The sequence below is a fragment of the Pseudonocardia sp. genome, from assembly GCF_050250275.1.
In the GTDB taxonomy this organism is placed as follows: domain Bacteria; phylum Actinomycetota; class Actinomycetes; order Mycobacteriales; family Pseudonocardiaceae; genus Pseudonocardia.
On sequence record NZ_JBFWOY010000020.1, the window covers coordinates 57,672 to 113,138 of the forward strand.

Annotated in this window: 56 protein-coding genes and 1 pseudogene (2 of these 57 running past the window's edge); 35 read left to right on the top strand and 22 right to left on the bottom strand. The window is 73.5% G+C overall.

The window, feature by feature from the left end:
- The 4 genes and pseudogenes from AB7F12_RS18725 to AB7F12_RS18740 form a co-directional block, all read right to left on the bottom strand.
- A pseudogene (locus AB7F12_RS18725) lies at positions 1-1,883 on the bottom strand (amino acid adenylation domain-containing protein) (its annotated part extends 12,466 nt beyond the left edge of the window); the annotation flags it as partial.
- 101 nt (positions 1,884-1,984) lie between these two features.
- Positions 1,985-3,013 carry an iron-siderophore ABC transporter substrate-binding protein gene (locus tag AB7F12_RS18730; RefSeq protein ID WP_428516664.1) on the bottom strand — a complete coding sequence of 343 codons (1,029 nt, stop codon included), beginning with the start codon at positions 3,011-3,013 and terminating at the stop codon, positions 1,985-1,987.
- A 56-nt stretch (positions 3,014-3,069) separates the two neighbouring features.
- Complete coding sequence (locus tag AB7F12_RS18735) at positions 3,070-3,297, bottom strand: MbtH family protein (protein WP_428499199.1); 228 nt, start codon at positions 3,295-3,297, stop codon at positions 3,070-3,072.
- A 28-nt stretch (positions 3,298-3,325) separates the two neighbouring features.
- Complete coding sequence (locus AB7F12_RS18740; protein ID WP_428499198.1) at positions 3,326-4,591, bottom strand: lysine N(6)-hydroxylase/L-ornithine N(5)-oxygenase family protein; 1,266 nt, start codon at positions 4,589-4,591, stop codon at positions 3,326-3,328.
- Between the two features lie 132 nt (positions 4,592-4,723).
- On the opposite strand from AB7F12_RS18740, the gene AB7F12_RS18745 reads away from it, so the two are divergent.
- Together AB7F12_RS18745 and AB7F12_RS18750 are read left to right on the top strand one after the other, a co-directional pair.
- A complete protein-coding gene (locus tag AB7F12_RS18745; RefSeq protein WP_428516666.1) occupies positions 4,724-5,356 on the top strand; it encodes a siderophore-interacting protein in 633 nt (210 codons plus the stop codon).
- A 50-nt stretch (positions 5,357-5,406) separates the two neighbouring features.
- A complete protein-coding gene (locus AB7F12_RS18750; protein WP_428499196.1) occupies positions 5,407-7,302 on the top strand; it encodes a heavy metal translocating P-type ATPase in 1,896 nt (631 codons plus the stop codon).
- A gap of 13 nt (positions 7,303-7,315) precedes the next feature.
- Here the strand turns inward: AB7F12_RS18750 and AB7F12_RS18755 are convergent, their stop codons facing one another.
- The 3 genes from AB7F12_RS18755 to AB7F12_RS18765 form a co-directional block, all read right to left on the bottom strand.
- Entirely contained in the window at positions 7,316-7,900 is a 585-nt protein-coding gene (locus AB7F12_RS18755; RefSeq protein WP_428499195.1) for an SACE_7040 family transcriptional regulator, read from the bottom strand.
- A 121-nt stretch (positions 7,901-8,021) separates the two neighbouring features.
- Entirely contained in the window at positions 8,022-8,264 is a 243-nt protein-coding gene (locus tag AB7F12_RS18760; protein ID WP_428499194.1) for a hypothetical protein, read from the bottom strand.
- Positions 8,265-8,330: 66 nt separating this feature from the next.
- A complete protein-coding gene (locus tag AB7F12_RS18765; RefSeq protein WP_428499193.1) occupies positions 8,331-9,233 on the bottom strand; it encodes a DMT family transporter in 903 nt (300 codons plus the stop codon).
- Between the two features lie 96 nt (positions 9,234-9,329).
- Between AB7F12_RS18765 and AB7F12_RS18770 the strand changes: the two genes are divergently transcribed.
- The 5 genes from AB7F12_RS18770 to AB7F12_RS18790 are packed head-to-tail and all read left to right on the top strand — an operon-like array spanning position 9,330 to position 15,985.
- Positions 9,330-10,721: a PLP-dependent aminotransferase family protein gene (locus AB7F12_RS18770; protein ID WP_428499192.1), complete on the top strand. Its 1,392-nt coding sequence runs from the start codon at positions 9,330-9,332 to the stop codon at positions 10,719-10,721.
- A gap of 34 nt (positions 10,722-10,755) precedes the next feature.
- Positions 10,756-12,333 carry a carboxyl transferase domain-containing protein gene (locus AB7F12_RS18775; RefSeq protein ID WP_428499191.1) on the top strand — a complete coding sequence of 526 codons (1,578 nt, stop codon included), beginning with the start codon at positions 10,756-10,758 and terminating at the stop codon, positions 12,331-12,333.
- Between the two features lie 58 nt (positions 12,334-12,391).
- On the top strand, positions 12,392-14,392 hold the full coding sequence (locus AB7F12_RS18780; RefSeq protein ID WP_428499190.1) for an acetyl/propionyl/methylcrotonyl-CoA carboxylase subunit alpha: 2,001 nt from the start codon (positions 12,392-12,394) through the stop codon (positions 14,390-14,392).
- Positions 14,392-15,540 (top strand): acyl-CoA dehydrogenase family protein, encoded by a 1,149-nt coding sequence (locus AB7F12_RS18785; protein WP_428499189.1) that lies wholly within the window; start codon positions 14,392-14,394, stop codon positions 15,538-15,540. Before AB7F12_RS18780 ends, AB7F12_RS18785 begins: the two co-directional genes overlap by 1 nt.
- A 55-nt stretch (positions 15,541-15,595) precedes the next feature.
- Complete coding sequence (locus AB7F12_RS18790; RefSeq protein WP_428499188.1) at positions 15,596-15,985, top strand: hypothetical protein; 390 nt, start codon at positions 15,596-15,598, stop codon at positions 15,983-15,985.
- 4 nt (positions 15,986-15,989) lie between these two features.
- On the opposite strand, the gene AB7F12_RS18795 is transcribed toward AB7F12_RS18790, so the two are convergent.
- The 4 genes from AB7F12_RS18795 to AB7F12_RS18810 form a co-directional block, all read right to left on the bottom strand.
- On the bottom strand, positions 15,990-16,157 hold the full coding sequence (locus AB7F12_RS18795; RefSeq protein ID WP_186817207.1) for a hypothetical protein: 168 nt from the start codon (positions 16,155-16,157) through the stop codon (positions 15,990-15,992).
- Between the two features lie 88 nt (positions 16,158-16,245).
- Positions 16,246-17,040, bottom strand: a complete 795-nt coding sequence (gene surE / locus AB7F12_RS18800; RefSeq protein WP_428499187.1) for a 5'/3'-nucleotidase SurE — start codon at positions 17,038-17,040, stop codon at positions 16,246-16,248.
- A 91-nt stretch (positions 17,041-17,131) separates the two neighbouring features.
- A complete protein-coding gene (locus AB7F12_RS18805) occupies positions 17,132-17,941 on the bottom strand; it encodes a SirB1 family protein (RefSeq protein WP_428499186.1) in 810 nt (269 codons plus the stop codon).
- A 38-nt stretch (positions 17,942-17,979) separates the two neighbouring features.
- A complete protein-coding gene (locus AB7F12_RS18810; RefSeq protein WP_428499185.1) occupies positions 17,980-18,927 on the bottom strand; it encodes an ATP-binding protein in 948 nt (315 codons plus the stop codon).
- 288 nt (positions 18,928-19,215) lie between these two features.
- On the opposite strand from AB7F12_RS18810, the gene AB7F12_RS18815 reads away from it, so the two are divergent.
- From AB7F12_RS18815 to AB7F12_RS18825, 3 genes are read left to right on the top strand one after another with little or no spacing between them, the layout of a single operon-like run.
- Entirely contained in the window at positions 19,216-19,668 is a 453-nt protein-coding gene (locus AB7F12_RS18815) for a MaoC family dehydratase (RefSeq protein ID WP_428499184.1), read from the top strand.
- Positions 19,669-19,683: 15 nt separating this feature from the next.
- Entirely contained in the window at positions 19,684-20,895 is a 1,212-nt protein-coding gene (locus AB7F12_RS18820; RefSeq protein ID WP_428499183.1) for an acetyl-CoA C-acetyltransferase, read from the top strand.
- A gap of 19 nt (positions 20,896-20,914) precedes the next feature.
- Positions 20,915-21,421 (top strand): MarR family winged helix-turn-helix transcriptional regulator, encoded by a 507-nt coding sequence (locus AB7F12_RS18825; protein ID WP_428499182.1) that lies wholly within the window; start codon positions 20,915-20,917, stop codon positions 21,419-21,421.
- A 26-nt stretch (positions 21,422-21,447) separates the two neighbouring features.
- Here AB7F12_RS18825 and AB7F12_RS18830 read toward each other — a convergent pair whose 3' ends face one another.
- Positions 21,448-21,960: an inorganic diphosphatase gene (locus tag AB7F12_RS18830; protein ID WP_428499181.1), complete on the bottom strand. Its 513-nt coding sequence runs from the start codon at positions 21,958-21,960 to the stop codon at positions 21,448-21,450.
- Positions 21,961-22,122: 162 nt separating this feature from the next.
- Here AB7F12_RS18830 and dacB point away from each other — a divergent pair, with 162 nt between their 5' ends.
- The 4 genes from dacB to hpt all read left to right on the top strand — a co-directional run bounded on the left by dacB (position 22,123) and on the right by hpt (position 26,303).
- On the top strand, positions 22,123-23,541 hold the full coding sequence (dacB, locus tag AB7F12_RS18835; RefSeq protein WP_428499180.1) for a D-alanyl-D-alanine carboxypeptidase/D-alanyl-D-alanine endopeptidase: 1,419 nt from the start codon (positions 22,123-22,125) through the stop codon (positions 23,539-23,541).
- 71 nt (positions 23,542-23,612) lie between these two features.
- Positions 23,613-24,674, top strand: a complete 1,062-nt coding sequence (locus AB7F12_RS18840) for a zinc-dependent metalloprotease (protein WP_428499179.1) — start codon at positions 23,613-23,615, stop codon at positions 24,672-24,674.
- A 7-nt stretch (positions 24,675-24,681) separates the two neighbouring features.
- A complete protein-coding gene (gene tilS, locus AB7F12_RS18845; RefSeq protein ID WP_428499178.1) occupies positions 24,682-25,671 on the top strand; it encodes a tRNA lysidine(34) synthetase TilS in 990 nt (329 codons plus the stop codon).
- A gap of 74 nt (positions 25,672-25,745) precedes the next feature.
- A complete protein-coding gene (gene hpt / locus AB7F12_RS18850; protein WP_428499177.1) occupies positions 25,746-26,303 on the top strand; it encodes a hypoxanthine phosphoribosyltransferase in 558 nt (185 codons plus the stop codon).
- Between the two features lie 25 nt (positions 26,304-26,328).
- On the opposite strand, the gene AB7F12_RS18855 is transcribed toward hpt, so the two are convergent.
- The gene (locus AB7F12_RS18855; RefSeq protein ID WP_428499176.1) at positions 26,329-27,267 is read right to left on the bottom strand and encodes a serine protease; all 939 of its coding nucleotides are present in this window, start codon (positions 27,265-27,267) and stop codon (positions 26,329-26,331) included.
- Between the two features lie 352 nt (positions 27,268-27,619).
- On the opposite strand from AB7F12_RS18855, the gene ftsH reads away from it, so the two are divergent.
- The 15 genes from ftsH to AB7F12_RS18930 all read left to right on the top strand — a co-directional run bounded on the left by ftsH (position 27,620) and on the right by AB7F12_RS18930 (position 43,676).
- Entirely contained in the window at positions 27,620-30,064 is a 2,445-nt protein-coding gene (gene ftsH, locus AB7F12_RS18860; RefSeq protein WP_428499175.1) for an ATP-dependent zinc metalloprotease FtsH, read from the top strand.
- A gap of 2 nt (positions 30,065-30,066) precedes the next feature.
- Positions 30,067-30,681 (top strand): GTP cyclohydrolase I FolE, encoded by a 615-nt coding sequence (gene folE, locus AB7F12_RS18865; protein WP_428499174.1) that lies wholly within the window; start codon positions 30,067-30,069, stop codon positions 30,679-30,681.
- A 3-nt stretch (positions 30,682-30,684) separates the two neighbouring features.
- Entirely contained in the window at positions 30,685-31,548 is an 864-nt protein-coding gene (gene folP, locus AB7F12_RS18870) for a dihydropteroate synthase (protein WP_428499173.1), read from the top strand.
- A 7-nt stretch (positions 31,549-31,555) separates the two neighbouring features.
- The gene (gene folB, locus AB7F12_RS18875) at positions 31,556-31,954 is read left to right on the top strand and encodes a dihydroneopterin aldolase (protein WP_428499172.1); all 399 of its coding nucleotides are present in this window, start codon (positions 31,556-31,558) and stop codon (positions 31,952-31,954) included.
- Complete coding sequence (folK, locus tag AB7F12_RS18880; protein ID WP_428499171.1) at positions 31,951-32,472, top strand: 2-amino-4-hydroxy-6-hydroxymethyldihydropteridine diphosphokinase; 522 nt, start codon at positions 31,951-31,953, stop codon at positions 32,470-32,472. The genes folB and folK overlap by 4 nt, the downstream gene beginning before the upstream one ends.
- Positions 32,473-32,483: 11 nt before the next feature.
- Entirely contained in the window at positions 32,484-32,966 is a 483-nt protein-coding gene (locus AB7F12_RS18885) for a DUF3180 domain-containing protein (RefSeq protein WP_428499170.1), read from the top strand.
- 43 nt (positions 32,967-33,009) lie between these two features.
- A complete protein-coding gene (locus AB7F12_RS18890) occupies positions 33,010-34,431 on the top strand; it encodes a PrsW family intramembrane metalloprotease (RefSeq protein WP_428499169.1) in 1,422 nt (473 codons plus the stop codon).
- Positions 34,432-34,647: 216 nt separating this feature from the next.
- The gene (locus AB7F12_RS18895; protein ID WP_428499168.1) at positions 34,648-35,541 is read left to right on the top strand and encodes a Rossmann-like and DUF2520 domain-containing protein; all 894 of its coding nucleotides are present in this window, start codon (positions 34,648-34,650) and stop codon (positions 35,539-35,541) included.
- Entirely contained in the window at positions 35,538-36,422 is an 885-nt protein-coding gene (panC, locus tag AB7F12_RS18900) for a pantoate--beta-alanine ligase (protein ID WP_428499167.1), read from the top strand. Before AB7F12_RS18895 ends, panC begins: the two co-directional genes overlap by 4 nt.
- A 13-nt stretch (positions 36,423-36,435) precedes the next feature.
- Positions 36,436-36,861 carry an aspartate 1-decarboxylase gene (gene panD, locus AB7F12_RS18905; RefSeq protein WP_428499166.1) on the top strand — a complete coding sequence of 142 codons (426 nt, stop codon included), beginning with the start codon at positions 36,436-36,438 and terminating at the stop codon, positions 36,859-36,861.
- A gap of 5 nt (positions 36,862-36,866) precedes the next feature.
- The gene (locus tag AB7F12_RS18910; RefSeq protein ID WP_428499165.1) at positions 36,867-37,709 is read left to right on the top strand and encodes a type III pantothenate kinase; all 843 of its coding nucleotides are present in this window, start codon (positions 36,867-36,869) and stop codon (positions 37,707-37,709) included.
- Positions 37,710-37,907: 198 nt separating this feature from the next.
- Complete coding sequence (gene lysS / locus AB7F12_RS18915; RefSeq protein ID WP_428499164.1) at positions 37,908-39,410, top strand: lysine--tRNA ligase; 1,503 nt, start codon at positions 37,908-37,910, stop codon at positions 39,408-39,410.
- A gap of 142 nt (positions 39,411-39,552) precedes the next feature.
- Entirely contained in the window at positions 39,553-39,894 is a 342-nt protein-coding gene (locus AB7F12_RS18920) for a histone-like nucleoid-structuring protein Lsr2 (protein WP_428499163.1), read from the top strand.
- A 205-nt stretch (positions 39,895-40,099) separates the two neighbouring features.
- The gene (locus AB7F12_RS18925) at positions 40,100-40,942 is read left to right on the top strand and encodes a siderophore-interacting protein (protein ID WP_428499162.1); all 843 of its coding nucleotides are present in this window, start codon (positions 40,100-40,102) and stop codon (positions 40,940-40,942) included.
- A gap of 190 nt (positions 40,943-41,132) precedes the next feature.
- Complete coding sequence (locus AB7F12_RS18930) at positions 41,133-43,676, top strand: ATP-dependent Clp protease ATP-binding subunit (RefSeq protein WP_428501115.1); 2,544 nt, start codon at positions 41,133-41,135, stop codon at positions 43,674-43,676.
- A 66-nt stretch (positions 43,677-43,742) separates the two neighbouring features.
- Here the strand turns inward: AB7F12_RS18930 and AB7F12_RS18935 are convergent, their stop codons facing one another.
- On the bottom strand, positions 43,743-44,213 hold the full coding sequence (locus AB7F12_RS18935) for a hypothetical protein (protein ID WP_428501114.1): 471 nt from the start codon (positions 44,211-44,213) through the stop codon (positions 43,743-43,745).
- A 2-nt stretch (positions 44,214-44,215) separates the two neighbouring features.
- Positions 44,216-45,142: a GAF domain-containing protein gene (locus AB7F12_RS18940; RefSeq protein WP_428501113.1), complete on the bottom strand. Its 927-nt coding sequence runs from the start codon at positions 45,140-45,142 to the stop codon at positions 44,216-44,218.
- A gap of 399 nt (positions 45,143-45,541) precedes the next feature.
- On the opposite strand from AB7F12_RS18940, the gene AB7F12_RS18945 reads away from it, so the two are divergent.
- Positions 45,542-46,135: a cysteine hydrolase family protein gene (locus tag AB7F12_RS18945; RefSeq protein ID WP_428501112.1), complete on the top strand. Its 594-nt coding sequence runs from the start codon at positions 45,542-45,544 to the stop codon at positions 46,133-46,135.
- Positions 46,136-46,175: 40 nt separating this feature from the next.
- Here AB7F12_RS18945 and AB7F12_RS18950 read toward each other — a convergent pair whose 3' ends face one another.
- Positions 46,176-46,910 carry an SIR2 family NAD-dependent protein deacylase gene (locus AB7F12_RS18950; RefSeq protein ID WP_428501111.1) on the bottom strand — a complete coding sequence of 245 codons (735 nt, stop codon included), beginning with the start codon at positions 46,908-46,910 and terminating at the stop codon, positions 46,176-46,178.
- A gap of 71 nt (positions 46,911-46,981) precedes the next feature.
- On the bottom strand, positions 46,982-47,302 hold the full coding sequence (locus AB7F12_RS18955; RefSeq protein WP_428501110.1) for an antibiotic biosynthesis monooxygenase family protein: 321 nt from the start codon (positions 47,300-47,302) through the stop codon (positions 46,982-46,984).
- 23 nt (positions 47,303-47,325) lie between these two features.
- Between AB7F12_RS18955 and AB7F12_RS18960 the strand changes: the two genes are divergently transcribed.
- Positions 47,326-48,150: an alpha/beta fold hydrolase gene (locus AB7F12_RS18960; protein WP_428501109.1), complete on the top strand. Its 825-nt coding sequence runs from the start codon at positions 47,326-47,328 to the stop codon at positions 48,148-48,150.
- A 109-nt stretch (positions 48,151-48,259) separates the two neighbouring features.
- Here the strand turns inward: AB7F12_RS18960 and AB7F12_RS18965 are convergent, their stop codons facing one another.
- Genes AB7F12_RS18965 through AB7F12_RS18975 form a run of 3 tightly spaced genes read right to left on the bottom strand, consistent with a single transcriptional unit; the run spans position 48,260 to position 50,177 of the window.
- On the bottom strand, positions 48,260-48,745 hold the full coding sequence (locus tag AB7F12_RS18965; RefSeq protein ID WP_428501108.1) for a 2'-5' RNA ligase family protein: 486 nt from the start codon (positions 48,743-48,745) through the stop codon (positions 48,260-48,262).
- 2 nt (positions 48,746-48,747) lie between these two features.
- Positions 48,748-49,644 (bottom strand): A/G-specific adenine glycosylase, encoded by an 897-nt coding sequence (locus AB7F12_RS18970; protein WP_428501107.1) that lies wholly within the window; start codon positions 49,642-49,644, stop codon positions 48,748-48,750.
- 44 nt (positions 49,645-49,688) lie between these two features.
- Positions 49,689-50,177, bottom strand: a complete 489-nt coding sequence (locus AB7F12_RS18975) for a beta-class carbonic anhydrase (protein WP_428501106.1) — start codon at positions 50,175-50,177, stop codon at positions 49,689-49,691.
- 305 nt (positions 50,178-50,482) lie between these two features.
- Here AB7F12_RS18975 and AB7F12_RS18980 point away from each other — a divergent pair, with 305 nt between their 5' ends.
- The gene (locus AB7F12_RS18980; RefSeq protein ID WP_428501105.1) at positions 50,483-51,307 is read left to right on the top strand and encodes a hypothetical protein; all 825 of its coding nucleotides are present in this window, start codon (positions 50,483-50,485) and stop codon (positions 51,305-51,307) included.
- Positions 51,308-51,392: 85 nt separating this feature from the next.
- Here the strand turns inward: AB7F12_RS18980 and radA are convergent, their stop codons facing one another.
- Complete coding sequence (gene radA / locus AB7F12_RS18985; protein WP_428501116.1) at positions 51,393-52,769, bottom strand: DNA repair protein RadA; 1,377 nt, start codon at positions 52,767-52,769, stop codon at positions 51,393-51,395.
- Complete coding sequence (locus AB7F12_RS18990; RefSeq protein WP_428501117.1) at positions 52,766-53,374, bottom strand: hypothetical protein; 609 nt, start codon at positions 53,372-53,374, stop codon at positions 52,766-52,768. Before AB7F12_RS18990 ends, radA begins: the two co-directional genes overlap by 4 nt.
- Before the next feature lie 334 nt (positions 53,375-53,708).
- Between AB7F12_RS18990 and AB7F12_RS18995 the strand changes: the two genes are divergently transcribed.
- The 3 genes in view from AB7F12_RS18995 to ispF are tightly spaced (at most 44 nt apart) and all read left to right on the top strand, a layout consistent with a single transcriptional unit that may run on beyond the window.
- The gene (locus tag AB7F12_RS18995; protein WP_147112656.1) at positions 53,709-54,203 is read left to right on the top strand and encodes a CarD family transcriptional regulator; all 495 of its coding nucleotides are present in this window, start codon (positions 53,709-53,711) and stop codon (positions 54,201-54,203) included.
- A 44-nt stretch (positions 54,204-54,247) separates the two neighbouring features.
- The gene (locus AB7F12_RS19000) at positions 54,248-55,042 is read left to right on the top strand and encodes an IspD/TarI family cytidylyltransferase (protein WP_428501104.1); all 795 of its coding nucleotides are present in this window, start codon (positions 54,248-54,250) and stop codon (positions 55,040-55,042) included.
- A protein-coding gene (gene ispF / locus AB7F12_RS19005; protein ID WP_428501103.1) for a 2-C-methyl-D-erythritol 2,4-cyclodiphosphate synthase crosses the window boundary here: on the top strand, positions 55,039-55,467 show its 5' portion. 54 nt of this gene lie beyond the right edge of the window; 429 of the gene's 483 nt are visible here — the first part of the coding sequence; its start codon is at positions 55,039-55,041; its stop codon lies beyond the right edge, outside the window. Before AB7F12_RS19000 ends, ispF begins: the two co-directional genes overlap by 4 nt.

Sequence of the window (55,467 nt, forward strand, 5' to 3'; positions counted from 1 at the left end):
GTGTAGGGGTCGACGTCGCCCGAGCCCTCGTAGACCGACTGGAAGTACAGCCCGGACTGCAGCGGCGCGGCCGGGAAGACCGCGTCCGTGCCGACGCCGTAGCGGGCCGCGGCCCGGGCCGCGACCTGCGGGTCGAGCAGCGGGGCCGCACCGCCGGAATCCCGGGTCGCCCGGTCCTCCGGTTGCGCGGCGGGGAACCGGGCGGCCAGCGCTTCGGCGGTGCGCAGCTCCATCAGCTCCCGCACCCGCACCCGCAGTCCGTCCTCGTGGGCGCCGCGGATCACCCGGACCGCGGTGATGCTGTCGCCGCCGAGTGCGAAGAAGTCGTCCTCCGGGCCCACCTCGGGCAGGTCGAGGGCCTCGGCCAGCCGCCGGCACCAGCGGCGCTCGGCGTCGTCGCGGGCCGGCCGGCCACCGCCCGCCTCGAGCTGCGGCGCGGGCAGGGCGTCGCGGTCGAGCTTGCCGTTCGGCGTCATCGGGAGCCCGCCGGCGATCGGCACCAGCACGGTGGGGACCATGTGCGCCGGCAACGAGTCGGCCAGCCGGGCCCGCACGTCGGCCGGCGGGTCCGCCGACGCGTCGAGCACCACGTACCCGACCAGCATGCGGCGGCCCGGCTGGTCCTCGCGGACGACGACCGCGGCCTGGGTGACGCCGGGCTGCGCCAGCAGCGCGGTCTCGATCTCACCCGGCTCGATCCGGTAGCCACGCAGTTTCACCTGCTGGTCCGCGCGCCCGAGGAAGTCGAGGGTCCCGTCGGCCCGCCACCGGACCCGGTCGCCGGTGCGGTACATCCGGGAGCCGTCGACCGCGAACGGGTCGGCCACGAACCGCGACGCGGTCAGCCCGGCGCGGCCGCGGTATCCCCTGGCCAGCCCCCGTCCCGCGATGTACAGCTCACCGACCTCACCCACCCCGACCGGACGCAGCCGCTCGTCGAGCACGAAGGCGTGCGTGTTGGGGTCGGGGCGGCCGATCGGGGCGGGCCCGCTCCACCCGGGCTCGGCCGTCCACAGGGTGGAGTTCACCGTCGCCTCGGTCAGCCCGTAGGCGGTCACCACCCGCAGGGGGCCGGTCCAGCGCCGCAGCACCTCCGGCGGCACCGTCTCGGTGCCGACGACCAGCACGGCGCCGTCGGGTAACCGGCTCTCCGGCGGCAGGGCCGCCACCAGCGAGGGCGGCAGGATCATGTGGGTGATCCCGTTGGCGCACAGGTAGTCGGTGAGCTCGGGGCCCGCGACGCGGCGGTGGGCCGGCACCAGGACGACGGTCCCGCCGACGCACAGCGACATCGTCAGGTCCCAGACCGCGACGTCGAACCCGATCGAGGCGAACTGCGCGACCCTGCTCCGGGCGTCCACCCCCAGCCGGTCCACCGCGGTCGCGACGAGGCTGCCGATGCCCTCGTGCGTGAGCAGCGCGCCCTTGGGGCGACCGGTCGAGCCCGACGTGTAGATGAGGTAGGCGGCCCGGTCCAGGTCGATCGGGCCACCCACCTCCGCATCGTCGAGGTCGGCACCCGATCGCCCGGCGAGCTCGGCCACCGTGGCGGCGGCGTCCACGCGCACCGCCGCCGTCGCGGACGGCAGCTCGCCCGCCAGGTCGGTCGTGGTGAGGACCAGCCCGGCGCCGGAGTCGTCCAGCAGGTAGGCGACCCGCTCGGCCGGATGGTCCAGATCGACCGGCAGGAACACGGCTCCTGCCTTGAGCACCGCGAGCACCGCGACCACCAGCTCGGGCGAGCGGGGCAGGGCGAGGCCGACGACGTCCTCGGCCCCCACCCCACGCGCCCGGAGCAGGCGGGCCATCCGGTTGGCACGGTCGTTGAGCTCGTGGTAGCTCAACGACTCGTCCTCGCAGACGACAGCGGTCGCCGTGGGCCGTTCCGCGGCGCGGTTCTCGAACAGCCGTGACCACGGCAGTTCGTCGACCTCCCGCAGGGGACTGCGGGCCCACGGCGTCAGCTCGTCGATGCTCACTGCGGTCACGGCTTGGCGTCCAGCTTCTCCAGCTCGGGAACGACCTGGTCGAGGGCGTAGGGGATGCTCAGCACGGTGTTGAAGGTGATCGCCGCACCCGGGAACGGGGCCTGCGTGTAGTCGAAGTAGGACACGCGGCCGTTGCGGACGACGTCGAGCCGGTTGTAGATGGGGTCGTTCTGCAGGGTGGCCAGGAGGTCGGGGTCGGAGGTCCAGGCGAGGCGGTCGACGTCGAGCAGCGTGAACTCCTCGGCGCTGACGTTCGCGAGGTTGTCCTGTACGCGCGGGGCGAGCCACGGGGGCTGCGTCGAGAAGCCGAGGTCGGCGAAGAACCGGGCCTTGGGGTCCTGCGGCGAGAAGACCCCGTAGGTGCCCGCCTCGGCCGTCGCCATCACGAGCATGGTCTTCGTGGCCCACTGCGGGTGAGCCGTGCGGACAGCGGCGAGCTTCTGCTCCACGCCTGCCACCAGGTCCTTGGCCTGCGCCTCGCGGCCGAGCGCGCGGCCGATCGTCACCGTCGTCTCCTGCCAGGGGGCACCGAAGGCGTCGTAGGCGCCCGGGTGGGCGACGGTGGGGGCGATCGCCGACAGCTTGTCGTACTCGGAGCGGTCCAGGCCCTCGTACAGGGCGAGGATCAGGTCCGGACGCAGGGCGGCGACCTTCTCGAAGCTGATCTCGCCGGCGTTCGCGACGATCTCGGGGGTCGCCCCCTTCGCGGCCGCGGTCGCCCACGGGAAGATCGCGCCCGGCTGCTCGTCGAACCATTCCGTCGTGCCGACCGGCTGGACACCGAGGGCGAGGACGGCGTCCTGGTCGCTCCAGCCGATGGTGACCACGCGCTGCGGCGAGGTGGCGATGGTGGTGGAGCCGAGGGCGTGGTCGATGGTCACCGGGAAGCCGGGACCGGCCGGCGGGGCCGACGGGGACGAGGCGGGCGACTGCGCTGTGCCGCAGCCGGCGAGGGCCACGGCGAGCGCCGCTGCGAGCGGCAGCAGCGTCCGTCGTCGAAGTGTTCGGGGCATGCGGATACTCACGGTTGTGCTCCTCGGAGGTCGATCAGGGACGTTCTTGGGCGCTGAAGCGCCCGGGATCAGCGGGTCGGCGCGGCCGGCTCGGAGCGCTGCCGCAGGCTGCGGGGGCGCAGGTCGTCCCAGTGTTCGTCGATGTGGTCCAGGCACTCCTGGCGGCCGGCTGCGGACAGGACCACGCGCCAGCCCTCGGGGACCGCCGCGAACGCGGGCCACAGCGAGTACTGCTCCTCGTCGTTGACCAGTACGTGGAAGGTGCCGTCCGGGTCGTCGAACGGGTTGGTGGACATCCGTGTCTCGCCTTCTGTCGTGGGTGGGTCAGACCAGGGCCGAGCTGCGCTCGGCGATCGACTGCACGATCTCCCCACTACGCACGGCGATGTTCGACAGCAGCGTCGACGACAGTCCATGGGTGTGTTCGGTCGCGCCCTGGACGTAGATTCCCGCGCGCAACGCCTCGTCGGTGGCCACCCGGTAGTCGCGGTTGATGCTCAGGCGGCCGGTGTCGTCGCGCAGGCAGGATCCGGTGAGGTCGCCGAGGAGGGCGCACGGGTCGGAGGGCCGGTATCCGGTCGCATAGACCACGAGGTCGGCTCTGACGGCTTCGCGCCCACCGTCGAGCATCGACTCGAGGACCAGTTCGACGTGGTCGCGGCCGGCCACCACGTCACCGATGCGGCTGACGTTGAGGAACCGCAGCCGTTCGCGCCCGCTGATCTTCTCGTGGTAATGGCGGCGGTAGAGGGACTCGATGAGCTCGGGGTCGACGACCGAGTAGTTGGTGTTGGCGTGGTAGCCGAGAATCATCTGTTTGACTTCGGGGGGTGCTCCGAAGAAGTCGTCGACGGCGCCCGGGTCGAACACGCGGTTGGCGAACGGTGTGTCGTCGGCGGGGCTGTAGCCGTAGCGGTTGAAGACGGCCCACACCTCAGCGGACTCGAACCTGCGGTGGAAGTGGTCCACCGCCTCGGCTGCGCTCTGCCCGGCGCCGACGACGATCACGCGACGCGGGTCGATCGGCTGGTCGGTGCGGGTGAGGAGGTCGCGCGTGTGCCAGATCCGCTCTCCCGGGACCACCCCGTCGGGCAGGTTCGCGGTGAGCCCGGTGGCGACCACGACGTTACGGGTGCGCATCGTCGTCCCGCCCGACGTCCTGACGTCGAGGAACTCGGGTGCGTCGGGTACCGGATCGATCGAGGTCACGGTCGTGCGGTAGTCGACGTCGTCGGCGAATCGCCCGGCGACCCATTCCAGGTAGTCGTGGAACTCCAGACGTGTCGGGAACGCGCTCCCGTAGTTGATGAAGTCGATCAGCCGGCCCCGGTCGTGGAGGTAGGACAGGAAGCCGTACGGGCTGACGGGGTTGCGCAGGGTGGCGAGGTCCTTGAGGAAACTGATCTGCATCGTCGCGTCTTCGAGCAACATGCCGCGGTGCCATCCGAACGTGGGCTGCCGTTCCACGAACCGGGTACTCAACCCCGCGCCAGGGGTGCTGCTGTTGTGTTCGGCGACGGCGACGGCGAGCGCCAGGTTCGATGGTCCGAAACCGACGCCGACCAGGTCGAACGACCCACATCGAGACATGCACGCGCTCCCTTTGGGTGAGGACTAGGCTACCTTTGCCTAAGGGAAGGCTTACTTCAATAGCCCGTGTGGGCGGACACACAGCGGAGTCGTTTCGGCCCCGCGCGGTCAGGAACGGGCGGTCTCCGTACGGTGCGGCGCGTCGAGGGTGACCGGGTGACCGTCGACGTCGTCGTCCACGAGGGTGGCGCCGCGACGGCGTGGGCGCGCCGCGGCCGGCCGGGCGACCGGCTCGCGGTGACCCACCAGAACAGCTGGTTCACCCGGCCCGACGGGGTCGGCTGGCAGGTGCTGCTCGTCGACACCACCGGCCTGCCCGCGGCGGCGCGCATCGCGGAGGAGGCGCCCGCGGGGATGCGGACGATCGTCGTCGCGGAGGTCCCGTCGACCGCGGACGAGCAGGAGCTGGCCGGGGCCGAGGTCACGTGGGTGCACAACCGCCAGGTCGTGCACGGGGGGTCGCGGCTCGAGCGCCTGGCCCGGGAGCTGGTGCTGCCCGAGGGGCCCGGGTACGTCTACGTCGCGGGTGAGGCGGCGGCGACCCGTGCCGTCCGCACGTACCTGCGTCGTGAGCTGCGGTTGCCCGCGGAGTCGTACGGGGTGATCGGCTACTGGCGCCGTGACGCGGTCGCGTGGGCGGAGCGGGTGGCGCGGTCGGACGTCGATCTCGGCGAGTTGTGGCGGCGCTCCGAGGCCGAGGCGGCCGACGGGCAGGAGGCCCTGGACCTGTACGAGGAGCGGTTGGGGGGCGTCGGCCTGCTGTGAAGAAATCTTCTGGTTGCGTATCTGCGTGAGTGCGCATATAGAGTGAGTGGGTGCTCCCCGAGGTCCGCTCCGCCCTGCTCGCCCTCACGGCGTTCGCCGTCGCCGTCCCCGCCCAGCTGCTCGGCGCGCCCGCAGCGGCGACCGCAGTCGCCTGGACCGTCTGCTACGTCGCCGGCGGCTGGGAACCCGCCCGGTCGGGCCTGCGGGCACTGCGCCACGGCACCCTCGACGTCGACCTGCTGATGGTCGTCGCGGCCCTCGCCGCCGCGGCGATCGGCCAGCCCCTCGACGGCGGGCTGCTCGTGGTCATCTTCGCGACGTCGGGGGCCCTCGAAGCGGTCATGACCGCCCGCACCCGGCGCGGCATCGAGGCCCTGCTCGATCTCGCCCCGGAGACCGCGGTCCGCCTCGGAGGCGACGGCTCCGAGGCGACCGTCGCCGCCCGCGAGCTGCGGGTCGGTGACGTCGTCCTCGTCCGGCCGGGCGAGCGGGTCCCCGCCGACGGCGAGGTCGTCGACGGCGCGAGCGAGATCGACACCGCGTCGCTGACCGGCGAGCCACTGCCCCGCCCTGCCGGGATCGGCACCGCCGTGCACGCCGGCACGGTCAACGGCACGGGCGCGCTGCGGGTGCGGGTCGACCGCGACCCCGGCGACTGGGTGGTCGCCGGAATCCGCGAGCGCGTCGAACGGGCCACCGGGTCGTCCTCGCGGCGCCAGCTGCTCATCGAGCGGATCGAGCAGCCCTACTCGGTCGGCGTCGTGGTCGTCACGCCCGCCCTGATCGGGGTGCCGCTGCTGTTCGGCGCCGCGTTCGAGCCGACCCTGCTGCGCGCCATGACGTTCATGATCGTCGCGTCGCCCTGTGCGGTCGTGCTGGCGACGATGCCGCCCCTGCTCGCCGCGATCGCCGTGGCCGCCCGCCGGGGCGCGCTGCTGCGCGACGCCACCGTCGTCGAGGCCCTCGCGACGGTCGACGCCGTGGCGCTGGACAAGACCGGGACGCTGACCTCGGGCCGCCCGCGCGTCGTGGAGGTGCACGCTCTCGACGGCACCGACCCCGACGGGCTCGTCGCGCTCGCCGCCGCGGCCGAGGCCGGCAGCGAGCACGCGCTCGGACGCGCGGTCCGGGAGGAGGCGGCGCGCCGACGGCTCACCGTCCCGGTGGCGGCTGCGTTCGCGGCCGAGCCGGGGATCGGTGTGCGGGCCTCGGTCGGCGGGCAGGAGGTGACGGTCGGGCGACCGGTACCCGGCGAGCTCGTCGGCGCCGACGTCGAGGCCGGCGGCGCCACCGCGGTCGTCGTGCGGGTCGACGGCCGGGTCGCCGGGGTGCTCGGGATCGCCGACGACCTGCGCCCCGGGGCCGCCGGGGCCGTCGACGCGCTCACCGGACTGACCGGCCGGGTCCCGGTGCTGCTCACGGGCGACGCCGACCGCCCCGCCGCCGCGGTGGCGGCGCGCCTGGGCATCCGCGAGGTCCACGCCGGGCTGCTGCCCGACGGGAAGGCCGACATCGTCGAGGCCTGGCGCCGTGACGGACGCACCGTGCTCGCGGCGGGCGACGGCGTCAACGACGCACCCCTGCTCGCCGTCGCCGACGTGGGACTCGCCGTCGGGCACGGCGCCAGCGCGCTCAGCGTCCAGGCGGGCGACGGCGTGCTGCTGCGCGACCCGATGGGCGGGCTCCCGGCACTGGTGACCCTGTCCCGCAGGGCGACGCGCGTGGCCAGGGCGAACCTCGCGTTCGCAGGCGCGGTGATCGCCGGCCTGGTCGCGTGGGACCTCGTCGGGACGCTGCCGCTGGTCCTCGGGGTCGTCGGCCACGAGCTGTCGACGGTCGTCGTGTGCCTCAACGGGCTGCGGCTGCTCGTCGGGGGCGTGCGCCGCCCCGGACGCGACGCGACGGTCGCCGGCCGGGTCGCGACCGGCAGCGAGGTCAGGCTCTGACGGGTACGGGGGCTCAGGCTGCGGGCAGCGCGGTCAGGGCGGTGACCGCCATGCCGCGCAGCAGCGCCGCGACCTCGCGGCTGCTGCCGGCCGCGCCGCTGTGCGGGGTGGAGTTCAGCAGGCCGAACGCGCCGTGAGCGGCGATCCGGGCCGCCTCCGGGGACAGCCCGGGGGTGATCTCGCGCAGCACGTCCACCCAGATCTCGACGTAGGTGCGCTGCAGCAGGCGGACCGTGCGCCGCGGCTCGGGCGGCAGGTTCGCGAGGTCGCGGTCCTGCACGACGATCAGGTCCGGCGAGGTCAGCGCGAAGTCGAGGTGGAAGTCGACGAGAGCCTCGAGCGTGGCCAGAGCGTCGCGGCCCGCCTCGGCGCGCTCCCGGCCGCCGGCCAGCAGGTGCTCGCTGATGCCGACGAGCATCTCCGCGAGCAGCGCCTCCTTGCCGGGGAAGTGCCGGTAGAGCGCGGGCCCGCTGACGCCCACCGCCGCGCCGAGGTCGGCGATGCTCACCCCGTGGAACCCGTGCCTGGCGAACAGACGGGCCGCGACGGTGAGGATCTGCTCGCGCCGGCCGGTGGCGGCACCCGTCGGAACGGCCATCGGTGCAGCGTAGTCGGTTAACGTCCGCTAACGCAGCCGAGTGTGGGTCAGCCCTCGGGCCGTGGCGACGGGCACCCGCCCGCGGGGCCGCCGGTGGCCGGCGACGCTGCCCGGTGAGTGCTCAGGCGCTCGTCAGTTCCAGCCAGCGGCGCCGGTCGAGGAGCAGGTCGACGTCGTCGCGGAAGGCCCGCACCAGGCTCGGGAACTGTGGCGTCGCCTGCCGGATCCGGCAACAGAGGGCGGCGAGGTGGCCGTCCAGCGTCACCAGGTCCGGACACGAGTAGGCCGTGCCACGCTGCCCGGTCACGATGGTGGGGTCCTGCACGTCGATCGGTGTCGACGACCAGGGTGTGGTCGGAGCCATGTGGGCCTCCTCTGTCCGATGCGCCCGGCGGACGCGCTTCCGTTGTCTGCCCGTTCCGTGCCCCGCTCAACCCTCAGCAGGGCGTGCGATCGCGGCAGCGACCGGTGCGGGGGCCGGGGCGGCACGTCGCGACCGGCGCATCCCGACGGCCAGCCCGGCCCCGACGAGAGCGAGCCCGAGCCACACCCGGGGGCCGGGCACCGGTGCGCCGAGCGCGGCTCCGACCAGGGTGGCCGCGACGGGGGCGACGCCGGTCAGGAGGCTGGCGCGGCCTGCGCCCAGGTGGCCGACGGCCGAGTACCAGAGCACGAACGCGACGGCGGTGACGCCGACCGTCAGGTACGCCACGGCGAGCAGGTGTCCGGGGCGCAGCGCCGTCACCGCCGTGGGCCCCTCGGTGAGGAGGCCGCCGACGGCGAGGCCGACGGTGGCCATCCAGCACGTGTGCACGGAGACGCCCCACGGCCCGTGCCGGCCCAGGACGGGGACCGCGAGCAGCGTGAACCCGGCCTCGCAGGCGAGCACGAGCAGGGCCCACAGCAGCCCTTGCGGGTCCGTCCGGCCGCCGCCCTCGACGAGCACCGCACCGGCGGTGACCAGTACCGCGCCGCCCAGGACGATCCGCCGGTCGCCGGTCCCGCCGAGCGCGAGCAGTACCGGGACGCTCGCGACGGCCACCCCGAGGACGGCGGGTTCGGCATGCGCCGAGCCCTGGACCAGCGCGACGTTGAACAGGACGAGCCCGCTGCCCGCGACCCCCGTGAGCCACAGCCACTCCCGGCCGCGCGGTCGCCGGACCGGCCGGCCGGTCACCCTGGCTGCGACCAGCAGGATCGCGAACGCGGCGGCGTAGCGCAGGGCCTGTGTCGTCAGCACGGGGGCGTCGCGCAGCAGCCCGGACACGGCGACGCTCCCGCCGACGAAGCACATCCCCAACCCGCCCGTCGCGAGCGCGGTCCCCGTTCTCATGACGTCGATGGTCGGCCGCACCATGGTCTGCTCGACAGGGCCAAGACATTCCCGGGCGAGTGGTCCAAGATGCTGGAGCCGTCACGAGGGGGCGCAATGGCAGCTGGATCGGACTTCCTGCAGCTCGATCCCACGGGTGTCGCGCGCGGCGGGCTCGCCGGCTGGCTCGCCGATGCACTGCGCGGCGCGGTCGCGGACGGATCGCTGGGTGTCGGCGCGCGGCTGCCGGCGTCGCGCACCCTCGCGGCGGACCTCGGCGTGTCCCGGGGCGTGGTCGTCGAGGCCTACCGGCGGCTCGCCGACGAGGGCCTGCTGACCACCGGCGGAGCCAGGGGGACGGTCGTCGCGACGGTGCCGCGCCGGGCCCCGGTCGACCACGCGACCAGGCCGGCCCCGCCGGCGCTCGACCTCTCGCCGGGGCTGCCCGATCTCTCCGCCTTCCCGCGCGCGGCGTGGCTGCGAGCCGAGCGCGAGGTGCTGGACATGACGTCGGCGACCGACCTCGCCTACCCCGACCCGCGCGGCCATCCGGTGCTCCGGCACCAGCTCGCCGGGTGGCTGCGGCGTACTCGCGGAGTGCACGCGGCGGCCGACGACGTGATCGTCGTCGGCGGTGTCGCGCAGGGGCTGGCCATGCTGGCCCGGGTGCTGGTCCGGCGCGGCAGACCGGAGCTGGCCGTCGAGGACCCGGGATCGCGGGGCGCCCGGGAGCAGCTGGCGTTCTGGGGGCTGCGGCCCGTCGGGGTGCCGGTCGACGGCGACGGCATGGACGTGGCCGCGCTGCGCCGCACCGGGGCGACGACGGCGCTGCTCACCCCGGCGCACCAGTTCCCGACCGGTGTCGTGCTCGCCCCGGCCCGGCGCCGCGCGCTGCTGGCGTGGGCGGCCGACGGCGGGCTCGTCGTCGAGGACGACTACGACGCCGAGTTCCGTTACGACCGCGCGCCGGTGCCCGCGCTGCAGGGCCTCGCGCCGGACCGGGTCGCGCATGCCGGGAGTGTGTCGAAGACGCTCGCGCCGGGGCTTCGGCTGGGCTGGCTGGTCGCCCCGGCCGACCTGCGTGAGGAGCTGGTCCGCGAGCGGTACATGGCCGACCTGGGTGGGCCCGCGTTGCCGCAGCTGGTGTTCGCCCGACTGCTCGAGTCGGGTGCGCTGGAGCGTCATCTGCGGCGGGTGCGGGTGCGGCAGCGGGCTCGTCGCGACGCGATGCTGGCGGCGCTGGCCGAGCAGCTGCCGGCCGCGCAGGTGCACGGGGTCGCGGCGGGCCTGCACCTGATGGTCACGTTCGAGGGGGACGACCGGGCGCTGGCCGCGGCGGCGGCCGCGGCGGGGGTGCTCGTCCAGGCTCTGTCGAGCCACCGGATGGCTCCGGGCCCGCCAGGGCTGGTTCTCGGGTACGCCGCGCAGTCCCCGGACCGGATCCGGCGGGCAGTGGCGCTGCTCGCACGGACGGCGCAGCATCTGGCGCCGGACGTTAACGTTCGCTAACCTGTTAACGATCGCTAACATGCTTGGAGGGTCGATGACGAGCCCGACCGAGGCCCCCGTGCTCGCCACGGCGGCCGATCCCGGCGCCGACACGTTCGCGCGCAACGCCTCCGCCCACCGCGACCTCGTCGCCGACCTCAACGCGACGCTCGCCACCGCCCGCCTCGGCGGGCCCGCACGCAGCCGCGAACGGCACGTCGCCCGCGGCAAGCTCCTCCCGCGCGACCGCGTCGACGCCCTGCTCGACCCGTCGTCGCCCTTCCTGGAGCTCTCCCCACTCGCCGCCCACGGCCTCTACGGCGGCGACGCCCCGGGCGCCGGGATGATCACCGGCGTCGGCCGGGTGTCGGGCCGCGAATGCGTGATCGTCGCCAACGACGCCACCGTCAAGGGCGGCACCTACTACCCGATGACGGTCAAGAAGCACCTCCGCGCACAAGAGGTGGCCCTGCACAACAAGCTCCCGTGCGTCTACCTCGTCGACTCCGGCGGCGCCTTCCTCCCGCAGCAGGACGACGTCTTCCCCGACCGCGAGCACTTCGGCCGCATCTTCTACAACCAGGCCACGATGTCGGGGCTCGGCATCCCGCAGATCGCCGCCGTCATGGGCTCCTGCACCGCGGGCGGCGCCTACGTCCCCGCGATGAGCGACGAGGCCGTCATCGTCCGCGACCAGGGCACGATCTTCCTCGGCGGCCCGCCGCTGGTGAAGGCCGCGACCGGCGAGGTCGTCACCGCCGAGGAGCTGGGCGGGGGCGCCCTGCACTCCCGCACCTCCGGCGTCACCGACCACCTCGCCGACGACGACGCGCACGCGCTGCAGATCGTCCGCTCCATCGTCGCGACGCTAGGCCCGCGTGCTCCGCGGCCGTGGACCACGGTTCCGACGGAGGAGCCGGTCGTCGACCCCGCCGAGCTCTACGGCATGGTCCCCACCGACAGCCGCACCCCCTACGACGTCCGCGAGGTCGTCGCGCGGATCGTCGACGGTTCGCGGTTCCACGAGTTCAAGGCCGAGTACGGCACGACGCTCGTCACCGGGTTCGCCCACATCCACGGCCACCCCGTCGGCATCATCGCCAACAACGGCATCCTGTTCAGCGAGTCCGCGGTCAAGGGCGCGCACTTCGTCGAGCTCTGCGACCAGCGCGGCATCCCGCTGGTGTTCCTGCAGAACATCTCCGGCTTCATGGTCGGCCGCGAGTACGAGGCGGGCGGCATCGCCAAGAACGGCGCCAAGATGGTCACCGCCGTGGCGTCGACGCGGGTGCCGAAGCTGACCGTCGTCATCGGCGGCTCGTTCGGCGCCGGGAACTACGCCATGTGCGGGCGGGCCTACTCGCCGCGCTTCCTGTTCATGTGGCCCAACGCCCGCATCTCCGTCATGGGCGGGGAGCAGGCCGCGACCGTCCTCGGAACGGTCGGCAACGCCGACCCCGAGGCCATCCGCGCGCAGTACGAGGAGCAGGGCCACCCCTACTACTCCTCGGCCCGCCTGTGGGACGACGGCGTGATCGACCCCGCCGACACCCGTCGCGTCCTCGGCCTGTCCCTCTCGATCGCCGCCAACGCGCCCCTCGGGGACCCCGCGTTCGGCGTCTTCCGGATGTGAGCGCCGTGCGCGGGTGGCCCCCCGTTCCTGCAGATGGCGTCGACCCCGAGGAGGTCCCGTGTTCAGCACCGTGATGGTCGCCAACCGCGGCGAGATCGCGCTGCGGGTCATCCGCACCCTGCGCCGCCTCGGCATCCGCTCGGTCGCGGTCCACTCCGACGCCGACGCGGGATCGCCGCACGTGGCGGCCGCCGACGTCGCCGTCCGGCTCGGCCCCGCCGCGGCGGCCGAGAGCTATCTGTCGATCGAGCGCGTTCTCCACGCGGCGCGGGCCACGGGTGCCGAGGCCATCCACCCCGGCTACGGCTTCCTGAGCGAGAACACCGCCTTCGCGGCGGCGTGCGAGGCCGCGGGGATCGTGTTCGTCGGCCCGCCGGCATCGGCGATCGAGGCGATGGGCGACAAGATCCGCGCCAAGCAGACCGTCGCCAAGGCGGGGGTGCCGGTCGTCCCCGGGTCCGACGGCGCCGGCCTCTCCGACGCCGACCTCGCCGCCGCCGTCGACGAGATCGGCTACCCGGTGCTGCTCAAGCCGTCCGCCGGTGGCGGCGGCAAGGGCATGGTCGAGGTCCACCACGCCGCCGATCTCGCCGAGGCCATCGTCGGTGCCCGGCGGGTGGCCAAGGGCGCGTTCGGCGACGACACGCTGCTCGTCGAACGCCTCGTCACCACGCCGCGGCACATCGAGATCCAGGTCATGGCCGACGCCCACGGCACCGTCGTGCACCTGGGCGAGCGCGAGTGCTCGCTGCAGCGCCGGCACCAGAAGATCGTCGAGGAGGCGCCGTCGGCGCTGCTCACCCCCGAGCAGCGGGACCGGATGGGCGCGGCCGCGGTCGAGGCGGCCCGGTCGGTCGGCTACACCGGGGCGGGCACCGTCGAGTTCATCGTGGGCGGCGACCGGCCCGACGAGTTCTTCTTCATGGAGATGAACACCCGGCTGCAGGTCGAGCACCCGGTCACCGAGATGGTCACCGGGCTCGACCTGGTCGAGCTGCAGCTGCGGGTCGCCGCCGGCGAGCCCCTGCCGCTCACCCAGGACGACGTGCGCCTCGACGGCCACGCGATCGAGGTCCGCGTCTACGCCGAGGATCCCGGCGCCGGGTTCCTCCCGACGGGCGGGCGCGTCCTCGCGTTCGACGCGCCCACGGGCGCCGGGCTCCGGGTCGACGCGGGCATCGAGGCGGGCGGGGTCGTCGGCTCCGACTACGACCCCATGCTTGCCAAGGTCATCGCCCACGGCGCCGACCGCGACGAGGCCCTCCGCCGTCTCGACACCGCGCTGGCGAACACCACCCTGCTCGGGTTGGGCACCAACATCGGGTTCCTGCGCGCCCTGCTCGCCGACGACGACGTCCGCGCCGCGAACCTGGACACCGGGCTCGTCGGCCGCCGCCTCGACGACTGGGCTGCCGCCGACCTCCCCACCGACGTCCTCGGCGTCGCGACGGGGGTCGCGCTGCTGGACCTCGAACCGCGGGGCGCCGTCGTCGACCCCTTCGACATCCCCGGCGGTTGGCGCCTCGGCGACGTCGCCGCGACGACCCGCACCCTGCTGGTCCCCGGGCACGAGCCGGTCGAGGTCACGGCCCGCGGCCGCGCCGCGGCCGCGTCCCTGACGATCGGCGACTCGCCGGAGGAGAGCACCAGCACAGCGCCTGTGGGCGGCGATGGTCGCGACAGCGACTACCGCCACTCACAGGGCGGGGTCACCCGGCGCTACCGAGCGGCGCGCGCCGCCGACGGAACGCTCTGGATCGGCCGTGACGGGTACGCCTGGGCCGTGCGGGAGCAGGGTCGGCTGGAGGCTGCGCGCGCCGACTCCGCGGCGGCGGGCGGGCCCGTCGTCAGTCCGATGCCCGGCACCGTGACGGTCGTCGACGTGGCCGAGGGCGACACCGTCGTAGCAGGTCAGCGGCTCGTCGTCGTCGAGGCCATGAAGATGGAGCACGTCCTCACCGCACCGGCCGACGGTGTGGTCCGCGAGCTGCGCGCCCGCGCGGGCGCGACGGTTGCCAAGGACGCGGTCCTGCTGCACGTACAGACGGAGGAGGAGTAGTGGAGCTGGAACTCAGCGAGGAGCAGGAAGCCCTGCGCCAGACGGTCGAGGACTTCGCGCGCAAGGAGGTCGCCCCCGTCATCGGCGGCTTCTACGAGCGCGAGGAGTTCCCCTACGACCTCGTCGCGAAGATGGGCCGGATGGGGCTGTTCGGGCTGCCCGTCTCCGAGGAGCACGGCGGCATGGGCGGCGACTACACGGCGCTGTGCATCGCGCTGGAGGAGCTGGGACGGGTCGACTCGTCGGTCGCGATCACCCTGGAGGCCGGCGTCTCCCTGGGGCTCATGCCGATCTACAGGTTCGGCACCGATGCGCAGAAGGCCCGCTGGCTGCCTTCGCTGGTCGCCGGGGAGCACCTCGGTGCGTTCGGGCTGACCGAGCCCGGCGGCGGCTCCGACGCGGGCGCCACCCGCACCACCGCCCGCCTCGACGGCGACGAGTGGGTCATCAACGGCTCGAAGTCGTTCATCACCAACTCCGGCACCGACATCACCTCCGTCGTCACCGTCACCGCGATCACCGGTGAACGCGACGGCGGGAAGAAGGAGATCTCCGCGATCCTCGTCCCGTCGGGGACACCCGGGTTCTCGGTGGCGCCCAAGTACTCCAAGGTCGGCTGGAACGCCTCCGACACCCACGAGCTGTCGTTCGACGACTGCCGGGTCCCCGCCGAGAACCTGCTCGGCGAGCGTGGCCGCGGCTACGCCCAGTTCCTGTCGATCCTCGACGAGGGCCGGGTCGCCATCGCCGCGCTCGGCACCGGGCTCGCGCAGGGCTGCGTCGACGAGTCGGTCCGCTACGCCCACGAGCGCGAGGCGTTCGGCCACCCGATCGGCAGCTACCAGGCGATCCAGTTCAAGATCGCCGAGATGGAGACGCGCGCCCACACTTCGCGGCTGGCCTGGTACGCGGCGGCGGCGAAGATGCAGGCGTGCAAGCCGTTCAAGAAGGAGGCGGCGATCGCGAAGCTGGTGTCGTCGAACGCGGCGATGGACAACGCCCGCGACGCCACGCAGGTCTTCGGCGGCTACGGCTTCATGAACGAGTTCCCCGTGGGCCGCTTCTACCGCGACGCCAAGATCCTCGAGATCGGCGAGGGCACCTCGGAGGTCCAGAAGATGCTGATCGCCCGCCAGCTCGGCCTGTAGCGGTCGGCCACGCCGATCGCGGTACGGTCGCGTCGAACGACCGGGAGGAGCCGCTGTGGCCAGCTGGGACGATCTCGTCTCCTACGTGCGGGTGCGCTACGAGATCATGCGCCAGCACGAGCAGGAGCTGTGGTTCAACCTGCCGACGACGGGCGAGCGCACGCAGCTCGTCGTCGTGCGCCAGGTGGTCGGCGACGACGGGCACACGTGGGCGCAGATCTCGTCGCCGATCTGCCGCGTCGCGGAGGTCGACCTGATGGAGCTGCTGTCGCTCGCCGGGGCGTCGGTCGTCGGCGGCGTGGTGGCGGTCGACGGGGTCGCGGTGTTCCGGCACTCGGTCCCGCTGGGCGATGCCAACCTCGCCAGTTTCGACCGCCCGTTCCGCCACGTGGCCGACGTCGCGGACGACCTCGAGGAGAAGCTCACCGGCCGCGACGAGCACTAGCCGATCAGGAGATCGGCTCCAGCGCCTGGTCGACGACGACGCGCAGGCGGGCGAGGAGCTCGTCGGCCTCGGCCCAGGTGAGCACGCCCGACCGGATGCCCAACCGGATCTCCTCGGCGACCGTCCGCGAGAAGTGTGTCGCCCACTCGGACCGTGTCCACCCTGCGTTCATCCGCAGATGGTGCCCTGCGCCACAGCGCGTGCACGATCCGGGGGACTCGGTGACGGAAAGTCACCGACGACTACGCTGAGCGAGCCACTCAGTGGCGGCCCGACGCCGCCACCCCCAGCACCCCAGGCACAGCGGTGACCGTCCGCAGTTCGGTGAGGGTCGGGTGCCCCGCCGCCAGCAGTGCGATGTCACTGTCCGCGGCCGGCTCCTCGGCCACGGTGCGCAACGACGACAACAGCATGCTGTGCGGGTCACCCTCCCGGTGCTCGACGACGACCTGCGCGTTGCCGAACCGTGCCAGCTCCGCCTCCCGCAGCTCCCGCAACGAGCCCGGTGCGACATCGGGGACGTTCAGCGACAGCACGGTGCCGGGATCGCGTGCCAGCAGCAGGTCGAGCACCTCGGGGACGAGGGCCGTCGCCGCCTCCCAGTGCGGAGCCTCGGGCGCGACCCAGCCCGTGTCGAGTGAGACGGCGAGGCCGTACCAGCCCTGCAGGCTCGCGGTCAGCGCGGCGCCGACCGTCCCGGAGTGCAGAACGGCGCGCCCGACGTTCGCACCCAGGTTGATCCCGGAGACGACGACATCGGGCGCCGGGTCCAGCCAGCCACGGCCCGCGGCGTAGACGATGTAGGCGGGGTGCCCCTCGACGGCGTGGGCGGTGACGTCGTCCAGACCCGGGAGGGTCCGGGGATGGACCCGGACACCGCCGTCGTCACGCACCGAGAGCACGGAGGCGGCGACGCCGCTCGAGTCGACGTGCGGGGCCGCGACGACGACCTCGAGACCCGCGTCGCGGACCACGGCGGCGAGTGCCCACAGGCCGGGGGAGTCGATGCCGTCGTCGTTGGTGATCAGGGCCCGCAGGCGCCGGGAAGAAGCCACGTCCTCCACGGTAGGCGAGCGCCCGCCCCGGCGCGGGACGGACGAGAGCAGCCCCACCCGCGCAACCGCCGTCGTCGCCCGCCGGTCGCCGTCAGTTCAGGTTGGCGAGCTGGGAGCGGGCCTTGTCGCGCAGGGCGTCGCGCTGCGCGGCGTCGAGGGGGGCGTCGGTGTCCTCGGCGGCCTTGCGCAGAATCCGGGCGGCCTCGGGCCAGCGGGCCTGGGCACCGAGCGCCTCGGCCAGGTCGGTGAGCAGGGGGACGGCGGTCTCCGCGGGCCCGGGGAACGTGAGCCGCATCCGCAGCACCCATTCGAGGTCGGCGGGCCGGCGGCGGCGGGCGTAGACGCCGCGGAGGTTCTCCAGCATCCGGATGAGGATCTGGCGGTGCGTCACGCGCGGCAGCAGGTCGCGGTGGAACGGGACCGACCCCGCCGCGGCGCCGGTGGTCGCGCGGAACAGCTGTTCGCAGTCGCTGTCGTCGAGGACCCGGCCGCCGCCGAAGACGTCGACGTGCACGCCGGACGCCTTGTCGCGCACCAGGAAGTGGCCGGGCATACCCACACCCTCCAGCTCGACGCCCGTCCGGCGGCCCACCTCGATGGCGACGACGGCGAGCGTGATCGGGATGCCGGTGCGCCGGCGCAGCACGTGCGGCAGCAACGAGTTGCGGGGGTCGTAGTAGTCCTCGGTGTTGCCCCGGAAGCCCTCGACCTCGAACAGCGACTCCAGCAGTCCGGTCAGCCCCGACCCGTCGGGGACGGCGGCGGCGAGCCGGTCGAGCTCGGCGAGCCAACGGTCGGGGTCGAGGCCGGGGTGGGCGCCCGCGGCGATGGCGAGCGCGCCGACGTCGAGATGGGGCTCGCCGCGGCCCACGAGGGCGCCGAAGCGCGCGACCGGGTCCATCGAACCAGTGTGCCGCCGCGACCGGGCGCGTCGGCACATCAGGCGGTCATGGTCACCCGAATGACCGTCCCGGTGCCGCCGTCGCTCCACACCTGCAGGACGTCCGACAGCTCCGAGGCGAGCCACAGCCCGCGCCCCCGCGCCCCCGACGGCGGCGGCGCCACGAGCCCCGGGAACGGGACGTGCATCCGGCCGGAGTCGTGCACCTCCGCGACGACGAACGCGCCGGGCCCGTCGCCGAGCCGCCACAGCCGCAGCGTCCCCGCCCCCGGACCGTGCTCGACGCTGTTGCTCGCGATCTCGTTGACCGCCAGCACGAAGTCGGCGACCCGCTCGGTGGACAGGCCCGCGTCGGCGGCCACGGTGGCGACGGCACGGCGCAGCTCGCCCAGGCCGTCGAGCGCGAACTCCCTGGTCTCGACGGGCCGGCCGAGATCGGGTGGGGGCGGCGGCGGGAACTCGGCGACCACGTCGAGCGGGGTGCGGTAGCCGAGACCCGGCACCGAGTGCCCCGACGACAGCAGGGTCCGGTGCGTCGAGCCGCGCAGCGCGAGCTCGTCGACGTCGTCGGGGAAGGGGCACAGCACCTCGACGGGCAGGCCCGGGAGTGCCACGTCGAGCGCGGCGTCGAGCCGGGCCCAGTAGCCGGGGCCGCCGTCGACGAGGTCGGTGACGTGCTGGGCGACGACCGTCGCGTAGCCGCCCGGGACCGTCCGGCGCGACAGCCTCGCCCACCGCACCGCCACGGTGAAGGCGGGCAGCCGGTAGACGTCGGCGGGGGCGAGGAACTCGACGTGACCCGCCGCGTCGCCGAGCTCGGAGCGCAGCGCGTCGCGCTCGGGGACGTCCAGGACGGCCACCACCGGGCCCTCGGCCTCGATGGCGTCCCGCAGCCGCGGTGCGAGCTGCGCGGCCAGCCCGGCGGGGGAGCCGAACGGGACGCCCTCGTGGAGCGGCTCGGCGACCTCCGTGCCGGCGGTGGTCATCGCCGGTCCGGCAGGGGTGGGCAGGACACCCGGGAGCACCCGTGCCCTCGTCCCATCGCAGCCACCGTCTCCTCGCGGACCGGTGCCCGCCCCCGCGGCTCCCGGCCCCTACGCCCCTGTCGCAGGCCGAACAGTAGTGCCCCCGGCCGTGCGATCGCGAACCCTGGGGGTCGCCCCAGGACCTGTGGCGCTCACCGCCTTCCGCGTCGTGTCCGGTTCACCCAGCGGTGTGGCAATGTGATCCGCGCCGGCCGGGGTGGCCCGACGGCACCGGACACGAGGAGTGGGATGCGCGTCTTCAACGGGGTGGACGAACTGCGCGGGGCGGTCGGCGAGACCATCGGCGAGAGCGGATGGTTCACCGTCGACCAGAGCCGTATCGACGGCTTCGCCGACGCGACCGACGACCACCAGTGGATCCACGTCGACGCCGACAAGGCGGCGACCGGCCCGTTCGGCACGACAATCGCGCACGGCTTCCTGACGTTGTCGTTGCTGCCCGTCCTGATCAACGACGTGTACTCGGTCGAGGGCACCAACATGGGCATCAACTACGGCCTCAACCGCGTCCGGTTCACCTCACCGGTGCCGGTGGGCAGCAAGGTGCGCGGTGTCGTCGAGCTCGCCGACGTCAGCGACGTCACCGGCGGCGTGCAGATCACCACGAAGGTGACCGTGGAGATCGAAGGCGCCGAGCGCCCCGCGCTCGTCGCGGAGTGGCTGACCCGACAGTACGTCTGAGAGACCGGGGGACCCATGCGTGACGCGGTGATCTGTGAGCCCTTGCGGACCCCGGTGGGTGGTTTCGGTGGGGCTCTGCGTGAGGTGTCGGCTCACCGGTTGGCGGCCACGGTGGTCTCGGCGTTGCTGGAGCGCACCGGGCTGCCCGGTGACGCGGTCGACGATGTGGTGCTGGGTCACTGTTATCCGACGATGGACGCTCCGGCGATCGGGCGGGTCGCCGCGCTCGACGCGGGGCTGCCGGTGACCGCGGGCGGGATCCAGATCGACCGCCGTTGCGGGTCAGGGTTGCAGGCGGTGCTGTATGCGGCGATGCAGGTGTCGTCGGGGGCGGCCGAGGTGGTCCTCGCCGGTGGTGCGGAGTCGATGTCCAACGCGCCGTTCTACTCCACCGCGATGCGCTGGGGTGCGAAGGCGGGGCCCGGTGTGCTGCTGCACGACGCGCTCTCGCGGGGGCGGGTCACCGCGGGCGGGGTCAACTTCGGTGTGCCCGGCGGGATGCTGGAGACCGCGGAGAACTTGCGTCGCGACTACGGGATCGGGCGGGTCGAGCAGGACGAGTTCGCGGTTCGTTCCCATCGGCGGGCCGCGGCGGCCCGGGCGGCGGGCCGGTTCGCCGAGGAGATCGTCGCGGTGCGGGTCCCGGGCCGTGACGGTGACACCGTCATCGACACCGACGAGCACATCCGGCCCGACTCGACGGTGGAGGCCCTGGCCGGGTTGCGCCCGATCCTGGGCCGTGACGATCCCGGGGCGACGGTGACCGCTGGTAACGCGTCGGGGCAGAACGACGGTGCCGCGGTCTGTGTGGTGACCAGTCCCGGGCGTGCCGAGGAGCTGGGGTTGCGGCCGTTGGTGCGGCTGGTGTCGTGGGGGCTGGGCGGTGTGGAGCCGAAGACGATGGGGATCGGGCCGGTCCCGGCGGTGGCTGCGGCGTTGGCGCGGGCGGAGCTGGCGTTGCGGGACATCGATCTGATCGAGCTGAACGAGGCGTTCGCCGCGCAGGTGCTGGCGTGCACGCGTGAGTGGGGGTTCGTCGCGGCCGATTTCGACCGCGTCAACGTGAACGGGTCGGGTATCTCGCTGGGGCATCCTGTGGGTGCGACGGGTGGGCGGATTCTGGCCACCCTGGCCCGGGAGATGGTGCGTCGTGATGCCCGGTACGGGCTGGAGACGATGTGCATCGGTGGTGGCCAGGGCCTCGCCGCGCTGTTCGAGCGCGTCTGATCCGGGAGCCTCGGACACCGTGACCGCGGAGCCCGGCCGGCGGGCGGAGCTCGACCTCGAGGGTGCCGGACGCGTCGGCACCGAGCTGGTCCGCCTCGTGCGGCTCATCGAGCGCACCTACGCCCAGCACCAGACCCTGCACCCCGACGGCGTCGACCGCGCCACCTACGTGCTGCTCGTGCACCTCGTCGACGGCGGCCCCCACCGGTCCAGCGCGCTCGCCGAGGCCGTGCACTCCGACCCGTCGACCGTCAGCAGGCAGATCACCCAGCTCGTCAGGATCGGGCTGGTGCGCCGCGTCTCCGACCCTGCCGACGGGCGGGTCGTGCTGCTCGTCGCCACCGAGGAGGGCGAACGGGTGCTCCGCGAGAACCGACGGCTGCGCGACGACGGGATCGCGCGGATGCTCGCGCACTGGCCCGCCGCCGACCGGGAGCAGTTCGCCCAGCTCCTCGCGAGGTTCACGACGGAGTTCGAGCAGTACAAGGTCGCCCGAACACCCCCGGGTGCCGCCGGGCGACGCTGACGCGGCCGCCACCGGGGGACGAGCGATCACTCGGCGGTGTCGTGCTCCTCGTGCTCCGCGGCGTCGAGCGCACGCTTGCGGGAGGCGCGGATCTCGGCCTCGGCGTCGACGCGGCCGACCCAGGTCGCCCCCTCGACGCTCTTGCCCGGCTCCAGCGTCTTGTAGATCTCGAAGAAGTGCTGGATCTCCGCCCGGTCGAACTCGGGCAGGTGGTGGATGTCGCGCAGGTGCTCCTGGCGCGGGTCGTCGGCCGGGACGCACAGGACCTTGTCGTCGCCGCCCTTCTCGTCCTTCATCCGGAACATGCCGATCGTGCGCGCGCGGATGAGGCAGCCCGGGAACGTCGGCTCCTGGACGAGGACCAACGCGTCGAGCGGGTCGCCGTCCTCGCCGAGGGTGTCATCGATGAATCCGTAGTCGGCCGGGTACTGGGTCGCGGTGAACAGCGTCCGGTCGAGCCGGATCCGGCCCGTCACGTGATCAACCTCGTACTTGTTCCGGCCGCCCTTGGGGATCTCGATGGTGACGTCGAAGTCCACGGTTCGTTGCTCCTGATGGGTTCGGTGGCGGCTGTCGAGAGCCGACGCCGGTCGGGCGACCGGCTCCGGCGCCTACCTCTAGTGTGGGGGACCGCCCGCCGGTGCGGACCCTCCGGGGGTACGGGTCACGCCCGTGAGGATGGTCGCAGGCAGGAGGAACGGGTGGGTTTCGGACGGCGGATCGGCGACACGTTCCGAGTCCCGGGTCGTGGCCTCCGCCGCACCGTGGTGGTGCTCACGGTCCTGGTGACGGCCGCCGCGACGGGATCCGCGGTCGCGCTGACCGCGCCCGGGCTGCTCGGCAGCGCCGGAGCTCAGGAGGCCGTGGCCATGCCGGTGCCGGTCCCGGCGCTCGGCGGGCTGCCCACCGACGCGCCGCTGCCGTCGGCCGCGGGACTGGCCACCGCCCTCGACGCCGTGACCAAGGGCACCGCGCTGGGCACCTTCGGCGGGGTCGTGGTCGACCCGGCCACCGGCACCCCCCTGTGGCAGCGCTCGTCCGACACCGCGCTCGTCCCCGGCTCGACGGCGAAGCTGCTGACGTCGGCGGCCGCGCTGCTCAGCCTCGCCGGCACCGACCACCTCTACACGCGGGTGGTCGCCGGCCCGACGCCCGGCTCGGTCGTGCTCGTCGGCGGGGGCGACCCCACGCTGACGGCCCTGCCCGCGGGCAAGGACTCGGTGTACCCGCAGCCCGCCCGGCTCGCCGACCTCGCCGCCGCGGTGAAGAAGTCCCTCGGCACGCAGCAGGTCACGTCGATCGTCATCGACACGAGCCGCTACACCGGGCCCGGCCTCGCCGCCGGCTGGGACCCGACCGACGTCGCGGGCGGTTTCGTCACCCCGATCGAGCCGCTGATGCTCGACGGCGGCCGCGTCGACCCGCGCGCCCAGGACGGCACCCGCGTCGCCGACCCCGCCGAACAGGCCGGCAAGGCGCTCGCGAAGGAGCTCGACGTCGATCCGTCGAACGTGAGCGCCGGCACGGCGCCGCCCAACGCGAAGGTGCTCGGCACGGTCTCGTCGGCGTCGATCTCCGACCTCGTCGAGCACCTGCTGGAGACGTCGGACAACGTGCTCGCCGAGATCCTGGCGCGCGAGGTCGCGATCGCCCGCGGCGGCGAGCCGTCGTTCACCGGGGCGGCCGCGCAGGTGCTGGCGGCGCTGAGCCAGGCGGGCATCGACCCGTCCGGCGCCGTCCTCGACGACGGCAGCGGCCTCTCCACGGGCGACCGCGTCCCGCCGCGACTGCTGGGCGCGATCCTCGCCGTCGCGAGCACCCCGCCGCAGAGCCCGCACGACACCGAGTTCCTGCGTCCGATCCTCGGCGGGCTGCCCGTCGCGGGCGGTGACGGCACGCTGGAGGACCGCTTCGGCGCGGGCACCTCCGCGGCCGGGCGCGGCGTCGTACGGGCCAAGACGGGCACGTTGACCGGGGTGAGCAGCCTCGCCGGGGTGGTCACCACCGCGGACGGGCGGCTGCTGGTCTTCGCGTTCATGTCCAACGGCCTCAACCCCGCCGACGCCCGGCCCCGCCTCGACACGATCGCCGCGACGCTGAGCCGCTGCGGCTGCCGCTGAGCTCCTGCAATCCGGGTGCGCGCGGCGTCGACCGCCCGCGGGACGACGTCCGGGTGCGTAGCCTCGGGATCGTGCCGCCCGCCCTGACGAACACCCCCGTACCCGTCGACTCCGGCCTGCCCGTCAACTGGGACCTGGCCAAGCGGACCGCGGCCCGGCTGATGTCGTCCGGGCCACAGGCCTCGCGCGCCGAGGCCCACGAGCTCGTCGTGCGGCTGCGCGCCGACGCCGCCGTCGCCGAGGGGCACGTCCGCACCGTGACGGGGCTCGGCGAGGGCCTGCCGCTGCTGCCGGCCGACGTCGTCGACCGGCCGCGCTGGGCCGCGGCGGCGGTCGACGGCATGGCCGCGCTCACCTCCGGCGCCGCGCTGCCGCGCACGCCCAAGGTCGCCAGGGCCGTCACCGGGACGACGGCCGGCCTGCAGGTCGGGTCGGTGCTCGCCTACCTCGGTGGACGGGTCCTGGGCCAGTACGACCCGTTCGGCGGCGCCGACGGCGCCGGCCGGCTGCTGCTGGTCGCCCCCAACGTGCACGCCGCCCAGCGGGCCCTCGACGTCCCGTCGACCGACTTCGGGCTGTGGGTGTGCCTGCACGAGGCCACGCACCGACTGCAGTTCACCGCCGTGCCGTGGCTGCGCGACCACTTCTCCGAGCAGGTGTCGACGTTCCTGTCGCTGGCCGACACCGACGGTTCCGACGTGCTGGCCCGGCTGCCCGAGATCGCCAGGCGAATGCGCGAGACCGGTGGCGACGCGCTGGCCGTCGTGGAGCTGTTGCAGGGCCCGGAGCAGCGGGCCGTCCTCGACCGGCTGCTCGCGCTGACGACGCTGCTGGAGGGCCACGCCGACCACGTCATGGACGCCGTCGGCCCCCAGGTCGTCCCGAGCGTGGCGACGATCCGCGACCGTTTCACCGTCCGTCGGCGCGGCGGTGGGCTGCTCGACCGGTTGCTGCGGGCGTTGCTCGGTGTCGAGGCGAAGATGAAGCAGTACGCGGTCGGGTCGGCCTTCACGTCGTACGTGGTGCTGGCCGTCGGGATGGACGGGTTCAACCGGGTGTGGGAGTCGCCGCAGACGCTGCCGACCCGCGCCGAGCTGGCCGACCCGGCGGCGTGGCTGCGTCGCCTCGGCTGAGGCGGCGATGACCGCGTCCCGCGCCGGGGCGGCCGTCGCGCGGCTGCGGCTCGCCGTCCGCCGCACGTTCGCCGAGCTGCCGGCCGAGGTGGCCGCCGCGCCGGTGGTCGTCGGCTGCTCCGGGGGCGCCGACTCGCTCGCGCTCACCCTCGCCGCCGCCGCGGAGCTGCCGGACCGGGTGCGCGCGGCGGTCGTCGACCACGGCCTGCAGGACGGGTCCGCGGTCCATGCGGCGGCGGTGGCGGGGGCGCTCGTCGGCCACGGTGTCCCCGCGGCCGTGCACACCGTCGTCGTCGAGGGCCCCGGTGGGACCGAGGCCGCGGCCCGCCGCGCGCGCTACGCGGCCCTGGACGCCGCGCGGCCCGGCCCGCACAGCCCGGTGCTGCTCGCCCACACCCTCGACGACCAGGCCGAGACCGTCCTGCTCGGGCTCGGCCGGGGCTCGGGGCCGCGCTCGATCGCGGGCATGCGGGCCTGGGACGCGCCGTGGGCCCGCCCGCTGCTCGACGTCCGGCGCGACGTAACCCGCGCCGCGTGCGCCGAGCTGGGCGTGCGGGTGTGGCACGACCCGCACAACGACGACCCGCGGTTCACCCGCGTCCGGCTGCGCCACGAGGTGCTGCCGCTGCTGGAGGACGTCCTCGCGGGCGGTGTCGCCGAGGCACTGGCCCGTACCGCGGCCCAGCTGCGCGAGGACGGCGACGCCCTCGACACGCTCGCCGCGAGGGCCCGGGAGGCCGCCGAGGACGGCCCCCACCTGCGGGTCGCCGCGCTCACCGGAATCCTGCCCGCGGTGCGGAGGCGGGCCCTGCGGGCGTGGCTGCGCGACGCGGGTGTGAACGATCTCACCGACCTCCACCTGCGGTCCGCCGACGCTCTCGTCGGTCGATGGCGTGGTCAGGGCGGGATCGCCCTTCCGGGTGGCTTGGACCTCGTCCGCCGAGATGGCAGGCTCGTCCTGCGCCGGGCCGAGACGCCGCGCCCGGGCGGCGGGTAGGCCCGGGACGGACCGGGCCGGACACCACCGCACCGACAGCCGGCGCACCGCCGGCCCCGAGGAGGCCACACCCCGTGTACGACGGCGACATCGCGTCCGTCCTGGTCACCGAGCAGCAGCTCCGAGACAAGATCGTCGAGCTCGCCGAGCAAGTCGGCCGCGACTACGGCGACCTCGTCGAGGGCCGCGAGACCGACCTCCTGCTCGTCGGCGTCCTCAAGGGCGCCGTCATGTTCATGACCGACTTCGCGCGGGCCCTGCCGCGGCCCGTGCAGCTCGAGTTCATGGCGGTCAGCTCCTACGGCTCCTCGACGTCGTCGTCGGGTGTGGTGCGCATCCTCAAGGACCTCGACCGTGACATCGCGGGCCGCGACGTCCTCATCGTCGAGGACATCATCGACTCGGGACTGACCCTGTCGTGGCTGTTGAAGAACCTCGAGTCGCGCCGGCCGGCGTCGCTGGAGGTGTGCACGCTGCTGCGCAAGCCGGACGCGGTGAAGGTCGACGTGCCGGTGAAGTACGTCGGGTTCGACATCCCCAACGAGTTCGTCGTGGGGTACGGCCTGGACTACGGCGAGCGGTACCGCGACCTGCCGTTCATCGGGACGCTCGACCCGGCCGTGTACGCCTGAGCCCCGCTCCGGGGCGCGTCGGCGCTCAGCCGCCCAGCGGCGGGCCCGCGGGCACGGCCACGGCCGTCGCGGGCACGCCGGGCGGGTTCGGGGTGAACGCCCGCGTGCCCGGCACCAGTGAGATCGTGCCGAGCCCGCCGTAGGCGTTCGCGTAGGCGAGCGCGCGGGCGAGGTCGGCGACGCCGTTGCTGACCGGCAGCGGCGCGAGGTTGAGCGTCGACAGGATCGCGACGGCCCCGCCGTCCGCGTCGAGGTAGCCCGATCCCGAGTCGCCGGGCACGCCCGGGTTCACCGTGTAGACCTCGTGGCCCCAGCCGCCGTCGGTGTCGCCGTTGGACACCCCGCCCTTGGGGCTCAGCGCGCTCACGCCGCCCCGCAGCGGGGAGTTGCCGTAGGTGTAGGTCTGCGCGCCCTTGGGCAGCCCGGACCGCGACACCCCGGTGGGACCGCCGAAGAACGGCATCGTCGGGTTGACCGTGGCGACGTCGGACGGGGCGATCTCGACGAGCGCGAAGTCGTTGGCGGAGCAGGCGCCCCTGTCGGTCTCGCCGCGGCCCTGCATGGTCGCCCACGAGCTGTAGGCGAGGGTGGCCTTGCGCCCGCCCGCGATGTCGACCTCGGTGCCCAGCGGCAGCGTCGTCGAGGTGCAGCCGTTGGTGTCGGTGGCCTCGCCGGTGGCCGTGCAGTGCGCGGCCTGGCCCAGGAACGTGCGCCCGCCCGCGGTGAACACGAAGTTCGCGGTGCACTGACCGCCGCCGCCCGTCGACGACAGCAGCACCCCGGGGTGGATCGCGGCCGAGGACTCCGGGGCCCACGCGGGCCCGGCGGGTGCTGCGGGGACGGTCGGTGCCGCGTGCGCGGGCTGGGCCGTGGCGGGCAGCACCGCGCCGACGATCACCACCGCCGCGGTGACGGCCGCCGCCGTGAGCACCCCGCGCAGCCGGACACCGGACCGTGCAGCCATACGTCCCCCCGAGCTCGTCGGTGTCCCAACGACCGCGACCGGTGCGGGATACCCGTTCGGGGGCGATCCTTCCGTCGACGCGTCCGGGACGGTCGCGGGGGGTCCGGGAACACCGGTGGCGTCGCGTCCGTTGACCGTTCACGTGCCGGTCCGGGTCGCTGAACCGGCCGGGAGCCTCCGACCGTGACCGGATCGCACAGCTGAGCAGCGGTGACGCGGTCGGCGGGACGGGCAGCTATCCTGGCTGATCCGGGGCCGGTGCGAGTCCGCGACGTCGTGTCCGCGACGCGCGCCGGGCGTGACCGGGGAATGTTCCGTCCAGGGAGGGTGAAGGCCGCGAGGCCGATGCTGCATGGATCGCAAGCGCCTGCTCCGCAACCCGTTGATCTGGGTCCTCGTCGTGATCCTGGTCTACTTCGCCTTCTCGACGCTGTTCGACGACACCCGCGGGTACACGCAGGAGCCGACGTCCACCGCGATCGCGCAGATCACCAGCGGGAACGTCAAGGACGCGGTGATCGAGGACAAGGAGCAGCGGCTCCGGCTGACCCTCGCCAACCCGCTGCCCGACACCCAGACGACGCAGATCATCAGCCAGTACCCGGCGTCGTCGTCGGGTGCGGTGTTCGAGGCGCTGCGTCAGGCCGGTAACAACCCGACGTTCAACACGATCGTCCGTCAGGACTCGTTCCTGATGTCGATGCTGATCTACCTGATCCCGCTCGGCCTGGTGCTGCTCATCCTGTTCTGGATGATGAACAACGCCCAGGGCGGCGGCAACCGGGTGATGTCCTTCGGCAAGTCGAAGGCCAAGCAGCTCAACAAGGACATGCCGAAGACGACGTTCGCCGACGTCGCGGGCGCCGACGAGGCCGTCGAAGAGCTGTACGAGATCAAGGACTTCCTGCAGAACCCGGGCCGCTACCAGGCCCTGGGCGCGAAGATTCCCAAGGGCGTGCTGCTCTACGGCCCGCCCGGCACCGGCAAGACGCTGCTCGCGCGTGCGGTCGCGGGTGAGGCGGGCGTGCCGTTCTACACGATCTCGGGTTCCGACTTCGTCGAGATGTTCGTCGGTGTCGGTGCCTCCCGGGTGCGTGACCTGTTCGAGCAGGCCAAGCAGAACAGCCCCTGCATCATCTTCGTCGACGAGATCGACGCGGTCGGCCGCCAGCGCGGCGCCGGCCTCGGTGGCGGGCACGACGAGCGGGAGCAGACGCTCAACCAGCTGCTCGTCGAGATGGACGGTTTCGACGCGCGCGGCGGCATCATCCTGATCGCCGCGACCAACCGTCCCGACATCCTCGACCCGGCGCTGCTGCGCCCGGGCCGGTTCGACCGTCAGATCCCGGTCGGCGCCCCCGACCTCGCGGGCCGCAAGGCCATCCTCGGGGTGCACTCCAAGGGCAAGCCGTTCGCGGGCGACGTCGACTTCGAGGCGCTGGCCAAGCGGACGGTCGGCATGTCCGGTGCGGACCTGGCCAACGTCATCAACGAGGCGGCGCTGCTCACCGCGCGCGAGAACGGCACGCTGATCAACGGGGCGGCGCTGGAGGAGTCGGTCGACCGTGTCGTCGGCGGGCCCCGGCGCAAGGGCAAGATCATCTCCGAGCAGGAGAAGAAGATCACCGCCTACCACGAGGGCGGGCACGCGCTCGCCGCGTGGGCGATGCCCGACCTGGAGCCGGTGTACAAGCTCACGATCCTGCCGCGGGGCCGCACCGGTGGGCACGCGCTCGTCGTCCCCGAGGACGACAAGGGCCTCATGACCCGGTCGGAGATGATCGGCCGGCTGGTCTTCGCGATGGGCGGGCGCAGCGCCGAGGAGCTCGTCTTCCACGAGCCCACCACGGGCGCGTCGTCCGACATCGACCAGGCCACCAAGATCGCCCGCGCGATGGTCACCGAGTACGGCATGAGCGCCAAGCTCGGCGCCGTCCGCTACGGCCGCGAGCAGGGCGACCCGTTCCTCGGCCGCTCGATGGGCAACCAGGCCGACTACTCGCTCGAGGTCGCCCACGAGATCGACGAGGAGGTGCGCAAGCTCATCGAGGCCGCGCACACCGAGGCGTGGGAGATCCTCAACACCTACCGCGACGTCCTCGACGACCTCGTCTTCGAGCTCCTGCAGAAGGAGACGCTCACCCGCAAGGACCTCGAGCGCATCTTCGACCGGGTGGAGAAGCGGCCGCGCATCACCGCGTTCAACGACTTCGGCAGCCGTACGCCGTCGGACAAGCCGCCCATCCAGACCCCGGCCGAGCGCGCCCGCGAACGCGGCGAGCCGTGGCCGCCCGACACCCGTCCCGCCCTCGAGAAGGCCCCGGTCGGGTCGTACCCGGGTGGCGGCGGCAACGGCGTCCCGGCCCCCGGTCCGGGTAACGGCGTCCCGGGTCCGGTCGGCGGCGCCTCCGGCGGTCCGCCGCCCTACGGCGGGTTCCCGCAGGCCCAGCACCAGCCGCACCAGGTGCCGCTGAAGCCGGGACAGCCGGCCGTCGGCGGGCACCACCCGCCGCGCCCGGCCCAGCCCGGCCCGGGCCAGCCGCCCAACGCCGTCCCGCCCAACTACGGCGCCCCGGCCGACTGGCGGCCCGCGACCACCCCGGCCGGCCAGACCTGGCCGCCGCCGCAGTGGCAGCAGCCCGCCGACCCGACCGGGCCCGCGGCCCACGCCGGCAACGGCCACCACGCCCACGGCCCCGGCACCGAGAGCCTCACCCCGCCCGACGGGACCGCCGGACCCACCAACGGGACCCGGCCGACCGACGGGACCGAGGAACGTCCCGGGCAGGGGTCCTGACAGTGGCCTCCACCTCCGCGAGTGCCCAGGCGACCACCAACGGGCACCGCGGCATCGACCAGGCCCGTGCCGAGGCCGCGGTCCGTGAACTGCTCGTCGCCGTGGGCGAGGACCCGGACCGCGAGGGGCTGCGCGAGACCCCCGCCCGGGTCGCGCGCGCCTACGCCGAGCTGTTCGCCGGCCTCTACACCGACCCGGACGCGGTGCTGGACAAGACGTTCGACGAGGACCACCAGGAGCTCATCCTCGTCCGCGACATCCCGCTGTTCTCGACCTGCGAGCACCACCTGGTGCCCTTCCACGGGATCGCGCACGTCGGTTACATCCCGAACGTCACCGGCCGGGTCACGGGCCTGTCCAAGATCGCCAGGGTCGTCGACAACTACGCGCGGCGCCCGCAGGTGCAGGAGCGGCTCACCGGCCAGGTCGCCGACGCGCTCGTGCGCAAGCTCGAGCCGCGCGGCGTGATCGTGGTGATGGACGCCGAACACCTCTGCATGGCGATGCGTGGGGTCCGCAAGCCCGGGGCGCGGACGACGACGTCGGCCGTCCGCGGCATCTTCGCGACGTCCTCGACGTCCCGGGCCGAAGCGCTGTCGCTGATCCGGGGCGGCTGACCCGTGGCGCGCGACCTGCCGCGGCCCGGCCGGTGCGCGGTTCTGGGGATCCTCAACGTCACCCCGGACTCCTTCTCCGACGGCGGCCGCTTCCTCGACACGGGCGCCGCCGTCGCCCACGGGGTCGCCCTGCGTGACGCGGGCGCCGACCTCGTCGACGTCGGCGGCGAGTCGACGCGCCCCGGCGCGCACCGGGTCCACGCCGAGGAGGAGCGCGGCCGGGTGCTGCCCGTGATCCGCGCGCTCACCGCCGAAGGGGTGCCCGTCAGCATCGACACCACCCGTGCCGACGTCGCCGAGGCGGCGCTGGAGGCGGGTGCGGTCGTCGTCAACGACGTGTCGGGCGGCCTGGCCGACGAGCGGATGGCGGCCGTCGTCGCGCACGCCAGGGTGCCGTGGGTCCTCATGCACTGGCGCGGGCACAGCGACCGGATGGCCGACCTCGCCACCTACGACGACGTCGTCACCGAGGTGCGCGACGAGCTGGTCGCCCGTGCCGACGCCGCTGTGCTCGCGGGGGTCGACCCGTCGCGGATCGTGCTCGACCCGGGGCTGGGGTTCGCCAAGACCGCCGACCACAACTGGGCGCTGCTGCGCCGCCTCGACGTCCTCGTCGAGCTGGGCTTCCCCGTCCTGGTGGGGGCGTCGCGCAAGCGGTTCCTCGGCACGCTGCTCGGCGACGACGCCGGTGTCCGCCCGCCCGGCGGGCGCGAGACCGCGGGCGCCGCCGTCACCGCGCTCGCGGCGCAGGCCGGGGCGTGGGGGGTGCGGGTGCACGACGTCGCGTCGTCGGCCGACGCCATCGCCGTCGCGTGTGCGTGGCGGCTCGGCGCGGCACCCGACCGTGCGAGGAGGACGAACCGGTGAGCCGACCATGACCGACCGCATCGAGCTGCGCGGGCTGCGGGTCCGCGGCAACCACGGCGTGTTCGACCACGAGCGCCGCGACGGGCAGGACTTTGTCGTCGACGTGACGGCCTGGATCGACCTGGCCGCGGCCGCCGCGTCCGACGACCTGGCCGACACCCTCGACTACGGGGCGCTCGCCCAGCGCGCGGCGGCGATCGTCGGCGGCGAGGCGTGCGACCTCATCGAGACCGTCTCCGCCCGGGTCGCCGACGACCTCATGGAGTTCGACGCGCGGCTGCAGGCCGTCGAGGTGACGATCCACAAGCCGCAGGCGCCGATCCCGCTGGAGTTCGCCGACGTGGCCGTCGTGGCGCGGCGGTCGCGGAAGGCCCACAACGCCCGCGGACGGATCGTGCCGGCATGACCCGTGCCGTGCTGAGCCTCGGGTCCAACCTCGGCGACCGGATCGCGCACCTGCGCGCGGTCGTCGCCGACATGGCCGACGTGCTCGTCGCGGTGTCGCCGGTGTACGAGACGGCGCCGTGGGGCGGGGTGGAGCAGCCCGACTTCCTCAACGCGGTGGTCGTCGTCGACGACCCGGCCGCCGACGCGTGGGCGTGGCTGCGCCGCGGGCAGCGCCTGGAGCAGGCCGCGCACCGGGTCCGTGAACAGCGCTGGGGGCCGCGGACGCTCGACGTCGACGTCGTGGCGGTGTTCGACGACGGCCGCGACGTCCGCAGCGACGACCCGGAGCTGCTGCTGCCCCATCCCGGCACGCCGGAGCGGGCGACGGTGCTGGTCCCGTGGCTCGACGTCGACCCGGACGCGGTCCTGGCCGGGCGCGGCCCGGTCCGGGCCCTGCTCGCGGCGCTGCCGCCCGGGGACGCCGCCGCGATGCGCCGCCGCGACGACCTGCCGCTGCGGGTCCGGGCCGTCCCGTGAGACCCGTCCGGGTGCGCGATCTCGTCGTCGCCGGGCTGGTCGCGGCGGTCGTCGCCCACCTGATCGTCCGGCTCACCTACGGCTCGCTGCCCACGTTCCCGCTGCTGGCCGGCATCACCCTCGCCGTCCTCGGCGGCGCCGAGGCGATCGCGGGGACGATGCTGCGGGCCCGTATCCAGCACCGCCCCGGCACGAGGCCGGTGGAGCCGCTGGTCGCGGCTCGCGCCGTCGTCGTCGCGCAGGCGTCGGCGATGGGCGGCGCCGTCGTCGCCGGGCTGTGGCTCGGCCTGCTCGTGTACGTCCTGCCCGGCGTCGGCGAGGTCGACGCCGCCGGATCCGACGCCCGCGCCGCCACCGTCGGCATCGTGTCGGCGCTCGTGCTGCTGGCCGGTGGGCTGTGGCTGGAACGCTGCTGCCGCACCCCCGACGACCCGGGCGCCGACGGCCCCGACCGCGGCACCACCGGATCGGGTGGCGCGCACCCGGGACGCTGACGCCTGATCGTCGGGGCGGGGCCGCCCCGTAGGCTGGGGGCCCATGACGCAGGCCCACACTGTCGCGATCCCGACCAGGACCCGGCACCGCCGGGTGGTCCTCGCGCCGATCATCGGCCTCGTCGTCCTCGGGATGTGCGCGCTCGTCGTCATCGGCATCCTGGGATCGACGATCGGGGTGGGCGCGGTCGTCGTCGGTGCGGTGTGCGCGTTGCTGCCGGTCGGCCCGGTCGTCGCCACGTTCCTGTGGATCGACCGCTGGGAGCCCGAACCGCCGCGGCTGCTGCTGCTGGCGTTCCTGTGGGGAGCGGGGTTCGCGGCCCTGTCGGCGCTGCTGATCAACAGCAGCGCCGCCGTCGCCGCCGACGGGCTGCTCGGCAAGGGCAGCGGCGACCTGCTGGGCGCCACCATGATCGCGCCGTTCGTCGAGGAGGCCGTGAAGGGCCTGTTCCTCATCGGGCTGCTCGTGTTCATGCGCCGCGAGATCGACGGCATCGTCGACGGGATCGTCTACGCCGGCCTCGTCGCCGCCGGTTTCGCGTTCACCGAGAACATCCTCTACATCGGGCGCGCCTTCGCCGAAGGCATGGGCACGCAGAGCAGCGTCCTCACCGTCCTGATCCTGCGCGGGGTGTTCTCCCCGTTCGCCCATCCGCTGTTCACCGCCATGATCGGTATCGGGGTGGGGCTCGCGGCGGCGTCGCGGTCGGTCGCGGCCCGCGTCGGCTGGGTGCTGTGCGGCTACCTGTGCGCGGTCGCGCTGCACGCGCTGTGGAACGGCTCGGCGACGCTGGGCGGCAGCTCGGCGTTCATCACGGTCTACGTCGCGGTGATGGTGCCGGTCTTCATCGGGATGGTCGTCCTCGTCGTCTGGCAGCGACGCCGCGAGCAGCGGACGGTCGCCGAGCAGCTGCCCGGGTTCGCCGCGGCGGGCTGGATCGCGCAGAGCGAGGTCGAGCTGCTGGCCAGTCTCACCGGGCGGCGCGGGTGGCGGCGGGCGGTCCGCAGCCGCTCCGGCCCGCAGGCGGCCAAGGCCGTCGCCGAGTACCAGGCGGCGGTCACGGAGATGGCGTTCATGCGCGCCCGCATCGCCCGCGGCGCGGTCCGCGACAGCGCCCAGCAGCGCCACGACGAGATGCTGCTGCTGCTCAAGAAGTCCCGCGCGAAGGCCCTCGGGATGCCCGACGCGCTCAGCGCGGCGTGGAAGCAGCAGCCCCCGCCCGGCTGGGAGCCGCCGACGGTCATGTCCGCCCCGCCGGGGCCCGCGGGCAAGCTCGTGGTGCCCCGTCCGCCGACGGCCCCGCACGCCCCGGGCCCGGTCGGCCCACCGCGGCCGCGACCGATGAACGTGCCGCCGCCGCCTCGCCCCGGCCCCCCGCCGCCCGGGTTCGGTCCGCCGCCCCCGGGCTACGGCCCGCCCCCGCCCGGCTACCGCCCCCCGCCGCCCCCACCACGCCGTCCCTAGCTTGCGCTGCCCGGGCAGCACACCCAGCCCCTGTCAGCGGCCTTGACCGGCCGTGATCGGCCCGGGGCCGGCAGACGTGGCGTACGCCGCTGGTGAAGCAGCTCACGCGGCCCCACCCGCGGAGAATCCGTCCGTCTAACCTGTGCTCGTCGTCAGCAGTGGCCGACACCTCGTCCGGTACCCGCCAACGGGACTGGAACGGGCAAGGAGCAGGTGATGAGTGCAGGCAGGCCTGCGCGGCTCGCCGTCGGAGTGGTCTCCGCGGGCCGGGTGGGTTCCGTGATCGGTGCCGCTCTGGCAGCCGCGGGACACCACGTCGTCGCCACGTCCGGGGTGTCCCGGGCGTCGGTCCAGCGGGCCGGGACGCTGCTGCCCGGCGTGCCGTTGCTGCCGCCCGACGAGGTGGCCACCGGCGCCGATCTGGCGCTGCTCGCCGTCCCCGACGACGTGCTGCCCGGGCTGGTCCGCGGCCTCGCCGCCGCCGGGGCGTTCCGGCCGGGCCAGATCGTCGTGCACACCTCGGGTGCGCACGGCGTCGCGGTACTCGACGCGGCGGTCGAGTACGGGGTGCTGCCGCTCGCACTGCACCCGGCGATGACGTTCACCGGGCGCGTCGAGGACGTGCAGCGGCTGACGTCGTGCTGCTTCGGCGTCACCGCCCCCGAGCCCGACGAGGCGGCCTGGAGCGTCGGCGAGGCGCTCGTCGTCGAGATGACGGCCGAGCCCGTCCGGGTGCCGGAGGCGGTCCGCCCGCTCTACCACGCCGGGCTCGCCCACGGCGCGAACCATCTGGTCACGCTCGTCCGCGACGCCGCGGACCTGCTCGCGAAGGCGGGCATCGAGCCCGCGGAGCGGCTGCTCGGACCGCTGCTGTCGGCCGCGCTCGACAACGCGCTGCGCCACGGGGACCGCGCCCTCACCGGTCCCGTCGCGCGCGGCGACGTCGGCACCGTCGCCACCCACCTGCGGGTCCTCGACGCCGCCGACCCCGACGTCGCCCGCACCTACCGGACCCTCGCGGGGCGCACCGCCCGCCGGGCCCTGGCTGCCGGGCTCCTGCCCGAACAGGCGGCCGCCGACGTGCTCACCACCCTCCGGGAGGACTCATGACCGCCGCCACCGCCCGGACCGCGGGCGGGTACCGCCCCGGTGAGCTCACCGTGCACCGCGTGCCCGCCGACCTGAACGCGGTCAGCCGCGCGCTGCGGGGCGCGGGCCGCAAGGTCGCGTTGGTCCCGACGATGGGCGCCCTCCACGAGGGGCACCGCGAACTGATCCGGCACGCCCGGCTGCTGCCCGGCTCGACCGTCACGGCCGTGTCGATCTTCGTCAACCCGCTGCAGTTCGGCCCGGACGAGGACCTGTCGCGCTACCCGCGGCCCCTGGAGGCCGACCTCGAGGTGCTGCGCGAGGAGGGCGTCGAGCTGGCGTTCGTCCCGTCGGTCGACGACATGTACCCGCCCGGCGCGCAGACCCGGATCGTGCCGGGCCCGCTCGCCGACGAGCTGGAGGGCTCGGTCCGCCCGGGCCACTTCGAGGGCGTGCTGACGGTCGTCGGCAAGCTCTTCCAGATCGTCGCGCCCGAGATCGCGCTGTTCGGCGAGAAGGACTACCAGCAGCTCGTGCTGCTGCAGAAGATGGTGCGCGACCTCGACTTCCCGCTCTCCATCGTCGGTGTCCCGACGGTCCGCGAGGCCGACGGGCTCGCGCTGTCCTCGCGCAACGTCTACCTCTCCGACGAGCAGCGCGCCGCCGCGCCCACCCTGCAGCGGGCGCTGAAGGAGGGCGCATCGGTCTCGGCCCGCGGCGCGGCCGCGGTCCTCGCCCGCGCCCGCGAGGTGCTCGCCGCCGAGCCGCTGTTCGACGTCGAGTACCTGGAGCTGCGCGACCCCGAGCTCGGCCCGACCCCGGAGGCCGGTCGTGCGCGGCTGCTCGTCGCCGCCAGGGTCGGCACCACCCGCCTGATCGACAACGTCCCCGTCCAGCTCTGAGCCGGAGGCCACCGTGTTCCGCACGATGATGAAGTCCAAGATCCACCGTGCGACGGTCACCCAGGCCGACCTGCACTACGTCGGCTCGGTCACCGTCGACCTCGACCTCATGGAGGCCGCGGACCTGCTCGAGGGCGAGCAGGTCGCGATCGTCGACATCACCAACGGCGCCCGGCTGGAGACCTACGTCATCCCCGGCGAGCGCGGCTCCGGCGTCATCGGTATCAACGGTGCCGCCGCACACCTCGTCCACCCGGGCGACCTCGTCATCCTCATCTCCTACGGGCAGTTCGACGAGGTCGAGCTCGCCGCCTACGACCCGCGGGTCGTGTTCGTCGACGCCGGCAACCGCGTCGTCGAGGTCGGCGACGACCCCGGGCACGCCCCCGCTGGATCGGGTCTGACGTCGGGCTCGGTCACCCGGCTGCGACCGGCCTGACGGCGGTGCTGCTCTGCATCGACGTCGGCAACACCCAGATCGCGCTGGGTCTCTACCGGGACACCCCCGCCGCCGAGGTCGCCGAGGACGGGGCGGAGCCCGATCCGCGGCCCGCGCTCGTGCGCGACTGGCGGATGCGTACCGACGCCCGGATGACCGCCGACGAGCTGGAGGTCGCGATCAACGGCCTGCTCGGCGAGTGGGCCACCGAGGTCACCGGGATCGCAGCCCTGTCGACGGTCCCGTCGCTGCTGCGCGAGCTGCGCCTCATGCTGGACCGCCGCGCCGCACGGATGCCGACGGTCGTCGTCGGCCCCGGCGTGCGCACCGGAGTGCCGCTGCTCGTCGACAACCCGCGTGAGGTGGGTGCCGACCGCGTCGTCAACACGCTCGCCGCCCACCGCATCTTCGGGACGGCGTGCGTCGTCGTCGACTTCGGGACCTCGACCAACATCGATGTCGTCTCCGCGCGCGGTGAGTTCCTGGGTGGCGCGCTGGCCCCGGGGATCGAGATCTCGATGGAGGCGTTGGCGACCCGGGCCGCGGCGCTGCGGACCGTCGAGCTGGTGCGGCCGCGCTCGGTGATCGGCAAGAACACCGTCGAGTGCCTGCAGTCCGGGGTGATCTTCGGGTTCGCCGGTCAGGTCGACGGCCTGGTCGACGCCATCGTCGCCGAGATGGGCCCCAAGGCCGGCCCGGTCACGGTCCTGGCCACGGGCGGGCTGGCCCCGCTGATGGACGGGGTGTCGCGCACGATCACCGCGTTCGTCCCCGACCTCACGCTGCTGGGGCTGCGGCTGACCTACCTGCGCAACGTCCACGCGGCGGCGGGCGCCGCGACGCGGTAGCACCCTCCGCGCGCAACCTCACGGTCGTCCGGCGGCCCGGGGGCAGCAGCAGGGTTGCGAGCCGACCCCCGCGCGCAACCTCACGGTCGTCCGGCGGCCCGGGAACAGCGGTGAGGTTGCGTGCGGATTCTCGGCGACGGCCGCCGGTACGTGCACCGATGACGGGACGCCGCGGGCACGTGGCTAACCTTGCTCGGCGTGACCGACGAGCACTCCACGCCCTCCGACGCCGACCTCCCCGAGCAGCTCCGGGTGCGCCGGGCCAAGCGGGCGGAACTGCTCGAACAGGGCATCGACCCCTATCCCGTCGAGGCAGGCCGCACGCACACGCTGCGGGAGATCCGCGACGCCCACCCCGACCTCCCCCCGGACACGTCGACGGGCGACCGCGTCGCCGTCGCCGGCCGGGTGATGTTCCTGCGCAACACCGGAAAGCTGTGCTTCGCGACGCTACGCGAGGGCGACGGTACCGAGCTGCAGGCCATGCTCAGCCTGGCTGCCGTCGGCGACGACGCGCTCGCGAGCTGGAAGGCCGTCGTCGACCTGGGCGACATAGTCCTCGTCGAGGGCGAGGTCATCACCAGCCGCCGTGGCGAGCTGTCGGTGTCGGCGACGTCGTGGCGGATGCTGGCCAAGGCCGTCCGCCCGCTCCCGGTGGCCCACCGCGAGCTGTCGGAGGAGACGCGGGTCCGGCAGCGCTACGTCGACCTCATCGTGCGGCCCAAGGCGCGCGAGATGGTGCGGGCGCGGTCCACTGTCCTGCGCACACTGCGCCGCGTGTTCGAGGAGCGCGGCTACATCGAGGTCGAGACGCCGATGCTGCAGGTGCTGCACGGCGGCGCCACGGCCCGGCCGTTCGTCACGCGCTCGAATGCGCTCAGCCAGGATCTGTACCTGCGGATCGCGCCCGAGCTGTTCCTGAAGCGCGCGGTGGTCGGCGGGATCGAGCGGGTCTTCGAGCTGAATCGTGTTTTCCGCAACGAGGGGATCGACTCCACTCACTCCCCGGAGTTCGCGATGCTCGAGGCATACCAGGCCTATGCGACCTATGACGACATGGCAGAGCTCGTTCGGGACCTCATCCTCGAAAGCACGCGGGCCGTCTTCGGTTCCACGGTCGTCACGCGCGCCGACGGAACCGAACACGATCTCGGCCGTCCGTGGCGCAGTGTCACACTTCATGCCTCCGTGGCCGAGGTGGTGGGCGAAGAGGTGACGATCGACACCTCCGCCGAAACGCTGCGTAAGATCGCGGCCGATCACGATGTCGAGCTGAAGGATTCCTGGTCGGCCGGCGAGATCGTCCTGGAACTGTTCGAGAAGCTCGTGGAGCACACCCTGGTGGAGCCCACGTTCGTCCGTGACTACCCGGTGGAGGTCAGGCCGCTCACCCGGCAGCACCGAGACGATCCGCGACTCGCGGAGGCGTGGGACCTCATCGTTTTCGGAACCGAGCTCGCGACGGCGTACTCCGAACTCGTCGATCCCGTGGAACAGCGGGAGCGGCTGTACCGGCAGTCGTTGCTGGCCGCCGCGGGTGATCCCGAGGCCATGCAGCTCGACGAGGACTTCCTGCGGGCCATGGAGTACGGCATGCCGCCGACCGGTGGCATGGGCATGGGCGTCGACCGGCTCCTGATGACCCTCACCGGCCTCGGTATTCGGGAGACAATTCTCTTCCCGCTCGTTCGGTCGGAGTGACGTCCGTCGCCGGACGTGTCATTTCGTTCCGGCGCGGGGTGACTCGGCTCGACACCGCAGTTGCAATACGGATAGAGTCCGTTTTCGTGGCGACGCCACAGTTGCAGGGACTCAATGCGTTGCGAGAATGGAGGCTGCGGCGGTGGCGCAGATCCGTGAGATCAGACTGATCGACGACCTGGATGGGGACGCGGCGGACGAGACCGTCGAGTTCGGGATCGACGGCAGGACCTACGAGATCGACTTGTCCGAGTCGAATGCCGGAAAGCTGCGGGACGCACTGGCGTCCTATGTCGCGGCGGCCCGGCGCGCCGGTGGACGGCGCCGCGCCGCGGCCGCCTCCGCACCGGCGAATCGGCGGCAGTCCGTCGACCGGGAACAGAACCAGGCAATTCGGGATTGGGCCCGGAAGCGTGGGATGAAGGTCTCGGACCGCGGCCGCATCCCGGCCGAGGTGCTCGAGGCTTATCACCAGGAGAACTGAACCGGCCGAATGTGCCGGAACGAGCGGGGCCGATCGAATTCGATCGGCCCCGCTCGCGTTCCCGGGGGAGTGTTCCGGATGCGTTCCGGGTAGGTCCTCGCGACGAGCCGCGGCCGCGTCTCCGTCACGGTTAGGGTGGCCTGGGTAGCTGCCGGGCGGGCGCGTCGGCAGCGCGACGCCCGCGACGAACCCAAGGGAGGGACCGATGGCCCGTTCGGCCACGAGCCTCGAGGTACTGCGGACCGAGAGGATCGGCCCGCACATGATCCGTGTGGTCGCGGGCGGACCGGGACTCGCGCAGTTCCCGGACACCGACCACACGGACCGTTACGTCAAGATCGTCTTCCCGCCACCCGGCGTCGACTACCCCGAGCCGTTCGACATCGAGGCGATCCGCCGCGACCTCCCGCGCGACCAGTGGCCCCGCACACGGACCTACACCGTCCGTGCCCTCGACCACACGACAGGCGAGCTGACGATCGACTTCGTCCACCACGGCGACAGCGGCCTCGCCGGGCCGTGGGCCGCCGCCGCCCGCCCCGGCGACACACTGCGCCTGCTCGGCCCCGGCGGCGCTTACGCGCCGAACCCCGCCGCCGGCTGGCACCTGTTCGTCGGCGACGACGCCGCGCTGCCCGCCATCGGCGCGGCCGCGGAGCGGCTCCCGCGCGGAGCGACGGCCCTGGCGGTCCTCCAGGTCGACACCGCCGACGACCATCAGGACCTGCGCAGCTACGCCGACCTGACCGTCACCTGGCTGCACCGCGCCGACCTGCCCGCCGGTGACGACCCGGGCCAGGCCGCGGCCGCCCAGCTCCTCGGCGCCGTGGCCGCCCTGCGCTTCCCCGACGGCGCGGTCCACGCCTTCGTCCACGGTGAGGCCGGCGCGGTCAAGGCGCTCCGCAGACACCTGCTCGGCGAGCGTTCGGTGCCCCGCGACGCGCTCTCCGTGTCGGGCTACTGGCGCCGTGGCCGTGACGAAGAGGGCTTCCGCATCGCCAAGGCGGAGGAGCGCGCCGCCGAGGAATCCGCGGTGCAGGGGCGCTGACCACAGGGTTCGCCCCGTCGCCGGGAATCCGGACAGCGTCGACGGATGTTGTGTGGACCGGACCCACATCGCGGCGGACGGAGGCGGTGGGGCCGGTCGGACCGATACAGTGGTATGGGGCGTCCGCGGCGCAGCGTCACAGGGATGCTGGACGTGCCGCATGTGTGGACGCAGCAGGCAAGGAGTGCGAATGTTCGAGAGGTTCACCGACAGAGCAAGGCGTGTTGTCGTCCTGGCGCAGGAAGAGGCCAGGATGCTCAACCACAACTACATCGGGACCGAGCACATCCTCCTTGGCCTGATCCACGAGGGTGAGGGTGTCGCCGCCAAGGCGCTCGAGTCGCTCGGGATCGCCCTGGAGGGTGTCCGTCAGCAGGTCGAGGAGATCATCGGCCAGGGGCAGCAGGCACCGTCGGGACACATCCCGTTCACGCCCCGGGCGAAGAAGGTCCTGGAGCTCTCGCTCCGCGAGGCGCTCCAGCTCGGCCACAACTACATCGGCACCGAGCACATCCTGCTCGGCCTGATCCGCGAGGGCGAGGGCGTCGCGGCGCAGGTGCTGGTCAAGCTGGGGGCCGACCTCAACCGGGTCCGTCAGCAGGTTCTCCAGCTGCTGTCCGGCTACCAGGGCAAGGAGCCCGCCGAGGCCTCCGCAGGCCGCGGCGAGGGCACACCGTCGTCCTCCCTCGTGCTCGACCAGTTCGGTCGCAACCTCACCCAGCAGGCCCGTGAGGGCAAGCTGGACCCGGTCATCGGCCGGGAGAAGGAGATCGAGCGGGTCATGCAGGTCCTCTCCCGGAGGACCAAGAACAACCCCGTCCTGATCGGCGAGCCCGGCGTCGGCAAGACCGCCGTCGTCGAGGGCCTGGCCCAGGGCATCGTCAAGGGCGAGGTGCCCGAGACGCTCAAGGACAAGCAGCTCTACACCCTCGACCTGGGCTCCCTGGTCGCGGGCTCCCGGTACCGCGGTGACTTCGAGGAGCGCCTCAAGAAGGTGCTCAAGGAGATCCGCACGCGCGGCGACATCATCCTGTTCATCGACGAGATCCACACCCTCGTCGGGGCGGGTGCCGCCGAGGGCGCGATCGACGCGGCGAGCATCCTCAAGCCGATGCTGGCCCGCGGCGAGCTGCAGACGATCGGTGCCACCACGCTCGACGAGTACCGCAAGTACGTCGAGAAGGACCCCGCGCTGGAGCGTCGTTTCCAGCCGATCCAGGTGGGCGAGCCGAGCGTCACGCACACCATCGAGATCCTCAAGGGTCTGCGCGACCGCTACGAGTCGCACCACCGGGTCACCATCACCGACCCGGCGCTCGTCGCCGCGGCCACGCTGGCCGACCGCTACATCTCCGACCGCTTCCTCCCGGACAAGGCGATCGACCTGATCGACGAGGCCGGGGCCCGGATGCGCATCCGTCGGATGACGGCGCCGCCGGACCTGCGCGAGTTCGACGAGAAGATCGCCGGCGTGCGTCGCGACAAGGAGTCGGCGATCGACGCGCAGGACTTCGAGCGTGCCGCGTCGCTGCGCGACACCGAGAAGCAGCTGCTCGGCCAGAAGGGCGAGCGGGAGAAGCAGTGGAAGTCGGGCGACCTCGACGTCGTCGCCGAGGTCGACGACGAGCAGATCGCCGAGGTCCTCGCCAACTGGACCGGTATCCCCGTGTTCAAGCTCACCGAGGAGGAGACGACCCGTCTGCTCCGCATGGAGGACGAGCTGCACAAGCGGATCATCGGCCAGGAGGAGGCCGTCAAGTCGGTCTCGCAGGCCATCCGCCGTACGCGGGCCGGCCTGAAGGACCCGAAGCGCCCCTCGGGCTCGTTCATCTTCGCCGGCCCGTCCGGTGTCGGTAAGACGGAGCTGTCCAAGGCGCTGGCGAACTTCCTGTTCGGCGAGGACGACGCGCTCATCCAGATCGACATGGGTGAGTTCCACGACCGCTACACCGCCTCGCGGCTCTTCGGTGCCCCTCCCGGGTACGTGGGCTACGAGGAGGGTGGCCAGCTCACCGAGAAGGTCCGGCGCAAGCCGTTCTCGGTCGTGCTGTTCGACGAGATCGAGAAGGCCCACCAGGAGGTCTACAACACCCTCCTGCAGGTGCTGGAGGACGGTCGCCTGACCGACGGCCAGGGCCGGACGGTGGACTTCAAGAACACCGTCATCATCTTCACCTCGAACCTGGGTACCCAGGACATCTCGAAGGCGGTCGGGCTCGGCTTCGCGCAGAGCAACGACGAGGCGTCGAACTACGAGCGGATGAAGACGAAGGTCCACGACGAGCTGAAGAAGCACTTCAGGCCGGAGTTCCTCAACCGTATCGACGACATCATCGTCTTCCACCAGCTCACCGAAGAGCAGATCATCACGATGGTCGACCTCATGATCACGCGCGTCGAGGCGCAGCTGGCGAACAAGGACATGGGCATCGAGCTCACTCCCGCCGCCAAGTCGCTGCTCGCGCGTCGTGGTTTCGACCCCGTGCTGGGCGCCCGGCCGCTGCGCCGGACCATCCAGCGCGAGATCGAGGACCAGCTGTCGGAGAAGATCCTCTTCGGCGAGATCGAGGCGGGCCAGATCGTGGTCGTGGACGTCGAGGGTCTCGACCCCGACGCCCCGGAAGGTTCGCGCGCGGCCGACGACAAGGCGCACTTCACCTTCCGCGGTGAGGCGCGTTCGGCGGCGCTCGTTCCCGACGCCCCGCCCGTCGACATGGCGAAGACGGACGACTGATCTCCGTCTGATCGGCTGACCGGGAAGCCGGTCCGGACCCTCGGGTCCGGGCCGGCTTCGTCCGTGTCAGAGGCAGTTGTCCAGCCGGGCCCGCAGCACGGCCCGGCGCGGGTCGGCTGCGCGCAGGCCGGCGAGCAGCCGGCGGGCGACCTCGGGATCGGCGGCGCCCTCCGGCGTCGTCGAGAACATCCACAGCGCCTCGACGTCGCCGCTGTCGAGCACCGCGTGCCGGACGGCTGCGGCGAGCTGCTCGCGTTCGTCGAGTACCCCCGGCGCCTCCGAGGACGGCAGCAGCGGCCCCCGGTACAGCTCGACGGCCCGGCGCAGCTGACCCGCGGCGAGCGCGTCACGGACGTGGAGGAAGTCGGCGTCGACGCGTGCCTGCAGCCGGTAGGGCCGGGTGCGGACGACGCCGGCGTCGAGGGCGAGCCGCAGCCGGTCCATCTCCGCCCGCACGGTCACGGCCTTGTCGGCGTCGCCGTGCAGGTCGGCGGCCAGCTGGTCCGCGGAGCGGCCGGCGGGGTGCAGGGCGAGCAACGTCAGCAGCTCGGCGTGGCGCCGGGTGAGCCGGATGCGGCGGTCGCCGGACGACGCGCTGGGGCGGTCGGCGCCCAGGAAGGCAGCCCCAGCGCCGGGAGCACTCGACGGCCGGGCCGGCGCAACCGCAGCAGCCAGCCCTCCGCCAGCGGCTCGAGCACGACCTCGCCCTGCTCGCCCAGCGACAGCGACCCACCCGGAAGGTCGGGGAGGTCCACCCTGTCGGGTAGCCAGCCGGCGGGATGGGCGGCGAGCACCCTCCCCTGAGGGGTGAGCAGTGCGCCGGGCTCGTCGCGCAGCCGGGTGAGGTGCCCGAGGTTGCGGGCGCGCATCCGCTCGTCGCGCACGGCGGCGAGCGTCGCCAGCTGGTTCTCCGCGAGCCGGGCGGCCGCGACGACGAGCGCGAGCGTCGCCGGGTGGAGCGAGGCGTTGGGCCCGGTGACGTCGACGACCCCGATCAGCCGGCCGTCCTCCGGGTCGTGGATGGGTGCCGCGGCGCGCGTCCAACAGTGGCGCCCGCGGACGAGGTGCTCGGCCGAGTGGATCGTGACGGGCGAGCCGGCAGCCGGCGCGGTGCCGGCCCGGTCGCCGCGTCGCAGCACGTCATGGCTGCTGTCGCGCCACAGGACGTGCCCGTGCGCATCGGTCACGATCATCCTGTGCCGGGCCTCGTCGGCGATGCCCAGCAACGTCTCCCGCAGCACCGTCATGGCCGGCGCGAGCGGGTGGGCGCCCCGGATGTCGGCGATCTCGGTCTGTTCGGGGCAACGGGTCGCGGCGCCCCGGTCCGGGCCGACGTGTGGGTCCGACGAGCGCGCCCAGGGCTCCGACCCGAGGTTGCGCGGCGCCACGGACGCCCGCTCCCCGCTCGTCACGGCGTCGTAGGTCCGGGCCAGAACCATGGCCCTCTCGACCGGATCTGTCGTCATGTCGTCGATGGCTCCCCGCGGCTGCGTCGACGGTGGCGGACGCCACCCTCATCGTCGTCCGTCAGGACAGGTCAGGCAACCCTGATCGCGCTCCGCAACTGCGAAGCAAACATGAGACAGGGCACGCAACTACGGTATATCCGCACGTCGAAGTTGCGGTTCCAGCACCGGAAGCACACGCACCTCACGGTCGACGTCGTGAGGGGGCGGGGGCGGCGGGTCCCCGGTCGAGGCGCCGGAAAGGTGTCCGGTTCCTCAGCCGCTCCCGGCTCCTCACCGGCGAGGAGCCGGCAACCGCCAACGGGGTGTGAGGTGAACCCGTGACACAGGGGCCGGGCCGTCGCACGATGGTCCGGCCTAGTGTGTCGTTCTCGTACCCATCCGAAGGAGTGTGGGCCCGTGCCCTCGACGACCCTGCGCGAACTCACCGGGATGCCCGCCACCCCGCCGAGCCTCGCCGGCTCGACCCTGATCATGGTCGACTGCCAGAACACCTACACGCGCGGCGTCATGGAGCTCGAGGGCGTCGAGGCCGCCCTCGACCAGGCCGAGGAGCTCCTCGACCGGGCCCGCAGCGCCGGCACCCCGGTCATCCACATCCAGCACGACGCCGGCGAGGGGACGCCCTACGACATCCGCGCCGAGATCGGTGCCATCGTCGACCGTGTCGCCCCGCGCGGCGACGAGCCCGTCGTCGTGAAGGGGGCCCCGAACTCGTTCGTCGGCACCGACCTGCAGGACCGGCTCACCGCGGCGGGCGCCCACGACCTCGTACTCGCCGGATTCATGACCCACATGTGCATCAACTCGACGGCCCGGGGCGCGTTCAGCCTCGGCTTCGCCCCGACCGTCGTCGCAGGCGCCACCGCGACCCGCTCGCTGCCCGGCCCCGACGGCGCGGTGGCGGCGTCGGCGCTCCAGGCCGCCAGCCTGGCCTCGATCGCCGACCTGTTCGGCATCGTCGTCCCCGACAGCAGGTCGATCCCCGACTGATCCGGTGCGTGGCGACGGTGGCCGTGGCGGCTACCGCCACTCACGGGGCGAGCGCCTCGAGTGCCTCGACGGCCGGCAGCGCGAGGCCGACGCCACGGCCGTGGCGGACATCCGGCTCGCGCACGTTGATCCTGACCAGCGCACCCGTCGCCGCCGACGCCAGCTCCGCCTGCCTGCGCACCGTCGGCACCGCGGTACCCGCGCCGATCTCGACGACGACCAGCTGCCGGCGGTGCGCCCGTGTCCACGCCGCGTGCGCGGCCAGCCGCGGCCCCGCGAACGACCCGTCCCACGACCGGTCCGCGAACATCAGGATGTTCGGCCGCGCCGGCCCGCCGCAGCTCGCACAGCTCGGCAGCCGGCCGGTCGCCCGCATCGTCGCCGGGTCGACCTCCACCTCGACGCCGTCGGCGGGCCACACCGGTTGCCCGCACCCCACCAGGCACTGCAGATGGTGGATGGACCCGTGGCACTCCGCGACCGACTCCGCATCGAACCCGGCCCGCTGGAACTGGCCGTCGACGTTGGAGGTGAACACCCGCGTCGGTACCCGGTCAGCCCAGCGTCGCAGCACGGCGAATCCCCGGTGCGGCGCCGTCGCCCGGTAGAGGGACAGCCGGTGTCCGTAGAAGCCCCACGCGAGCGCAGGGTCGTCGGCGAAGTGGACCAGGTCGGCCAGCTCCTCGAAGCTCAGCCCCAGCGCCCGGTACGGCGGGTACGCGCGCCAGAAACCCTCGGGCCCCCGGAAGTCGGGGAGCCCGGAGTCGACGCCCATCCCGGCGCCGGCGCAGACGAGCAACGCGCCGGCGCCGCGGAGGAGCTCGGCGGCCCGCTGGAGGTCGGGACTCAGCCCGCGTCCAGGTCGACGACCTCGAACTCCAGCAGCGACGCGCCTGTCGACACCGGCTGCCCCGACGCCGTCGGCGCCTGCGCGTTACCACCGTGCGCCTGCATCGCCGGGCCGTTGCGCCACGCCTGGAACGCCTCGTCGGACTCCCACTTCGTCACCACGAAGTAGCGGTTGTCGCCCGACACCGGCCGCATCAGCTCGAAGGAGACGAAGCCCGGCTGGTTGTCGACGGCGTGCTTGCGCTGCGCGAACCGCTTCTCCAGTTCCGGGCCGGATCCCTCGGGTACCTCGATCGCGTTGATCTTCACGACGGTCATGGACTTCAGGTTAGTTTGCGCGGGTGCGTCGTTCGGTTCGGACCTCCGACGGTGCGTACCTCGCCGTCGTCGAGTTCGGCGGGCGCGGCACCCCGATCCTGCTGCTGCACGGGCTCATGGGCCGGGCGACGACGTGGTGGCCGGTCGCGCGCCGACTCACCGGCAGGGGGCGCGTCATCGGGCTCGACGCCCGCGGCCACGGCCGCTCCCAGGCCACCGGCCCGTGGACCACCGAACGCCTCGCCGCCGACGCTGCCGAGGTGATCGAGCAGCTCGGCGCCGGACCCGCCGTCGTCGTCGGCCACTCCATGGGTGGCCTGCACGCCCTCGCGCTCGCCGCGAGCCGCCCCGAACTGGTGGCGGCCGTCGTCGTCGAGGACATGGCCGTCGACCTCACCGGGGTGTCCGACACCGCTGTCGCCGACGCCCGCGCCTGGTTCGGCGCCGTCCCGCAGCCCTTCGCCTCGTTGGCCGAGGTGCGCGCCACCTTCGGCCACCCGCGGCCGGAGTTCGGTGACTACATGGCCGAGTGCGTCGAGGAACGCGCCGACGGCTACCACCTGCTCTGCCGCGTCGACAACGCCGTGGAGATCGCCGCGGAGTGGGCGCGCCGCTCCTACTGGGACGTCCTCGGCGGGGTCCGCGCCCCGGTGCTGATGGTCTGCGCCGCCGACGGCATCGTGCCCCGCGGCCAGCCCGAGCAGATGATCGACGCCCTGCGCCGCAACAGGTTCGGCCCGTACGCCCGGCTCGTCACCCTGCCGGGTACCGGCCACCTCGTCCACGCCTCGGAGGAGGCCTTCCGAATCGCCGTCGAGGGCTTCCTGGCCACGACGGCTCCGCTCTGACCGGCGCCCGCCCCCGCCGCCCCGCCCTGCCCCCTGCCGCCCGCCCCGCCCCGCCGCCCTGCTTCCTGCAATTCGGGGCCCGGGGCCGGGGGCCGAGGGGCCGAGCGCGTCAGAGGGGGGTGGTCTCGCCGGTCCGGGTGTCGGCCAGCTCCAGGCCCGTGACCGCGGCGCGGACGGGGCGCAGCGGGTGCAGGGCCGTGAAGGCGGCGGCGGGGTCACGGGTGGCCAGCACGCAGTGGGGCACCCAGGACCCGGGCAGGTAGGTCGCGACGGGCCCACGGACCTTCCCGGCCAGCACGTCGTGCACAGCGTCGTGGACGGCCAACAGCTCGGTGTCGACCACGGCGCCCAGCACGAGCTCCTCGTCCCGCCCGGCGACGGCGGCGAGGTTCGTGAGCCACAGCGTAGGCAGGGCGAGGACGCGGACGGCGGTGGCGAGTGCGGTCCGGGTGCCGGAGGGGACGGCCTGAGCGGCGGCGACGGTGACCGCGGGCCGTCCGGGCGGCACCGGTAGCCCGCCGACGACGAGCCGCGCGCGCAGGCCGGTGAGCTCGGCGGCGGCGTCGTCGGCGAGCCGGAAGCGGACGACCAGCATGCTCAGGCCGGTAGGGCGAAGCGGCCGTCGGCGAGCTGTTCGGCGAGCCCGTCGACGAGCAGGGAGTCGAGGCAGCGGTCGCGTTGCCCGGGGTCGTTCCAGGCGCGGTCGAGGGCGGCGCGGTCGACGGGGCCGGGTGCGTCCCGCAGGACGTCGAGGAGGCGGCCGCGGACCTGCCGGTCGGTGCCGGCGAAGGCCTGCGGGGCGCGTCGGGGGCCGTCGTAGGCGGGGGCGCCGGCGGCGAGCCAGGCGCAGCGGTCGCGGATGGGGCAGGCGGTGCAGTGCGGGGTGCGGGCGGTGCAGACGACTGCGCCGAGCTCCATCATCGCGATGGAGAAGGTCGCCGCCTCGGCCTCGTCGACCGGGAGCAGCGCCGCGACGTCGGCGAGATCAGCCTTCACGCGCGCGGGTCCCGCGTCGCCGTCGCCGTGCACGGCGCGGGCGACGACACGTCGGACGTTGGTGTCGACGACCGCGCAGCGTCGCCCGTACCCGAAGGCCGCGACGGCCCGGGCGGTGTAGGAACCGACCCCCGGGAGAGCTTCCAGGGCCTCGATGTCGGACGGCACGACGTCGTCGTGCCCGGTCGCGATGACGCGGGCGGCCTCGTGCAGGCGCAGCGCACGGCGCGGGTAGCCGAGCTTCCCCCAGGCGCGCAGCACGTCGGCGCGGGGGGCGGCGGCGAGCGCCGAGGGTGTGGGCCAGTCGGCCATCCAGCGCAGCCAGACGGGTTCGACGCGGGCGACGGGTGTCTGCTGCAGCATGAACTCGCTGACCATGACGCCCCACGGGGTGGTCCCCGGCCGTCGCCAGGGCAGGTCGCGGGCGACGGCGGTGTACCAGGGGACCAACGTCGCGGACAGCGGTGGGTCGGGAAGCGGCGCGGCGGACGGCGGCACGACGCGCATCGTGCCACCGCCCGCGGGCCGGTGTGCCGGACGGGTCAGGCGACCTCGTTCAGCTTCCCGGTGGAGACGTCGAACACGAAGCCGCGCACGGAGTCCTTGTGCGCGACGAACGGGCTCGCGGTGATGCGGGCGACCGACTGGCGGACGTCCTCCTCCAGGTCGCCGAACGCCTCGGCGGCCCAGGGCGGCTTGATCCCGGTCTCCTCCTGGATGGACCGCTTGAAGTCGTCGTCGGTGAAGGTGAGCATGCCGCAGTCGGTGTGGTGGATCAGGATGATCTCGCGGGTGCCGAGCAGCCGCTGGCTGATGGCCAGCGACCGGATCTCGTCGTCGGTGACGACGCCGCCCGCGTTGCGGATGACGTGCGCCTCGCCCTCGTCGAGGCCGAGGAGGCGGTAGACGTCGAGGCGGGCGTCCATGCAGGCGACGACGGCGACGCCCTTGGCGGGAGGCAGGGGCAGTGGGCCGGAGAATGTCTCGGCGTAGGTGGCGTTGTTGGCGAGCAGGTCGTCCGTGACGGACATGACGGGTTCTCCCTGGCGAGGGCGGGTGCGGGCCGGACGCCCGCAGTCGGTCGGGGCGCGCGGAGGCCACGAGGGACCGCCCGTGGGCGGTCGCTACGCGGCCGGCCGACAGAACTCGTCGAAGTGCACGGCGCGGCGGCTGGGCCAGAAGAACTGCAGCCGCATGCGCATCACGCCACGAGTCAAGCGCGACGCGGGTGCGGACGCAACCACGTCATTCGCCCGGGTGGTTTCCGGGGGTGGTACTGCGCCACGCCGGGCCCACGTCGGCTCCTGGTGGTAATCGCCGACCTACTCTCCGTCACATGTGGGAGCCGTCCGGACCGCTGCCCGCGACCGTCTACTGGCGTCGTCGCTGGGTGGCTCTCGCATCCGTCGTGGTCCTGTTCGCGATGTTGGGGCTGACCGTCGCCGCGCTGGTGCACGGGCGCACGGAGGCGACGAGCGAGGAGAAGACGACGCTCGCGGCGAACCAGGCGGAGCTGCCCAGCGACGCTCCGCCCCCGCCGCCGGGGGACCCGACCGCGTTCGGCGCGCCCACGATCGCGCCTGCCGACCCGTCGGCCCCCCTCGCGCCCGGTCTCCCCGGGGTGACGACGGGGCCCGGCACCCAGGTCGTGCCGTCGTCGGGAGCCCCGACGACCGCCCCGGCCACCGACGAGGCCCGCGTGGAGGGCAGCCCGGTCCCGGTCACGGACGCGCCGCCACCGGCGACGGTCCCGCCGACCGGTCCGGTCCCGTGCACCAACGACATGCTCAGCGTCGGCGCCACGATCGACCGGACCGACCACAAGGTGGGGGACAGGCCGGTGGTGGGTGTCGTGGTGACCAACACGAGCGGCCAGCCGTGCGTGCGTGACCTCGACGGGAGCCGGCTGGAGATCGTCGTGTGGAGCGGCGACGGTGTGGACCGGCTCTGGTCGAGCAACGACTGCGCCAACCCGGCCAGACCCGACCTTCGGACGTTGGTTCCGGGGCAGCCGGTGTCGTTCTCGGTGACGTGGCAGGGCCGGACGTCGACGCCGGGGTGTGCGGCGGCGCGGACGGTCGTCCCGGCGGGCGCCTACCGCCTGTTGACGCGCATCGACGACCTGATCAGCCCGCCGACGCCGTTCCTGCTGACGCCCTGACCCGTGCCGCGGTTCCGCCGCAGGGAGGGCCGGACGCATCCGCGGTGCCGCGCGGGGGCCGGCGGCGAGGGTGTGCGGGCGGCCGTCAGTCGCGGCGGAGGCGTCGGACGACCTGGCCGAGGTCGGCGACCTCCTGCACCTTCATGCCGACGGATTTCGCGTCGCTGTCGGGTGGCACCAGCGCCTGGGTGAAGCCCAGCCGGGCGGCCTCGGCGAGGCGCCTGCCGACGCCGCTGACCCGCCGCACCTCGCCCGCCAGCCCGATCTCGCCGATCAGGATCATGTCCGGGGGGAGGGCGAGGTCGCGCTTCGCGGAGACGACGGCGAGGGCGAGGGCGAGGTCGGCGGCCGGTTCGAGCACCTTCATCCCGCCGACGGTGGCCGTGTAGACCTCGGAGTCGGCCAGCTTGACCCCGACCCGCCGTTCCAGCACGGCCAGCAGCATCGCGACGCGTGCGCTGTCGAGACCTGAGACGGCCCGGCGCGGGCTGGGGATGTTGGCCCCGGCAACCAGCGCCTGGACCTCGGCCAGCATCGGTCTGCGGCCGTCCATGACGACGGTGACGGCGGTACCCGGGACGACGGAGTCGCGGGTGGCGCCGAACCGGGCGAGGAACAGTCCGGAGGGGTCGGCGAGCCCGACGATGCCCTCGTCGCGCAGTTCGAAGCAGCCGACCTCGTCGGCGGGGCCGAAGCGGTTCTTCACGCCGCGGACCATGCGCAGTGTCGACTGTTTGTCACCCTCGAACGCGAGCACGACGTCGACGAGGTGTTCGAGCACCCGCGGCCCGGCGATCGAGCCGTCCTTGGTGACGTGCCCGACGAGCACGACGGGCAGCCCGCGTTCCTTGGCGGTGGCGGTGAGGCCGATGGTGACGGCCCGTACCTGGGTCACGCCGCCCACGTTGCCCTCGACGTCCGATGTGGACATCGTCTGGATCGAGTCGACGATCAGCAGCTCGGGCTGCAGGGCGTCGAGGTGGCCGAGGATCGAGCCGAGGTCGGACTCGGCGGCCAGGTAGAGCTCGTCGTGCACGCCTCCGGTGCGTTCGGCGCGCAGCCGCACCTGCCCGGCCGACTCCTCGCCGGTGACGTAGAGGACGCGTCCCCGCTGGGCGGCCTTCGCGGCGACCTCGAGCAACAGCGTCGACTTGCCGACGCCCGGTTCCCCGGCCAGCAGGACCACTGCACCCGGGACGAGCCCCCCGCCGAGGACGCGGTCGAGCTCGTCGACGCCCGTCGGGCGGGCGCGGGCGGTGTCGAGCTCGACGTCGGCGATCCGGCGCGCCGGTGCCGAGGGCGCCCCGGCCGCGACGCGTGGCGTGCGGCCCGTCGGGACCGACTGCTGCGCAAGGGTTCCCCACGCCTGGCACGACGGGCAGCGGCCCACCCACTGGGCGGCCTGGTGGCCGCACTCGGAGCAGACGAACCCCGCGCGGGCGGCGCGGGTCCGGCCGGTCAGCGGCCGCCGTTCCCGCCGGTGCCGGACTCGCCCGAACCACCGGAGGCGTTCGGGGCGCCTCCGCCCGGAACGAGGTTGTCGGCGTTGCCCATCGGCATGTCGACGGTCACGCTGCCGGCGCGCTCGAAGACGAACGTGACCGGGTAGCTCAGGCCGGGGCCGATGTCCTGGCGCAGGCCCTCGAGGCTGATCTCGATCGGCGTGCCCACGTTGCCGACGACGCCGCCAGGGGTGGCGCTCGCGGTGAGGGCGCCGTGTGCGGCGATCTGGGTGTCGCCGGTGATGCGGATGCTCTCGGCGACCGGGCTGCTCGCGGAGAGCAGCCGGTCGGGCAGGTCGTCGTCGTTGGCGATCGACACCGTGACCGGCGCCGACGAGCCCGCGGTGTAGGCGGCGAGGCGCTGTGAGCCGCCGACCAGGAACTCGATCTCGGCGTTGCGGATCTCGATGTGCTGGGTCGTCAGGTTGGCCCCGGAGACGGCGGCCTGCTGCTCGGCGGTCTGGGCGATCTGGCCCGCACCGCACCCTGCAAGGGCGAGCGCGCCGATCAGGGCGCCGGCGACCAGGGCTGCGCGCGTCGGACGGATGCGCTCGCTGCGGCTCACGGGTCTCCAGGTCCTTTCGTGGCGGTGGGGCCGGTCCCGAGGGATCGGGCGACCAGGCGGAAGCGTAGCCGCGGCGGTGTGGGTACCGGCAACGCGCCTCCGGTCACACGTCCGGTCACACGTCCGGTCGTCCGTCCGCCGTGGCGGGGTCCGCATCCGGCCGCATCGGCGGTCACACCGCGTGCGGGGTCCGTCACCAACGTCACACATGGGGCGGTTGAGGCACGTTTGGCCCGTGTTGTCAAGCCCGTGACCTGCGACGACGGTGTATCCCGCCGGGCGAGGGGAGGTCCGACCGTGTTAACCTGGGTTCAGCGAAAGGGGCAGAGGACACATGGTTTTTAAGGTCGGAGAGACCGTCGTCTACCCGCACCACGGTGCCGCTCTCATCGAGGCCATCGAGACCCGGACGATCAAGGGCGAGGAGCGCAAGTACCTCGTCCTGAAGGTTGCCCAGGGTGATCTCACGGTGCGTGTTCCTGCGGAGAACGCCGAGGTCGTCGGCGTCCGCGACGTCGTGGGCCAGGAAGGCCTCGACAAGGTGTTCGAGGTGCTCCGGGCGCCGCACACCGAGGAGCCGACCAACTGGTCGCGGCGGTACAAGGCCAACCTCGAGAAGCTCGCCTCCGGCGATGTGAACAAGGTGGCCGAAGTGGTGCGCGACCTGTGGCGGCGTGAGAAGGACCGTGGCTTGTCCGCGGGCGAGAAGCGCATGTTGGCCAAGGCCCGCCAGATCCTCGTGAGCGAGCTGGCGCTCGCCGAGGGCACCGACGAGGAGCGGGCCGAGGTCCTGCTCGACGAGGTGCTGGCGACGGCCGCGACGGCCTGAGCCCTCCGGCCGGTTCGTACGTACTTCCTCTTCCGGCGGATGTCGTGAGCGTCGTCGCGGTGGTCCCCGCAGCGGGCTCCGGTCAGCGACTGGGTGCCGGTGAGCCGAAGGCGTTCGTGCCGGTCGGTGGTGTTCCGATGCTGGTCCGTGCCGTCGACGGGCTGCTCGCGTCCGGTGTGGTCGACCATGTCGTGGTCGCCGCGCCGGCGGAGCTCGTCGACCGTGCGGGTGAGTTGCTCCACGGGCGTCCCGTCACCGTGCTCGCCGGTGGTGCCGACAGGACCGCTTCCGTGCTGTGCGCCCTCGGCGCGCTGCGCGGTGTCGGGGATCCGAACGGCGTCCACACCGGGGATGAACGATCGGAACCATCTGTTGGTGACGGTTCTGCGCGCGCAATCCTGGACGACGAGGTCGAGGTCGTGCTCGTCCACGACGCGGCCCGTCCGTTGACACCTCCCGCGCTGGTCGCGGCCGTCGTCGAGGCGGTCCGGGCCGGTCATCGGGCGGTGGTCCCGGTGCTGCCGGTGGCCGACACCGTCAAGCGTGTCGACCGGACGGGCGCCGTCGTGGCCACGGTCGACAGGTCCGTGCTGCGCGCGGTCCAGACCCCGCAGGGTTTCGCGCCGGAGCTGTTGCTGCGGGCGCACCGCACGGCCGCCGCCGCCGGTGCGGCCGCGACCGACGACGCGGGTCTCGTCGAGGCGTTGGGTGAGAGCGTGCACACCGTTCCCGGTGATCCCGCGGCGATGAAGGTGACGACGCCGTGGGACCACAGGCTCGCCGACCACCTGGTGAGTGACGGGATCCCGGGGGAAGCGGCGGGTACGGTCGCGCGATGATCGCTGCGATCCCCCGCGTCGGCGTCGGCACCGACGTGCATCCCGTCGACCCGGGTCGTCCGTGCTGGATGGCGGGGCTGTGGTGGGAGGGCGTCGACGGCTGCGCCGGGCACTCCGACGGTGACGTCGCATCCCATGCGTTGTGCGACGCGTTGCTGTCGGCCGCGGGCCTGGGTGATCTGGGCGCGGTGTTCGGTACCGGCCGCCCGGAGTGGGCGGGCGCGGGTGGCGTGCAGCTGCTCGCCGAGGTGCGCAGGCTGCTGGGGCGCGACGGTTGGGTCGTCGGCAACGCCGCGGTACAGGTGATCGGTAACGCCCCGAAGATCGGGACGCGTCGCGGCGAGGCGCAGCGTGTGCTGTCCGACGCCGTCGGCGGGCCGGTCGCCGTCTCGGGCACGACGACCGACGGTCTCGGCCTCACCGGT

Coding starts and splice junctions, on each gene's coding strand:
- AB7F12_RS18890 (WP_428499169.1), top strand. CDS start 33,010: ATGACGCAGGCCCACACTGTCGCGATCCCGACCAGGACCCGGCACCGC.
- AB7F12_RS18895 (WP_428499168.1), top strand. CDS start 34,648: ATGAGTGCAGGCAGGCCTGCGCGGCTCGCCGTCGGAGTGGTCTCCGCG.
- AB7F12_RS18795 (WP_186817207.1), bottom strand. CDS start 16,157: ATGAACGCAGGGTGGACACGGTCCGAGTGGGCGACACACTTCTCGCGG.
- folB (WP_428499172.1), top strand. CDS start 31,556: ATGACCGACCGCATCGAGCTGCGCGGGCTGCGGGTCCGCGGCAACCAC.
- AB7F12_RS18855 (WP_428499176.1), bottom strand. CDS start 27,267: ATGGCTGCACGGTCCGGTGTCCGGCTGCGCGGGGTGCTCACGGCGGCG.
- AB7F12_RS18995 (WP_147112656.1), top strand. CDS start 53,709: ATGGTTTTTAAGGTCGGAGAGACCGTCGTCTACCCGCACCACGGTGCC.
- panC (WP_428499167.1), top strand. CDS start 35,538: ATGACCGCCGCCACCGCCCGGACCGCGGGCGGGTACCGCCCCGGTGAG.
- AB7F12_RS18950 (WP_428501111.1), bottom strand. CDS start 46,910: ATGGGCGTCGACTCCGGGCTCCCCGACTTCCGGGGGCCCGAGGGTTTC.
- AB7F12_RS18940 (WP_428501113.1), bottom strand. CDS start 45,142: ATGACGACAGATCCGGTCGAGAGGGCCATGGTTCTGGCCCGGACCTAC.
- AB7F12_RS18765 (WP_428499193.1), bottom strand. CDS start 9,233: ATGAGAACGGGGACCGCGCTCGCGACGGGCGGGTTGGGGATGTGCTTC.
- AB7F12_RS18965 (WP_428501108.1), bottom strand. CDS start 48,745: ATGCTGGTCGTCCGCTTCCGGCTCGCCGACGACGCCGCCGCCGAGCTC.
- ftsH (WP_428499175.1), top strand. CDS start 27,620: ATGGATCGCAAGCGCCTGCTCCGCAACCCGTTGATCTGGGTCCTCGTC.
- AB7F12_RS18975 (WP_428501106.1), bottom strand. CDS start 50,177: ATGTCCGTCACGGACGACCTGCTCGCCAACAACGCCACCTACGCCGAG.
- AB7F12_RS18760 (WP_428499194.1), bottom strand. CDS start 8,264: ATGGCTCCGACCACACCCTGGTCGTCGACACCGATCGACGTGCAGGAC.
- AB7F12_RS18955 (WP_428501110.1), bottom strand. CDS start 47,302: ATGACCGTCGTGAAGATCAACGCGATCGAGGTACCCGAGGGATCCGGC.
- AB7F12_RS18770 (WP_428499192.1), top strand. CDS start 9,330: ATGGCAGCTGGATCGGACTTCCTGCAGCTCGATCCCACGGGTGTCGCG.
- AB7F12_RS18740 (WP_428499198.1), bottom strand. CDS start 4,591: ATGTCTCGATGTGGGTCGTTCGACCTGGTCGGCGTCGGTTTCGGACCA.
- AB7F12_RS18820 (WP_428499183.1), top strand. CDS start 19,684: ATGCGTGACGCGGTGATCTGTGAGCCCTTGCGGACCCCGGTGGGTGGT.
- AB7F12_RS18930 (WP_428501115.1), top strand. CDS start 41,133: ATGTTCGAGAGGTTCACCGACAGAGCAAGGCGTGTTGTCGTCCTGGCG.
- AB7F12_RS18815 (WP_428499184.1), top strand. CDS start 19,216: ATGCGCGTCTTCAACGGGGTGGACGAACTGCGCGGGGCGGTCGGCGAG.
- AB7F12_RS18735 (WP_428499199.1), bottom strand. CDS start 3,297: ATGTCCACCAACCCGTTCGACGACCCGGACGGCACCTTCCACGTACTG.
- tilS (WP_428499178.1), top strand. CDS start 24,682: ATGACCGCGTCCCGCGCCGGGGCGGCCGTCGCGCGGCTGCGGCTCGCC.
- AB7F12_RS18805 (WP_428499186.1), bottom strand. CDS start 17,941: ATGGACCCGGTCGCGCGCTTCGGCGCCCTCGTGGGCCGCGGCGAGCCC.
- AB7F12_RS18755 (WP_428499195.1), bottom strand. CDS start 7,900: ATGGCCGTTCCGACGGGTGCCGCCACCGGCCGGCGCGAGCAGATCCTC.
- AB7F12_RS18775 (WP_428499191.1), top strand. CDS start 10,756: ATGACGAGCCCGACCGAGGCCCCCGTGCTCGCCACGGCGGCCGATCCC.
- AB7F12_RS18980 (WP_428501105.1), top strand. CDS start 50,483: ATGTGGGAGCCGTCCGGACCGCTGCCCGCGACCGTCTACTGGCGTCGT.
- folK (WP_428499171.1), top strand. CDS start 31,951: ATGACCCGTGCCGTGCTGAGCCTCGGGTCCAACCTCGGCGACCGGATC.
- AB7F12_RS18810 (WP_428499185.1), bottom strand. CDS start 18,927: ATGACCACCGCCGGCACGGAGGTCGCCGAGCCGCTCCACGAGGGCGTC.
- AB7F12_RS18925 (WP_428499162.1), top strand. CDS start 40,100: ATGGCCCGTTCGGCCACGAGCCTCGAGGTACTGCGGACCGAGAGGATC.